At 65.1% G+C, this 57,671-nt stretch carries 47 protein-coding genes (1 of these 47 running past the window's edge); 32 read left to right on the top strand and 15 right to left on the bottom strand.

Features of this window, described 5'->3' with window-relative positions; translation table 11 throughout:
• The coding region (locus WFP39_RS08690) for a hypothetical protein (protein WP_336919049.1) at positions 1-200 on the top strand (200 nt) is incomplete at its 5' end.
• Between the two features lie 234 nt (positions 201-434).
• A protein-coding gene (locus tag WFP39_RS08695) for an IS3 family transposase (protein WP_336919050.1) occupies positions 435-1,585 on the top strand; the annotation gives its coding sequence in 2 pieces (ribosomal slippage) (positions 435-687 and positions 687-1,585; 1,152 coding nt in all).
• Positions 1,586-1,662: 77 nt separating this feature from the next.
• Here the strand turns inward: WFP39_RS08695 and WFP39_RS08700 are convergent.
• The 7 genes from WFP39_RS08700 to WFP39_RS08730 form a co-directional block, all read right to left on the bottom strand.
• On the bottom strand, positions 1,663-3,870 hold the full coding sequence (locus tag WFP39_RS08700) for a CHAT domain-containing protein (protein WP_336919051.1): 2,208 nt from the start codon (positions 3,868-3,870) through the stop codon (positions 1,663-1,665).
• Positions 3,871-4,345: 475 nt separating this feature from the next.
• Entirely contained in the window at positions 4,346-4,528 is a 183-nt protein-coding gene (locus tag WFP39_RS08705) for a DUF2256 domain-containing protein (RefSeq protein WP_336919052.1), read from the bottom strand.
• Positions 4,528-5,751: an FAD-binding domain-containing protein gene (locus WFP39_RS08710; RefSeq protein WP_336919054.1), complete on the bottom strand. Its 1,224-nt coding sequence runs from the start codon at positions 5,749-5,751 to the stop codon at positions 4,528-4,530. Before WFP39_RS08710 ends, WFP39_RS08705 begins: the two co-directional genes overlap by 1 nt.
• Before the next feature lie 63 nt (positions 5,752-5,814).
• On the bottom strand, positions 5,815-7,311 hold the full coding sequence (locus WFP39_RS08715) for a tannase/feruloyl esterase family alpha/beta hydrolase (protein WP_336919056.1): 1,497 nt from the start codon (positions 7,309-7,311) through the stop codon (positions 5,815-5,817).
• Positions 7,311-9,947, bottom strand: a complete 2,637-nt coding sequence (locus WFP39_RS08720; RefSeq protein WP_336919058.1) for a TonB-dependent receptor domain-containing protein — start codon at positions 9,945-9,947, stop codon at positions 7,311-7,313. The genes WFP39_RS08715 and WFP39_RS08720 overlap by 1 nt, the downstream gene beginning before the upstream one ends.
• A gap of 205 nt (positions 9,948-10,152) precedes the next feature.
• On the bottom strand, positions 10,153-11,289 hold the full coding sequence (locus tag WFP39_RS08725; protein WP_336919060.1) for a CapA family protein: 1,137 nt from the start codon (positions 11,287-11,289) through the stop codon (positions 10,153-10,155).
• Positions 11,290-11,345: 56 nt separating this feature from the next.
• Positions 11,346-12,386 carry a LacI family DNA-binding transcriptional regulator gene (locus WFP39_RS08730; protein ID WP_336919061.1) on the bottom strand — a complete coding sequence of 347 codons (1,041 nt, stop codon included), beginning with the start codon at positions 12,384-12,386 and terminating at the stop codon, positions 11,346-11,348.
• Positions 12,387-12,613: 227 nt separating this feature from the next.
• On the opposite strand from WFP39_RS08730, the gene WFP39_RS08735 reads away from it, so the two are divergent.
• Together WFP39_RS08735 and WFP39_RS08740 are read left to right on the top strand one after the other, a co-directional pair.
• Positions 12,614-13,771, top strand: a complete 1,158-nt coding sequence (locus tag WFP39_RS08735) for a DUF819 family protein (RefSeq protein WP_336919063.1) — start codon at positions 12,614-12,616, stop codon at positions 13,769-13,771.
• A gap of 30 nt (positions 13,772-13,801) precedes the next feature.
• Positions 13,802-15,175, top strand: a complete 1,374-nt coding sequence (locus WFP39_RS08740) for an MmgE/PrpD family protein (RefSeq protein ID WP_336919065.1) — start codon at positions 13,802-13,804, stop codon at positions 15,173-15,175.
• Here the strand turns inward: WFP39_RS08740 and WFP39_RS08745 are convergent.
• A complete protein-coding gene (locus WFP39_RS08745) occupies positions 15,172-16,347 on the bottom strand; it encodes an MFS transporter (RefSeq protein WP_336919066.1) in 1,176 nt (391 codons plus the stop codon). The two genes, WFP39_RS08740 and WFP39_RS08745, sit on opposite strands and share 4 nt — an antisense overlap.
• A 226-nt stretch (positions 16,348-16,573) precedes the next feature.
• On the opposite strand from WFP39_RS08745, the gene WFP39_RS08750 reads away from it, so the two are divergent.
• Entirely contained in the window at positions 16,574-17,977 is a 1,404-nt protein-coding gene (locus WFP39_RS08750) for an aldehyde dehydrogenase (RefSeq protein WP_377923342.1), read from the top strand.
• Positions 17,978-18,004: 27 nt separating this feature from the next.
• On the opposite strand, the gene WFP39_RS08755 is transcribed toward WFP39_RS08750, so the two are convergent.
• Positions 18,005-18,685 (bottom strand): GntR family transcriptional regulator, encoded by a 681-nt coding sequence (locus tag WFP39_RS08755; RefSeq protein ID WP_336919067.1) that lies wholly within the window; start codon positions 18,683-18,685, stop codon positions 18,005-18,007.
• 144 nt (positions 18,686-18,829) lie between these two features.
• On the opposite strand from WFP39_RS08755, the gene WFP39_RS08760 reads away from it, so the two are divergent.
• The 13 genes from WFP39_RS08760 (at position 18,830) to WFP39_RS08820 (ending at position 35,925) form a co-directional block, all read left to right on the top strand.
• A complete protein-coding gene (locus WFP39_RS08760) occupies positions 18,830-21,517 on the top strand; it encodes a TonB-dependent receptor plug domain-containing protein (RefSeq protein WP_336919069.1) in 2,688 nt (895 codons plus the stop codon).
• Between the two features lie 45 nt (positions 21,518-21,562).
• A complete protein-coding gene (locus WFP39_RS08765) occupies positions 21,563-22,672 on the top strand; it encodes a CapA family protein (protein WP_336919218.1) in 1,110 nt (369 codons plus the stop codon).
• A complete protein-coding gene (locus tag WFP39_RS08770; protein WP_336919070.1) occupies positions 22,669-23,124 on the top strand; it encodes a TRAP transporter small permease in 456 nt (151 codons plus the stop codon). Before WFP39_RS08765 ends, WFP39_RS08770 begins: the two co-directional genes overlap by 4 nt.
• A complete protein-coding gene (locus tag WFP39_RS08775; RefSeq protein WP_336919071.1) occupies positions 23,121-24,440 on the top strand; it encodes a TRAP transporter large permease in 1,320 nt (439 codons plus the stop codon). The genes WFP39_RS08770 and WFP39_RS08775 overlap by 4 nt, the downstream gene beginning before the upstream one ends.
• Before the next feature lie 5 nt (positions 24,441-24,445).
• Complete coding sequence (locus WFP39_RS08780) at positions 24,446-25,324, top strand: 2-hydroxyacyl-CoA dehydratase family protein (RefSeq protein WP_336919072.1); 879 nt, start codon at positions 24,446-24,448, stop codon at positions 25,322-25,324.
• Complete coding sequence (locus WFP39_RS08785) at positions 25,321-27,429, top strand: CaiB/BaiF CoA-transferase family protein (protein WP_336919074.1); 2,109 nt, start codon at positions 25,321-25,323, stop codon at positions 27,427-27,429. The genes WFP39_RS08780 and WFP39_RS08785 overlap by 4 nt, the downstream gene beginning before the upstream one ends.
• Positions 27,426-28,724 carry a 2-hydroxyacyl-CoA dehydratase subunit D gene (locus WFP39_RS08790; protein ID WP_336919075.1) on the top strand — a complete coding sequence of 433 codons (1,299 nt, stop codon included), beginning with the start codon at positions 27,426-27,428 and terminating at the stop codon, positions 28,722-28,724. Before WFP39_RS08785 ends, WFP39_RS08790 begins: the two co-directional genes overlap by 4 nt.
• Positions 28,721-29,752 carry a TRAP transporter substrate-binding protein DctP gene (gene dctP / locus WFP39_RS08795; protein ID WP_336919076.1) on the top strand — a complete coding sequence of 344 codons (1,032 nt, stop codon included), beginning with the start codon at positions 28,721-28,723 and terminating at the stop codon, positions 29,750-29,752. Before WFP39_RS08790 ends, dctP begins: the two co-directional genes overlap by 4 nt.
• Positions 29,749-30,909 carry a CaiB/BaiF CoA transferase family protein gene (locus tag WFP39_RS08800; RefSeq protein ID WP_336919077.1) on the top strand — a complete coding sequence of 387 codons (1,161 nt, stop codon included), beginning with the start codon at positions 29,749-29,751 and terminating at the stop codon, positions 30,907-30,909. The genes dctP and WFP39_RS08800 overlap by 4 nt, the downstream gene beginning before the upstream one ends.
• Positions 30,909-32,603, top strand: coding sequence for a CocE/NonD family hydrolase (locus WFP39_RS08805; RefSeq protein WP_336919079.1), 1,695 nt, complete (start codon positions 30,909-30,911; stop codon positions 32,601-32,603). The genes WFP39_RS08800 and WFP39_RS08805 overlap by 1 nt, the downstream gene beginning before the upstream one ends.
• Before the next feature lie 22 nt (positions 32,604-32,625).
• On the top strand, positions 32,626-33,588 hold the full coding sequence (locus WFP39_RS08810) for an alpha/beta hydrolase (RefSeq protein WP_336919080.1): 963 nt from the start codon (positions 32,626-32,628) through the stop codon (positions 33,586-33,588).
• A 206-nt stretch (positions 33,589-33,794) separates the two neighbouring features.
• Positions 33,795-34,976 carry a cytochrome P450 gene (locus WFP39_RS08815; RefSeq protein ID WP_336919081.1) on the top strand — a complete coding sequence of 394 codons (1,182 nt, stop codon included), beginning with the start codon at positions 33,795-33,797 and terminating at the stop codon, positions 34,974-34,976.
• A gap of 25 nt (positions 34,977-35,001) precedes the next feature.
• Positions 35,002-35,925, top strand: a complete 924-nt coding sequence (locus WFP39_RS08820; protein WP_336919082.1) for an alpha/beta hydrolase — start codon at positions 35,002-35,004, stop codon at positions 35,923-35,925.
• A gap of 4 nt (positions 35,926-35,929) precedes the next feature.
• Here WFP39_RS08820 and WFP39_RS08825 read toward each other — a convergent pair whose 3' ends face one another.
• Positions 35,930-37,126 carry a M20 metallopeptidase family protein gene (locus tag WFP39_RS08825; RefSeq protein WP_336919084.1) on the bottom strand — a complete coding sequence of 399 codons (1,197 nt, stop codon included), beginning with the start codon at positions 37,124-37,126 and terminating at the stop codon, positions 35,930-35,932.
• A 149-nt stretch (positions 37,127-37,275) separates the two neighbouring features.
• Between WFP39_RS08825 and WFP39_RS08830 the strand changes: the two genes are divergently transcribed.
• Together WFP39_RS08830 and WFP39_RS08835 are read left to right on the top strand one after the other, a co-directional pair.
• Positions 37,276-38,304 carry a diacylglycerol kinase family protein gene (locus tag WFP39_RS08830; RefSeq protein WP_336919085.1) on the top strand — a complete coding sequence of 343 codons (1,029 nt, stop codon included), beginning with the start codon at positions 37,276-37,278 and terminating at the stop codon, positions 38,302-38,304.
• The gene (locus tag WFP39_RS08835; protein ID WP_336919086.1) at positions 38,301-39,218 is read left to right on the top strand and encodes a hypothetical protein; all 918 of its coding nucleotides are present in this window, start codon (positions 38,301-38,303) and stop codon (positions 39,216-39,218) included. The genes WFP39_RS08830 and WFP39_RS08835 overlap by 4 nt, the downstream gene beginning before the upstream one ends.
• Before the next feature lie 22 nt (positions 39,219-39,240).
• On the opposite strand, the gene WFP39_RS08840 is transcribed toward WFP39_RS08835, so the two are convergent.
• Positions 39,241-39,741, bottom strand: coding sequence for a DUF2141 domain-containing protein (locus WFP39_RS08840; protein ID WP_336919087.1), 501 nt, complete (start codon positions 39,739-39,741; stop codon positions 39,241-39,243).
• A gap of 233 nt (positions 39,742-39,974) precedes the next feature.
• On the opposite strand from WFP39_RS08840, the gene rpe reads away from it, so the two are divergent.
• The 7 genes from rpe to dxs all read left to right on the top strand — a co-directional run bounded on the left by rpe (position 39,975) and on the right by dxs (position 47,605).
• Complete coding sequence (gene rpe / locus WFP39_RS08845) at positions 39,975-40,634, top strand: ribulose-phosphate 3-epimerase (protein WP_336919088.1); 660 nt, start codon at positions 39,975-39,977, stop codon at positions 40,632-40,634.
• 68 nt (positions 40,635-40,702) lie between these two features.
• Positions 40,703-42,577 carry a heparinase II/III family protein gene (locus WFP39_RS08850; protein ID WP_336919089.1) on the top strand — a complete coding sequence of 625 codons (1,875 nt, stop codon included), beginning with the start codon at positions 40,703-40,705 and terminating at the stop codon, positions 42,575-42,577.
• 8 nt (positions 42,578-42,585) lie between these two features.
• Positions 42,586-44,205, top strand: coding sequence for a bifunctional phosphoribosylaminoimidazolecarboxamide formyltransferase/IMP cyclohydrolase (gene purH / locus WFP39_RS08855; protein WP_336919090.1), 1,620 nt, complete (start codon positions 42,586-42,588; stop codon positions 44,203-44,205).
• A 104-nt stretch (positions 44,206-44,309) separates the two neighbouring features.
• Positions 44,310-44,432: a hypothetical protein gene (locus tag WFP39_RS08860; protein ID WP_336919092.1), complete on the top strand. Its 123-nt coding sequence runs from the start codon at positions 44,310-44,312 to the stop codon at positions 44,430-44,432.
• Positions 44,433-44,436: 4 nt separating this feature from the next.
• Positions 44,437-45,108, top strand: a complete 672-nt coding sequence (gene msrA / locus WFP39_RS08865) for a peptide-methionine (S)-S-oxide reductase MsrA (RefSeq protein WP_336919094.1) — start codon at positions 44,437-44,439, stop codon at positions 45,106-45,108.
• A 36-nt stretch (positions 45,109-45,144) separates the two neighbouring features.
• Positions 45,145-45,618, top strand: coding sequence for a Fur family transcriptional regulator (locus WFP39_RS08870; protein WP_336919095.1), 474 nt, complete (start codon positions 45,145-45,147; stop codon positions 45,616-45,618).
• Positions 45,619-45,673: 55 nt separating this feature from the next.
• On the top strand, positions 45,674-47,605 hold the full coding sequence (gene dxs / locus WFP39_RS08875) for a 1-deoxy-D-xylulose-5-phosphate synthase (protein ID WP_336919096.1): 1,932 nt from the start codon (positions 45,674-45,676) through the stop codon (positions 47,603-47,605).
• Here the strand turns inward: dxs and WFP39_RS08880 are convergent.
• Positions 47,602-48,285: an NnrU family protein gene (locus WFP39_RS08880; protein ID WP_336919097.1), complete on the bottom strand. Its 684-nt coding sequence runs from the start codon at positions 48,283-48,285 to the stop codon at positions 47,602-47,604. The genes dxs and WFP39_RS08880 overlap by 4 nt on opposite strands.
• Positions 48,286-48,307: 22 nt before the next feature.
• Positions 48,308-49,930, bottom strand: a complete 1,623-nt coding sequence (locus tag WFP39_RS08885; RefSeq protein WP_336919098.1) for a peptide MFS transporter — start codon at positions 49,928-49,930, stop codon at positions 48,308-48,310.
• Positions 49,931-50,105: 175 nt separating this feature from the next.
• On the opposite strand from WFP39_RS08885, the gene WFP39_RS08890 reads away from it, so the two are divergent.
• Positions 50,106-50,447 (top strand): GntR family transcriptional regulator, encoded by a 342-nt coding sequence (locus tag WFP39_RS08890; protein ID WP_336919100.1) that lies wholly within the window; start codon positions 50,106-50,108, stop codon positions 50,445-50,447.
• Between the two features lie 213 nt (positions 50,448-50,660).
• Positions 50,661-50,942 (top strand): integration host factor subunit beta, encoded by a 282-nt coding sequence (locus tag WFP39_RS08895; RefSeq protein WP_336919102.1) that lies wholly within the window; start codon positions 50,661-50,663, stop codon positions 50,940-50,942.
• A gap of 185 nt (positions 50,943-51,127) precedes the next feature.
• On the opposite strand, the gene WFP39_RS08900 is transcribed toward WFP39_RS08895, so the two are convergent.
• Positions 51,128-53,782: a TonB-dependent receptor gene (locus tag WFP39_RS08900; protein WP_336919103.1), complete on the bottom strand. Its 2,655-nt coding sequence runs from the start codon at positions 53,780-53,782 to the stop codon at positions 51,128-51,130.
• A 306-nt stretch (positions 53,783-54,088) separates the two neighbouring features.
• Between WFP39_RS08900 and WFP39_RS08905 the strand changes: the two genes are divergently transcribed.
• Complete coding sequence (locus WFP39_RS08905) at positions 54,089-55,378, top strand: MFS transporter (RefSeq protein WP_336919104.1); 1,290 nt, start codon at positions 54,089-54,091, stop codon at positions 55,376-55,378.
• A gap of 22 nt (positions 55,379-55,400) precedes the next feature.
• Positions 55,401-55,781 carry a nuclear transport factor 2 family protein gene (locus WFP39_RS08910; RefSeq protein ID WP_336919105.1) on the top strand — a complete coding sequence of 127 codons (381 nt, stop codon included), beginning with the start codon at positions 55,401-55,403 and terminating at the stop codon, positions 55,779-55,781.
• A gap of 3 nt (positions 55,782-55,784) precedes the next feature.
• Here the strand turns inward: WFP39_RS08910 and WFP39_RS08915 are convergent, their stop codons facing one another.
• Positions 55,785-57,149 carry an MFS transporter gene (locus WFP39_RS08915; RefSeq protein ID WP_336919106.1) on the bottom strand — a complete coding sequence of 455 codons (1,365 nt, stop codon included), beginning with the start codon at positions 57,147-57,149 and terminating at the stop codon, positions 55,785-55,787.
• 118 nt (positions 57,150-57,267) lie between these two features.
• Here WFP39_RS08915 and WFP39_RS08920 point away from each other — a divergent pair, with 118 nt between their 5' ends.
• A protein-coding gene (locus WFP39_RS08920) for a CmcJ/NvfI family oxidoreductase (RefSeq protein ID WP_336919107.1) crosses the window boundary here: on the top strand, positions 57,268-57,671 show its beginning. 406 nt of this gene lie beyond the right edge of the window; only the first 404 of its 810 coding nucleotides appear in the window; its start codon is at positions 57,268-57,270; its stop codon lies off the right edge, out of view.

Here is a 57,671-nt window from a genome sequence, read left to right on the forward strand (position 1 = left end):
AAGGTCTCCTGCTTCAGCGGAGACACTCTGAATCAATACACGCACTGAATTTCAAGAGGCTGATTGGGTTTAGACCCCAGGAGTGGTACTGGGAGCGCGAGCTCGCTGCCGGATCATCCGAGGAGGACATCCGCGAGTACCCCACTGTCGAGCTCATCCGGGCAATGCATGAATGGAAGGATGCCGGAGAACCAGTTTAACATCTTATTGGCTCGCTTGCCCAATGACGGCTTCGAAACGTCGAGTTTTTTGTCAGCAGTCGTTCCGTTCGTCACTGAACCGTGGCCGCTAGCGACCAAAGTCAGTCGTTCGTTGATTGGGTTCTGACTCGTAGTATGTGCTGGAACCCAACCAGTGCGCGCAATTCAGTCTGACGTGCTCCCCTGAAATGTGACCGCTTTTTGGTAGAGTCCGACGCCAAGGAGTCGGACGATATGAAGCGAAGCAGGTTCAACGAAGAGCAGATCATTACGATCTTGAAGGAGCAGGAAGCTGGGATGGCGACGGCGGAGGTCTGCCGCCGTCACGGGATCAGCTCGGCGACATTCTACAAGTGGAAGTCGAAGTTCGGCGGTCTGGATGTGTCTGAGGCCCGGCGGCTGCGGTCGCTCGAGGAGGAGAACTCGCGGCTGAAGAAGCTTTTGGCCGAAGCGATGCTCGACAATGCCGTGCTGAAGGATCTGGCATCAAAAAAATGGTAACGCCCGGCGCCAAGCGGGACGCCGTCGCCCATGCCCGGGAGCATCACGGGGTGAGCGAGCGTCGGGCGTGTGCTTTGGTTGGTGTGAGCCGCAGGGTGATCCGTTACGAGCCGACAAGGCCGGATGATGGGGCGCTGCGGCAACGGTTGCGTGAGCTGGCGGCGGAGCGTCGCCGGTTCGGCTATCGCCGCCTGGGCTACCTGCTGGCACGGGAGGGCATCGCCCCCAACCACAAGAAGCTGCTGCGCATCTACCGCGAGGAAGGGCTGCGCGTGCGTCGCCGTCGGGGTCGGAAACGGGCGCTGGGCACGCGCAGGCCAATGGTGCTGCCGGATGGTCCGAACCAGCGCTGGAGTCTCGACTTCGTCTCCGACAGCCTGATCTGCGGGCGGCGCTTCCGCATCCTGTGCGTGGTCGATGACTACACACGCGAGTGCTTGGCGCTGGTGGCCGATACATCGCTGTCCGGTGCACGGGTGGCCCGGGAACTGACCGGCCTGATGGGCATCCGGGGCAAGCCGCATACGGTGGTCAGCGACAATGGCACCGAGCTTACCTCGTCGGCCATCCTGCGCTGGTCGCAGGAGCGGCGGGTTGAGTGGCACTACATCGCACCGGGCAAGCCGATGCAGAACGGCTTCGTCGAGAGCTTCAATGGTCGCCTGCGCGACGAATGCCTTAACGAGACGCTGTTCACCTCGCTGGCTCATGCCCGGTTCGTGCTGGCCGCCTGGCGGCACGATTACAACACGGTCAGGCCGCACTCCAAACTGGGCGGCAAGACCCCCGCCGAGATCGCCGGCCAACGTGTCTGGGGGCATGCCACCAGACACGTTGCCATCCCATCAAACAACCATCATCAAGGAGCGAGACTCTACCTCTGACTGGTAACAATCAGGGGAGCACGTCAAGTCCTGTAGAAACGCGTTTTAATGTCGTCTGCGCAAAACGGTGATCAAGATCATGTCAGCAGTATTGGGCAGCCCCACGCCAATATGGTTGACAGTTCGGAGACCGCGCGTTCGATCACAGGTGCTCCTGCAAACGCTGTTCCCGACCGTTGTTCGATAATTCCGACAATCTTATCGGGATCGCGTAGTTCAGCGAGTGTGGACGCGAAGGCAGCGTTGACGTCGTCCTGAATAAGGTTGGACGCGAAGAGCCCGCCAAATGCCAAACCGAGCGCCGGACTCGCTGGCCAGAGGTGGGCCAACACCATTTGCGTCGGTTGGACGAGACTTTGAGCGAGCCCAATACGTGCCATCCCCGCCATACCTTGTGTGGTTGCACCGTTGCACGTGTTGAGGACGAGCAGGCGGCGATCGCCCTCCGGAACCACGAAACTGGCGATAGTCTCCATCGGGAGAACGACGTTTTCGTAAGCATCTCCCTGCCGCTCAGCACGCGGCTTTCCGACAACAATCCCGGTCTTTGCCAGGCGATGCGCCACGAACTCGCCATGTCCTATTACCCATAGAATGTCTGGCTCGACCTGCTCGTAGAAACCACGAAAATCGTCAGCATCACCATCTTCACTGCCCGTGAACACCGTCGCTGACCAACCGGCTCGCGCTGCTATGGCTTTGATGACATCGACTTCGAAATGAGTGAAATGAGTAAATCCTGCCCAAATCGATATCACACGTGTGGTGCGCATTGGTCGCGCCGCTGCCAAGCTCACCTCCAATGGCAGAGTTAGTGAAAGCTCGCGCGCAAGTAAGGCCTGGAGCGGATCTGACACCGAAGGGAAAACCACCAGTGATCGCGGCTCGGCAATGCGTTTGAAGTGCTGAGCAAGCTCGTCTGGCCGATAGTAACGCATCATTGCTGCCTCGACATACGATCCTTGGCTATAGTCTAGGATGCCTTCGCGATGCTCCTCAATATCGTCGACGTCCGGATCGCGGCCAATTCGCAAGGACTTCTCTAGCGCCTGCACGACGATGTCATGTCCGGCATTTGCTGTCTCGAAACTTATATGGGCGCGCCCCGGCCATAAGATTGCCACTCCATCGTCGAGCGCTGGATGAACAAAGAGCACATTGTCGTCGCACGGCAACGTTTCCGGACCTTTGTACCATGCCTGGAGGAGGGCCATCGCCGCCGCCAAATCCTGTTCAAGTATGAGAAGACGAATTAGCGGCTTGATAACATCGATCCGAGCGTCACGGGCAAACAGCGCGCTGGAACCCACCTCCGAAGCCGCGACGGAGCGTTCGTTGAGGCTCTTAATCTCGTCGAACACGTGCGCGCGCTCTGCGCGCCAGCGTTCATGAGTGTCGATCGAAGCAACCAGATATTGAAGGCGCTCATGTTCGCGCAACGTGTCACCAAAACGCTCTAGGACATCCAGCGCCCAATCGCGGATGCCACGCTGGGTGATGCCATTTGCCTTGGTGATGAACACCGTAGCCACCACGGACGCGGCCGACCGAGGTAACTCGCCAGTGTTCCAGGCCTGTTCCAGCGCTAGGACCCATTCGTCCCTACGCGCATAGTCCTCGCTGACTGCCCAGCTCGCAAGTGACGCCAGACCGAAGAATATCTCGACCCTAAGCTGTTCGTTTTCCGGGCCATCGACCGCGAGTAACTCCCAAAGAATGTCCCAACAAACCGTATAGGTTTCGACGACCTCACGCCGGATACCGGCATCTCTTGCGAGCAGAAAAAACGTTGTGCACCACCGCGGAAGCCAACCCATAGCTAACCCGCCGATGCGAGGATCGCCCTCCTGACGGAAAGGCAGATATGCGTAACCAGAATTGACTCTTTTCTCGGCATCGTAATCTGTCGAAAGCCCACGGAACGCCCAGTCATAGGCCGGACCGCGTCGGCCCAGACCTTGCGCGGTCTCCATAGGTACAACTGAGAACAGAAACCGCATGAACAGCAGTGATCGCTGTGTGCCCCTATCCTCGGGTTTTTCTCGGGCCATCGCTTCACGCAGTAGCTCGTTGATATCATCGATTGCCGCAACGGAAAGTTCTTCAAGCCAATCTAGGTCGTGAGCGGCCGCAAGCTCTTGCCTCGTCAGTACAGTCTTCGTGAAATGGACGATGGCCTCGTCGTCCGCAAATGAGAAGGCAGACATCCATGCGAGCTTTGGCGCGAGCGGCATGTAAGGCTGGATCGCGCGCAGTCTTGGGAAAGCATCTTCAAATGTTTTCATCTACGTGTTCCGACGGTGGCCTCGTCCTAACCAGGATCGAAAACAAGTTCGCTGCAAAAGAGTCAGAGCTGCCCACACTCGTCGCTCGGCCAAAGCGATGTGTCGAGCGCCGGCCCGCCTCCCGGTGCACTTTCTGATTTTAAGGGCCAGTCGGCGCAAAGACCACGATAAACGCAAAAAGCGGACGCCGCAGGATTACATTACGAAAGACTCACCAAACTGGGTGATTTCGGCGAAATTTGTCCATTGGGAGGTTTCTGCAGGAAGGATAATATGATAGGAAAAACAATGATTAGAGGGTAATCACCCAGTTCTCATTTTCATCCTTCCCGGTGCGCCAAGGGCGAGGTCCTGTGAGGGGCCTCGCCCTTGGCGCATCCAGAGGGAGCGGGCCTTGGTTCGGAGTCGAAGGGGCGCAGCCCCGCAGACGTGCGGAGCGAAGCGGAGCACAATCCTGTCGGGTGCGCCAGATATTCTAGGCGCGTTTGCCCCGGTTTATCCGCCTGAGATCGCCCTTGCAGCGTTCGGAACAGGTCTTCACCTCGTCCCAGTCGCGCGCCCATTTCTTGCGCCACGCAAAGGGGCGGCCGCAGGCGGCGCAGGCTTTTTCGGGCAGATTGCTCTTGGTGTAGCGTTTCGCCTCAACCTTGGCGGGCATCAGCCGATCCCCAGCGTGCGCAGGCCTTCGGGAATCCGTTCCTTGAACGGAAAGAAGCCCTTGGTGGCGTGCGGCCAGAAGGCGTTGTCCCACGCGCGGCGCAACTGGCGCAGGGGCACGCCCTCGGCCTCCAGCACGGGGGCAAGCGCGGCCAGTGCATCGGCTACGGCACCAACCGGGGCGTAGGGTGTAACGATCTGCCGCGCACCCGCGCTGCGCGCGGCAGCCAGCAGGCTTGCGGCATCCAGCCGGGCCGCCATTTCCACGCCAAGGCCTGCCGCAGCCGAAATGCCGCTTGCCGCATCACTGGCTGCGCCCACAATAAAGCGGCGCGCCTTTGCGCCGCAGGCGAGCGTGTCGTCGTCCACCACCAGCGCACCCGCAATGGCAAGCCCGCTGCGCCACATCCATTCGGGCCACATGTCTTCGGGGGTGACCAGCAGCAGCGCGGGGGCATCGGGGTCAGGCGTTTCAGGCGCGGGCAGCGTTTGCGGTTTGCCCACCGGTTCCTCGGTCAAAGCCTCCGCCCCTGCCGCCAGACCCGCAGGTGCAAACCGGCCATTGGTGAAGCGGGCGATGTTTTCCGCGGTGGCGAGATAGGTCTTGCCCGGCGTCTGGAGCCCGGCAACCCAGCGCCAGGACAGCGTGTTGCTCGCCGCATCGGCATCGAGCAAATGCCGCAGGAAGAAGTCCGCGCCCAGAGTCCAGGGCAGGCGCAGTGTAAAGATCCAGATCGAAGCGAACCACATCCGTGCGTGGTTGTGCAGATATCCGGTGGCGACCAGTTCGCGCGCCCAGTCGTCAAACCCCTCTATTCCCGTTGCCCCGCTTTGCGCCGCGGCCAGCATGATCGGGTTGCGCACCGCCGCCTGATCCGCCTCGCGCTGCGCCAGATAGCGCCGCCACACCTGCGGGCGCATTTCCAGCCAGCCTTTCCAGTAGGTGCGCCAGAGCACTTCCTGCACATATTTTTCCGCCGCGTTCAGGCTGTGGCGGGCGAGAACGGCGGATACGACCTCCTCCTCGGCCAGCAGGCGATGGCGGATATAGGGGGAGAGGCGCGAGACGGCGGAAGGAGCGCCGGGGCCGTGGTCGGTGTTGCGCCCTTCGGCATAGTGCCGCCCCGCCTGCGGGACGAAAGCGGCAAGGCGGTCCAGGGCGGCGGCGCGGCTGGGCGGGAACAGCGATTGCGGTGAGGCGCGCAGAGGGGAATGGATGGTCATGGCCTGACCTTCCTGCCCTGATGCGCGCTGGCGCGCACTACCGGCTTTGTGCGGGCAATCGCCTCAATCTGCGGGCATTAGGGCCGACAGAACCGGGTCTACCCGGCAGGTGCCCACCGTGTCATCGCTCCCGTCAAAATGGAGCGTGGCCGGGAAGGGGCACAGTTTGCGCGTGAAAGCGGGCATGCCGTTCTCAATCCTGGTGGCGGTAAGCGTTTGCGGCGCTTCGCCATGCTCCACCCAGCGGATCAGCGCCCACAGCGCGTCGCGTGATGCGTCGCCGGGAAATGCGGCATGGCCCGATCCGCCGAACTGGTCCGCCCCCGGCCCGCCCGCGCAATGATACATCCCCGGCACCATGAACAGCCGCGCGGTCTGGGCAAGAGTGTCCGCCCCACCATTGGTGCGGGCAAGCCCGGCATACCAGTCAATCGTGGGGCCGGCATTGGTCGAAGGGTCGGCCCAGCCCTGATAGATGATCGCCTTGCCGCCCAGCCGGACAAAGGCGTTGATCGATGTGCGGTCGGCGCGCAATTCAGGCATGGCGCGGTTGGCGAGCGCCAGATCACGGCTGCGCTGGAATGTGTCCTCGTCCCAATCGGGATTGTCGAACACACCGTCCGCCCACATGGCGCGCAGCAGCGGCGAGGGCGGGCCGGGGCGCGTGCGCACGCCGGGAAACAGCCCGCCATCCATCGCCGCGCCGCTTTCGTCCAGCAGCGGGCTGGTGATCGCGCGCAGCATGGCAAGGCGCGGGCCGGGAATGCAATCGCCGCCCGTCAGCCCTTCGGGACATTCCAGCGTGGAGAGATCGAAAGTGCAGGCGGCCGGGTTCTCGACAATCCCGTCAACGCGCCCGTCATTCGCGTCGCAGGCCTGTGTCACGCGGCTCTCGTAAAGCGTCCAGTCGGCATCGGTCAGCGCGGCATCCGGGCTCCATTTCTGGAGCAGGGCAAACCACATCATCCGCACCGATTGCAGCGGCATATAGGGGCCGGGCGCGCCTGCCAGAATCCCGTCGAAATCGGCAGGGTAATTCTGCAAGGATTTGAGCGCCTGCCGCCCGCCGCCCGAACAGCCGGTGAAATAGGCGCGCTCCACCGGCTCGCCATAGAAGGTCTCGGTCAGCCGCCGCGCGGCCACAGTGGTGAGGTGCACCGCGCGGTGTTCGTAATCCGTCCGCGCCTTGGGATCGGCCATCCAGCGCGCATCGCCCGCCTTGTGCCCGCTGTCGGTGCTGGCGACAGCAAAGCCTTCGTTCACGCGCAGGCTCATATCGGCATAGTTGAACACGCCGGCATCGCCGCCCACGCCCGCGCCCAGATAGCGGCGGTTCCATTCCTGCGGCAGCCAGAGTTCAAAGCCGATATTTCCCTCTATCGTCCCTTCCACCCGGCACAGCGGGGCGGATACGGGGCGCGGGGAATAGGCGCGCTGAGTTGTTGGCAGCCAGTTATCACCCGGCTGAACGGCAGAAGCGCTGCTGACCACCACCTGATCCGGATGCTGGCCCACCAGGGCAGCGCATCCGGCCAGCGTGGCGGCCAGCAGCTTGCTCATCAGAAGCGGAAGCCCGCCGTCACCGCAAACATGCGGGGGAAGGGGCTTGCCGATTGCGGATCCCAGCCATTGGTGGTGTCCACGAAGGGTGGGTTGGCATCAAACAGGTTGCGCACATCGGCGCCGATGCTGAAATTGTCGTTGATGTCATAGTTCAGCGACAGGTCGAAGGTGTTGTAATCGGACACCTTCTGCACCGGGGTCACCGTGGTGTTGCGATACCCGTTGAGGTAATTCCACACCAGACGGGCACGCAGCGCGTCGATGCGGGCGGTCAGGTCGCTTTGCGTGCGGAACTTGTGCGCAAAGCCGATCGTGTTGAGCACGTTCTGCAGGCCGGCACCGGGCACAGCCTCGAACACGTATTTCAGGACATAGCTGCCCTGCACGCCTGCCGACAGGTCGACCGCGCCCATTTCCCAGTCATAGGACACCATGAAGTCGAGCCCGCGCATCAGCGTGGTGCCCAGATTCTGGCGGCGGCCATCGGCGATGAAGGTGACATCGGCGGCATTGATCGTGCCATTGACCGGCAGGCCCGAATTGATCAGCGCGTTCACTTCGGCAAGTGTCGGATTGAACTGCACGAAATCGGCATAGAGCGGATTTGTAAGCAGCCCCGGCGTGCCGCGCAGCGCCTGGATCTGGTCCTTGTAATCGATCCGGAAATAGCTGAGCGAGGCGTTGAAGCCCGGCAGCGCCACGGGCGCGAGCTCCACACTGGCCGACCAGGTGGTCGCCGTTTCCGGACGCAGCCCCGGATTGCCGCCCGCAAGACCGATGCCGATCAGATTGCCACCGCCCGGCCCCGGCAGCGTGTCGGGATACAGGCCCGCGCCGCCAGCCACCGTGCTGGTTTCGGTAAAGGTCGGCGCGCGGAAAGAGGTGCCGTAGCTGCCCTTTACGGTCACCCCGTCCACCGGCACCCAGGTGAGACCGATCTTGGGATTGGTGGTATTGCCGAAATCCGAATATTCCTCGTGCCGCAGCGCCAGCGACAGGGAAAGTTCCTCCAGCCCAGGCGAGGCGTTTCCGCCGCCGACCACGGGCACGAACAATTCGCCAAACACGGCATCGACATTGCGGCTGCCGCCTGCGCCGGTCGAACGGATATTGGCCGATGTGCCGGTCAGCAGATCGGTGAAGGTATATTCGGTGCGGTGTTCCGCCCCCAGAGCGATACGCACATCGCCGCCGGCCAGCGCGAACAGCGAGCCATCGATCTGCCCGTTGATCACTTCCAGCCGGGTCTTGCCGATGATGACAAAGAGGTTGTCGGTGATGTTGTTCAGCGTGGTGAGGTTGACCGGCCCGCCAAACACGTTGAGCGCGGTGGCCGGGTTGGTATCCGCCAGCGCCGCGTTCAGCCGCGCGGTGTTGAAGCCGTTGCGGCGCCGGTCGGCCAGTTCGGACGACTTGCCATAGGCGTAATAGACCGTGCCGCGGAAATCGCCGAACAGATCGGCTTCCAGCCCTACCGTGCCATTCCACGAATCGGATTTGTAGGGGTTCATCTGCAGCCCGATGATTGGCGTCGCCGACCAGTTGACCGTGACAGAGGTGGCACCGGGCACCGGCGTCACGAAGAAGGGATTGGTGCTGGGCACAACCACATTGGCTTGCGCGGTAATCGGCAGCTCGCCGGTGCGTTCGGAATAGAAGCCGTCGGCAAAGAAGCGCACCGGGCCAATGTCCTGGCTGAATGCGCCGACAAAGCTGGTGCGCTCCTGGCTCCAGATCACATGGTCAAGATCGCCATAGAAGCACAGATTGCGCGTGCCCGCCTGCAACTGGCCCACTGTGGCCGGCGTGACGCCGCCGGCGGGGATGGCATAGGTATTGCCGCCCACCGAAATCGTGCCCGGCGCGCAATTGGTGTTGCGCAGATCGCGCCCGCCGCGCGCGCGGTTGTCCTGCTGGTACCATTCCGCCAGTTCGGCGCCCAGCAGCGGGTTGTTTTCCGAATATTCTGCGGCCAGCATGATGCGGCCCGTATCCCAGCGGTGCCCGCCGATAACCGCGACCTGCTTTTCGTTGTAATCGCCTTCGGTAAAGCCATAGCGCACGCGCCCTTCGATGCCGTCGACATCGGTGCGCAGGATCAGATTGACCACGCCGGCAATCGCATCCGATCCGTAAATGGCCGATGCGCCATCGGCCACCACTTCGACGCGGCCCAGCGCGATCGAGGGGATGACCGATGGATCGGTGAACTGGCCTTGCGTGCCCTGCGGCGGGAAGCGGCGGCCATCATGCAGCAGCAGCGTGGCATTGGTGGAAATGCCGCGCAGATTGATGCCTGCGCCGCGCGTGGCATTGGCCGCGCCGTTCTGCGCCGCGCCGCCCTGGCGGTTGGCACCCAGCGAGACGACCTGCGGCACACGGCGAAGGATGTCGTTTGTGGAAATCACGGGTTCAGCCAGGATTTCCTCCATGTTGAGCCCGATGACGTTGGATCCGACCGGCTCGATCCCGCGAATGCGGCTGCCGGTCACGATGATCGCATCGCTGCTCGCCTGCGGCATATCTTCGGCCGGATCGGCGCTTTGCGCCTGCGCAGCGGTGGCGGTTAATGCCGCAGCCGCCAGCGCGAGAACCGATGCGCCGCGATGAAAGCGATTGCATGAATTGGTCATCAAAATCCTCCCCTGTAAGGGCCCTCCGGCCGTGCCGGGGCGCCTGATTATTGCCAGCGGAAGGTGCAGTTCTGCCTACGCCGCGCTGCGCGCTTCGGCGGCAGGTGCGGCTGCGGTCCCAACGCGCCGCGCATCCTCCATCCCGTGGGGGTCATAATTGGCGCGGATTCCAAATGCAAGCGCTATCATTAAGTGCGTGCACGGACTAGCCCAGCGCAAGCTCAACCATGTCGGGGCCTGGGACATAGCGCGCGTTCAGCCCGGCTTCCTGCGTCACCGCAGACAGGTAATCCATTACGGCCGCGTGCTGTGCGCTGCCCGGCGCGGCGAAGTGCGGCACGGCGTCGCGGCCGATGTGCAGCGGCAGAAACCCGGCCTTGAGCAGCTTGCCGCCTGCCACTTCGAACCGCGCCACCATGGCAAGGCGGCTGGCCTTGGGGAAGTTGTAGAGACCTTCGAAATCAGGCTCCCACTCCTCGGCCAGCACGCGGATCTCGTTCCAGCTTTTCGACTTGGCGTGCGCTTCATCCATGGCGAGGTCGGTGGCGAAATTGCACAGGCAATGGAACACCGGCTTGCCGTCGATCACCTGGCAGCCCTTGATGATATGCGGATGGCCGCCAATGATCGCATCGGCCCCCGCCGCAATCGCGGCGCGCGCCACGTCGTGTTCGTAATCGGCAATCACCGCGCGCACGAAATGGATGCCCCAATGCTGGCTGACAAAGACAAGGTCGGCCTGCTGCTTCGCGGCGCGGATATCGGCCTGCATGGCCGCCAGATCATCGCGGTGCGGATAGGTGTGCACGCGTGCGGGAGTGCCCGGCTGGTCGTGCTCGATCTGCTCGTACACGGTATGCGCGCGCATCGGGGCGCAACCGGGGCGGCGCTCATCCGCCCAGTAGCTGTGCGGCAGGATGCTGGAATAGGCGAGGAAGGCCACCCGCGTTCCATCGCCCAGCGTGCGGATCACCGGCTGTCGCGCCTCGGCTATGTCCTTGCCGGCGCCCACCACGCTGATGCCCGCCGCTTCCAGATTGGCCTTGGTCTCGAAAAATGCCTCGCGCCCCCAATCCATGCAGTGATTGCCCGCCATCGAGATGATGTCGAATCCCGCGCGGCCCAGCGCGGCGGCGCCATCGGGCCGCGCCAACACGGCATGGCGCGCCTGCGGCAGGCGGCTGCCTTTTTCCGCAAAGCTGGTTTCCAATTGGCCGAACACGATATCAGCGGCGTGCAGCACGTCGCGCGTGGCAACATAGCTGTCGTCGTAATTGTCCCGGTCAGGCGCCAGATCGCCTGTGGCCAGAATGGTATGCGGCACCCGAACTCTCCAAGCCATGGGTTAAACGTAAGCGCTTGCATGGCAGAGCGGATGACGCCTGACAAGGCGATCGGTTACACGCTTTCCCGCGCGATCAGACGGAAACCGACATCGATCTTGCGCGAGAGGAAATCCTTGCCTTCCTGGTGGCGGGCAATCGCGGCCATCACTTCGCGGGCAATCCGCGCACCATCGACATCGACCGAGGTGATGGTGGGGCGCATCTCGCCCGAAATGGCGTTGTTGCCAAAGCCCAGCACGCCCAGATCATCGGGCACGCGCAGGCCTGCCGCCTGTGCTTCCACGATCAGCCCCTGCGCCAGATGATCCGACCCGCACACCACCACATCGGGCCGTTCGTCCATCCGCCGGATATCGGCAAAGACGCGCCGCGCATGGCCAAAGCGCGTGGGCATATCGACAATGCTTTCGGACGGGGCGGCGTGGCCCAGCGCCTGCCATTCGGTGAAAAAACCCTGCTTGCGCGCCTGCGCCCGCGGGCTGTCCGCCGTGACCAGATGCGGGCGCTGGTATCCGCGCGAGGCAAGGAAGCGGGCGATGTCGCGCCCCGCATCCTCGTGGCTGAAGCCGATGGCGATGCCGACCGGCTCTTCGGGCAGTTCCCACACCTGGATGAACAAGGTGCGGCTGCGCGCCACCATGCTGTCCACCGCCTCGCTTGCCGGGCCGGTGGAAATGATCGCGTCCACCCGGCGGGCGAGCGCGGCGCGCACAAGGCTGTCGGTCCGGTCGCGCGAAGTGCCGGTGAGGCCGATCATCACATTGTTGCCGCTGGCGGTCATCTCGCCCACCATGCGTTCGATCATGTCATTGAACAGCGAATGTTCCAGATGCGGGATCAGCACCGCGACCATGCGGCTCTTGCTGCTCGCCAGATCGCCCGCCAGCGCGTTGGGGATATAGCCGGTCAGCTCAATCGCGGCACGGATGCGCGCACCTGTCTCCTCGGCCACGACGCCGGGATTGTTGAGGAAGCGGCTGACCGTGGCAGAGGAGACCTTCGCTTCGCGCGCCACATCGGTCAGTGTCGGCGGGCGATTGGTGCTGGATCCCTGCTCTGCTGCGCTGGAACTGGCAGGCGGTGGCTTGGTCATGCAATCTCCCCCCAAGGCTGGTCACATCCATCCATGCCCCAGCGGCGTGCGCCATGCAATCGGACATGCACAGCGCTTTCATTTGCCGAGCGGAAAAATCGCCTATTCGATGAAAGCGATTGCATCGCTCCCGGCGGGGCCATAGGTAGCGGAAGCTGAGGGGGCGGGCGGCGCAGGGCGGCCGCTTGCCGCAACAACCCGCATCACGCAGGGAGGATGGCGCAAGGATGGCGAATTTCGGCTTACCGGTGGAGGGGATTTTCCCGATTCTCTGGCTGCTGCTTGGCGCCATCGCCATTTCGATTGCGCTGGAACGCAGCGCTTACCGCAAATATCTGCCCGGCCCGATCATGGTGCTGATCATTCCCTGCACGCTGGCCAATATCGGCGTGCTGCCTGCCCAGTCGCCGGTTTATGACGGCATTTCGGGTATCGCCATACCGGTGGGTGTGCTGCTGCTGCTGCTCAAGGCGGATATCGGGGAAATCCTGCGTTCGTCGGGCAAGATGCTGCCGCCATTCCTGCTGGCGGCGGTGGGTGTGGTGCTGGCCATCGGCCTTGCCGGCCAGTTGATGCAGTTCGAAAACGAAGGCAGCCTGTGGGCGCTGCTTTCCGCGCTGTTTATCGGCAGCGTGCTCAACATGGTGGCAACCGCGCAGGCGATCCAGGCCGATGAAACGCTGGTGGCCGCTGTCCTTGCCGCCAACGCGCTGCTGGCCCCGCTCTACCTCGCCATACTGATGGTGCTGATGCAAAGCCGGCTGATCGGATGGCTGGTGGGCGTGGCGCCCGGCGCCAGCGCGGGCCAGTTTGCGGCGCATGGCGGGGCCGATGCAAAGGCAAGGGTCACGGACGGCAGTCGCGCGCCTGCCCCGCCCTTGGGTGCATTGCTGGCGCTGACCTATGCGTTGGGCGCGTTCCTCGCGGTGGACTGGGTGGCCACGGCGCTTGGCATTCAGAATTATGCGATCCTGCTGGTCACGCTGGTGGCGGTGGCGGTGCCCAATCTGTTCCCGCAAATCCGCAGCTATCTGGCGGGAGCACGCGAAATGGGCATGATCGCCATGTTCCTGTTCATCGGTGCGGTGTCGGCGCAGATCGATCTGGGTGCGCTGGGCTATTCCAGCCTGCGCGTGATGCTGTTTGCCGCCATGGCGCTGGGCATCAATCTGGTGTTCGTGGTGGCGATTGGTCGCGCGCTGAAATCCGATCCGCATGTGCTGCTGCTAGCCTCGCTTGCAGGCGTTGGCGGTCCGACCTCCACCGCGGCCGTGGCCGCGGCGCAGGGGCGCGATGATCTGGTGACACCAGGCATTTTGTGCGCGCTGCTTGGCGTGGTGGTGAGCACCTTTGTCGCGGTGCTGCTGTTTCAGGTGCTGGGCTGAGCCGCGATGGCGTGCGGCGCCGCCCCATCCTTGAGCGAACAGGTCGCGGCCCTGATCGCGGAGGTGGATTATGCCGCGCTGCCCGATGCGGTCGTGCGCGCGGGCAAGTTGGCGCTGCTCGATGCCACCGGGGTGATGCTGGCAGCATCGGGCCTTTCGCCCGAAGCCCGTGCCTTTGCGCGCATGGCGCAAGACATGGGCGATGGGCCATGCGCGATACTTGGCACGGGCCAGCGCGCCGCAGCCCCGATGGCGGCGCTGGCCAATGGCGCGCTGGCGCACGCGCTGGATTTCGAGGATGCGTTCGATCTGGCGCCCGGCCACCCCAATGCGAGCCTGGTGCCTGCGCTGATTGCGCTGGCGCAGTTGCAGGGGGCCGCCGGTGATCCCGTGGACGGGCGGCGCTTTCTGGCGGCGTTGGTCGCAGGGTGCGAGCTGTCGTGCCGCATGGGTCTGGCGCTGCGCCAACGGATGGAGGAAGGCGGCTGGTATCCGCCGCCCATCCTTGCCGGGTTCGGCGCTGCGGCGGGCGCGGCACATCTGTTACGCCTCTCGCCGCGGCAGATGGCCGATGCGCTCTCGCTCGTGCTGTGCAGCGTGACGATGCCGGGCGAGATCAAATACAGCCAGCGCACCACCATCCGCGCCATCCGGGAAGCGTTCCCTGCGCAGGCGGCGGTGCAGGCGGCGCTGCTGGCGCAAGGCGGCGTGGCGGGTTTCGAGGAGCCGCTGGAAGGGCGCGCCGGGTTCTATGCGCTCTATGCCGGCGGGAAATTCGACCCCGAAGTGCTGCTTGCCCCGCTGAACGGCGCGTTCTGGATCGAACAGCTCACCTTCAAGCCCTGGCCCTCGTGCCGCGGCACGCATCCCTTTGTGGAAATGGCGCTGGCGCTTCAGGCGGAGCACCGATTCGCCGTGCAGGACATTGCCGCGATCCGCGCGGGCATCGGGCCGATGCAAATGATGCTGGCCGAGCCGCAGGCGCGCAAGGCTGCGCCCGAAGTCGCGATCGATGCCAAGTTTTCGGTGCCCTTTTGCACTGCTCTGGCGCTGGCCAAGGGCAAGGTCGATCTGGACAGCTTTGCGCCCGAAATGCTTGCCGATCCGGCGGTTCTGGCACTTGCGGCGCGCGTTACCTGCCATGTCCCCGATGGGGCGGAAAGCTGGCGCGGCGATGCGGGCACGCTGGAAATAGCGCTCCATAATGGCGCTGTCCTGTTGGCCCGGCGCGAAGCGGCGCGCGGTGCACCGCACAACCCGCTGACCGAGCGCGAGTTGGGGGACAAATTCGTCGCCTGCGCCGCGCGCGCGGCCCATCCTTTGGCAGAGGCGCCCGCGCGCGATCTGGCCCGGCAAATCCTCGCACTGGAGCAATGCGCCGATATGGGAGCGCTGCTGGCTTAGGCCACGCTTTCCCGCCACCGGCTGATCCCGGCAGCAACCAGCGCCGCCAGCGTCAGCCCCAGCAGGGCGAGCGCCAATTGCCATGCGCCCGCCGCGCCGAACGGCCCCAGGGCCCAGGCGCACAGCGCACTCACTCCCATCTGCACCGCGCCCGCCAGGCTGGTGGCGGTGCCTTCCAGCCCTTTTTCCGCGGCCATGATCCGGGCAATCGCCGTGGGGCCGATGAATCCCGCAGTCATCCCCAGCAGCATCAGCGGACCGATAAGCAACGCCAGCGCCGGCGGGCCGCCTGCCGCCAGCAAGGCCAGCCCGGATGCGGCGAGCACGCCCAGCCCCGTGCCCAGCAGAAGCGTATCGGCCCTGCGCTGCGCCGCCCCCACCAACCGCGTTCCCGCAATGCTCGCCCCCGCGACCAGCAGGAGGCACAGGCCGATGTCGCGGGGCGAGAGGGCATAATCGCGTTCAAGCAGAAACGGCACGGTGCCCAGAAACAGGTACAGGCTGGCGCTGGCAAAGGCCATGGCCGCGCTGGCGGCGAGAAATCGCCCGTTGCGCAGGATCCGGGCATAGCTTGCCCCCAACCCGGCACGCGGGCCCTCCACGCCATCGGCGACATGCGCCGGGATGTGCCGCAGCACGACCGGCACGGCAATCAGCCCGGCAAGGCACAGCCCCCAGAGCACTGCGCGCCAGCCCAGCCACTCGGTCAGCGCGCCGCCCAGCACGGGGGCAAGTGCGGGGGATATGAGCACGATCCCCATCAACCCGGCTTGCGCCGACACCTTCCTGTCGGGCGGAGCCAGCGCGTTCAGCAGCACGCGCGCCGTCACCAGCCCGGCCGAGGCGCCCACCGCTTGCAGCAAACGCGCCGCCAGCAGCACCGCCAGCGTTTCGGACCATGCCGCCAACAGGCTGGCCGCCGCGTAAAGCACGAGGCCAGCCAGCAGCAGCGTGCGCCGCTCGACCCGGTCGGCCAGCGGCCCGATCAGCAATTGCCCGCCGCCAAGTCCGATCAGGAACACCCCGATCACCAATTGCGCTGACGCAACGCCTACACCCAGTTCCCCGGCAATGGTAGGCAGAGCGGGCACCAGCATCTGCGTGGCGAGCGAACCCAAAGCCGCGATGCCGCCCAGCAGCAAGACAATGCCGCGAGTCAAGCCGCCGCTCATCTGCGCATATTTCCTGAAATCGCCGCCAGATAATGTGCCGCAAGGCCGCGCATCCCGATCCCCCTTTACAGTTTCTGATAGCGCTTGCATCGACGCGCGTCGAGCGTTGCGCGACAATATGATTGCGCTTGCATCACCGGCAGCCCTTGCCTTAGCAGGCGCAAGCTGAAACCGTGCGGCCCCACATACTCCGCTGCCAAAGCGCAACTTTCGGGAGAGCAGATCAATGACCCAGTTCCACCGCCTCAACCCCCTGACAGGCGAAGTCGCCTCCAGCGCCGCCGCGATGAAGGCGGGCGATATTCCGGCCATCGCCGCCCGCGCGCAGGAAGGCTTTGCCGTCTGGTCGAAGATGGGGCCGAATGCTCGCCGCGCCGTGCTGATGAAGGCGGCCGATGCGCTGGTGGCGAAAAAGGACGATTTCGTCGCCGCGATGATGGCGGAAATCGGCGCCACCGCCGGCTGGGCCGGGTTCAACCTGATGCTGGCCGCCGGCATGGTGCGCGAAGCCGCCGCGATTACCACGCAGATCACCGGCGAAGTGATCCCGTCCGATCACGAAGGCACCGTGGCGCTGGCCGTGAAGGAGCCGGTGGGTGTGCTGCTGGGCATTGCGCCGTGGAATGCGCCGATCATCCTCGGCGTGCGCGCCATCGCGGTGCCGCTGGCCTGCGGCAACGCCGTGATCCTCAAGGCCAGCGAGACCTGCCCGCGCACCCATGCGCTGATTATCGAGGCCTTTGCCGAAGCGGGTTTCCCCGAAGGCGTGGTCAATGTCGTCACCAATGCGCCCGAAGACGCCGCCGAAGTGGTGGGTGCGCTGATCGATGCGCCGCAGGTGAAGCGGATCAACTTCACTGGCTCGACCGCGGTGGGCAAGATCATCGCCAAGCGCGCGGCGGAGCATTTGAAGCCCGTGCTGCTTGAACTGGGCGGCAAGGCGCCGATGCTGGTGCTGGAGGATGCCGATCTTGACGAAGCGGTGAAGGCGGCGGCCTTTGGCGCCTATATGAACCAGGGCCAGATCTGCATGAGCACCGAGCGGATCATCGTGGTGGACGCGGTGGCCGATGCGTTTGCGGAGAAGTTTGCCGCCAAGGTGCGCTCCATGCCCGCAGGCGATCCGGCGGCGGGCAACACCCCGCTGGGCGCGGTGGTCGATCGCAAGACGGTGGAGCATTGCCTCGCGCTGGTGGAAGACGCGGTCGCCAAGGGCGCCGAGCTGCTGGTGAGCGGGGAGACGACACACAATGTCGTCATGCCCGCGCATCTGGTGGACAAGGTGACGCCCGACATGAAGCTGTTCCGCGACGAAAGCTTTGGCCCGGTCGTGGGCATCATCCGCGCGCGTGACGAGGCGCATGCGATCGAACTGGCGAACGATACCGAATACGGCCTGTCTTCGGCTGTGTTTACCCGCGACACCGCGCGCGGCATGAGAGTGGCGCGGCAAATTCAGGCGGGCATCTGCCACATCAATGCCAGCACTGTATCGGACGAGCCGCAGATGCCGTTCGGCGGGATGAAGGCCAGCGGCTATGGCCGGTTCGGCGGCAAGCAGGGCATCGATGCCTTCACCGAAACGCGCTGGATCACCTTCGAGACCGAACCGGGCCATTACCCGATCTGATCCGCGCCGCGGATCCCGGTGGGCGGTTCAGCCCGCCGGGTGCATCGCCGCGTCGAGCGAGGACAGGAAGCGGTGGCCGTTCTCGATATGCTGGCGCATCGCGGCCTCGGCGCGCGGCGCATCGCCGGCAAGAATGGCATCGAGGATCAGGCGGTGGTCGGCCACCGCCTCGCGCAGGCGGTCGCCGCGGTAGAAGGTTTCGAACAGCAAATGGTGCACCGGCGTGTTGAGCCTTTTCACCAGCGTTTCGATCACCTCGTTACCGGTCACACGCATGATCAGCGTGTGCCATTGGGCGTTGAGCGCGCCGAACCGTTCGCGCGTGCCGCCTTCGACGCAATCCTCCATCTCCTCGGCAATTTCGCGCAGCCGCTGCTTTTCCTCTGGCGTGGCAAGGCGCGCGAAATCGCCCGCGCAAATGCCTTCCAGCGCGGCGCGGGCGCGGTAAAGCTGGCGCACCTCCTCCATCGATGCGCCGCGCACCGATGCGCCGCGGAACTCCTCGATCTCGACCAGGTCTTCGGCCGCCAGGCGTTGCAGCGCCTCGCGCACCTTGAAACGGCTGCCGCCGGTCTGGCGGATCAGGTCAACCTCGATCAGGCGCTGGCCCGGCACCAACCGCGCGGCGCGGATCTGCGAGCGGATCCAGTCCGCAATCTCGACAGCCGTGGGGCCTTTGCCAGGTAGAGCCTTCGCCAATTCGTCCATGCCCCGACTTAGACATAGTGCCGACAAAATTGTCAACAATCTTGTCGGCAAAGTAATGATTGCGCTTTCAGGCCGGAAGGGGGATGTCGCAGCATCAAGGGAAGGGTCGGACAACCGGCCCCGCTAAGTGCATGGGAGGTTGAGATGCTGAAACTGAAGGGGAATCGTGCCGAGATGCTGCTGCGTTCGGCCTCGCTGGCAACCATCGCGGTCTCGTCCCTGGTGTGGAGCCCTGCAGTCATCGCGCAGGAGGCCGAGGAAGAACCGCGCGCCGATACCATCGTGGTCACCGGCAGCCGCATTGCCGAGGTGCCAGTGGGCTCTGCCGCAACGGTGCTGGGCCGTGCGGATATCGAGACATCCGCGGGCGTCACCATCGACCGCATCATCAAGGAACTGCCGCAGAACTTTGACCTCGGCGTTTCCGAAAACTCGCGCGCGCAGACGGGCGGTTCGGGCAATATCGTGTACGGCAACACCGTGAACCTGCGCGGCATCGGTCCCTATGCGACGCTGGTGCTGATTGACGGGCACCGCGTGGTGAACAATTCGCGCTCGACCGATCCTTCGGTCCTGCCCACGCTGGGCGTGCAGCGGGTGGAAGTGGTGGCCGATGGCGCATCGGCCATTTACGGCTCGGACGCCGTGGCCGGCGTGGTCAACCTGATCCCGCGCCGCAATCTGGACGGGCTGGAAATGTTTGCCCGTTACGGCTTTGCCGACCGCGCCGATTTTGACGAAAACGCGATGGGCGTCGCGTTTGGCGATATGTTCGATGGCGGGCAATTCATGGTCGCTTATGAGCATGTGCGCCGCTCGCGCCTGAGTGGTGATGACCGTGACTTCTTCACCGCCGATCAGACCGCATTTGGCGGCCGCGATTACCGCACCACGCGCTGCGCGCCGGGCACGCTGGTAATCGGCACCACCACCTATGCGCTGCCAGAGCAGTATACGCAGGCAAATGCCAACGCCATCACCGCAGGCACGCGCAATCTGTGCGAGACCAATCCGGGACAGGACCTGTTCCCGCGGCAGGAATACAAGTCGGCCAACGCCACATTCGATTACGAAATTGCGCCATGGGTCGAAATCTTCGCCGATGCCTTCTGGTCGCGCCGCGACTTCGACCGGCGCGCGGCAACGCCCAGCGTGCGCTTGACCGTGCCGCAGACGAACGCCTTCTTCGTGCGCCCTGATTTCTTCACCGGCACCAGCTATTTCATCGATTACAGCTTTGAAAACGATTACCCGATCACCGGCACCACGGGCTATGCCAAGAGCTGGCAGGTGACGCCCGGTTTGCGTTTCAACCTGCCCGGCGGGTGGACCGCCGAAGCGCTGGTCGGCATCGGGGAAACGCGCGATTTTTCCGGCTCGTATGACGGGTTGAACAACGCCGCGCTCAACGCGGCGCTGGCCAGCAGCAATCCGCAGTTGGCGTTCGATCCCTATGGGCTCGGCCGCACCAACGCAGCCGTCCTCAGCGGCATTTTCAACCAGCTGTTCCTCGCACCAACCAATGGCGATCTGACCGTCTACGAAGCGCGCGCCAATGGCCCGCTGTTCGAATTGCCGGGCGGCACGGTGGCAGTGGCGGCCGGTTACGAGCGGCAGGAATTCGAGGTGGCGCTGGGCACGGCGCGGGGCAATCCGGGCACGCCGATCACCTTCCGCAATTTCGGCCGCACGGTCGATTCGGGCTATATCGAAGTGCTGTTGCCGATCTTCGGCGCAGGCAATGCGGTTCCCGGCTTTGAAGAGCTGACGATCAACGCGGCAATCCGTCACGACAGCTACAGCGATGCAGGCAAGACCACCAATCCCAAGATCGGGGTGAACTGGACGCCGACCGATGGCCTCACGCTGCGCGGCAGCTATGGCACCTCGTTCCGTGCGCCGACTTTGCCTGAAATCTACGGCAATTCGAACAACCTGTTCGGTCAGCAATACACCAATCCGGCGGGCGGCGCGACCCTGTTGGGCTTTGCGCTGTCTGGCCAGAATCTCGATCTGAAACCCGAAACCGCCACCACCTGGTCGGTCGGGGCAGATTTTGATGCGGTGCCGAACCTTCGCCTGTCGCTCACCTATTTCAATGTCGATTATTCCAACCAGGTCATCGCCAACCTGTCCAACCTCGCCATCCTGACGCAGGCGGCGGATTATGAGGGCACCGGGGTGATCCTGCGCGGCACTGCCGCCCGCGACCGGGTGCAGGAATTGCTGAACGCCGGCATTGTGTTGCTGGGCACGCCGATCACCGGCGGCGATATCAACACGGTCGACATCTTCGTGGACGGCCGCAGCCGCAATCTGGGCAAGTCGATCACGCGCGGTATCGACTTTGCGGGCAGCTATCTGATCGATGTGTCGGCAAACGACACGCTGACGCTGTCGGCCAGCGGCACCTATCTGATCAATTACAAGGTGGCGACCACCCCCACCGCCGCCACGCAGGACCGGCTGAACCAGATCTTCCAGCCGCTGAAGTTCAAGGCGCGGGTTTCGGCAGACTGGGAACATGGCCCGATCAGTGCCCGCGTGCTGGCAACGCATGTGGGCGGGTACACCAATACTGCGATTGCCCCCAACGAGCCGGTGGGCAGCTATACCCCCATCGACCTCAGCGTGACCTATCGCTTCGGCCAGGAAATGCCGGGCACGCTGCTCGAAGGCCTGTCGATCACCGGCGAAGTGCGCAATGTGTTTGATATCGATCCGCCTTACGTCAATCTGGCGCCGGGCGGGAACGGCAGTGGCGGATACGATGCCACGGCTTCCAACCCGATTGGCCGGGTCTTTGCCCTGGGTGCGCGGCTGGTCTTCTGACCGGCACGCACCGCCAGGGGCCGGAATGGCAAGGTTGGTCAGTTGATGCAGGAAATGGCGGTGGAGGTGCTGGTAACGGGCGATCTGGTTCTGGATGAGCCCGATGCCGCGCACTTCCTGTCGGCCATTGCTCCCATCCTGCACAGCGCCAACCTTGCTATCGGCCATCTGGAAGTGCCGCATACAGCGGCCCAGCTGGAAGTGTCGGGCGATGTGCCCGCCCCCGGCGCCCCGCCGGAGAATATCGCAGCGCTGGCCGATGCGGGCTTTGGCATGGTCAGTCTGGCGGGCAATCACATCGCCGATTGCGGCGCGGTGGGCATAGAGGACACGATTGCAGCGCTTGAGGAAGCGGGCGTGCTTCATGCCGGTGCCGGGTCCAATCTGGCGGCGGCGCGTGCGCCCGCCATTGCGACAGTCGAGGGTCGGCGCATTGCCTTGCTCAGCTACAATTGCGTGGGGCCGGAATTTGCCTGGGCAACGCAGGACAAGGCCGGCTGCGCTTTTCTGCCGATGATCGCAAAGGATAGCGCGCCCGTATCGCCGCGCGCCGATCTGGAAGCGGTGCATCCCGATGCCTTTTTCATCCTGGCCGAGGATATTTCCGCGGCCCGGCGGCAGGCGGACACGGTGCTGGTCGCGCTGCACAAGGGCATCGTGCACACGCCCGCCCGCCTTGCCCCCTATGAACGCCCGATCGCCCATGCCGCGATCCGCGCCGGAGCCGATGCGGTGATTGCCCACCATGCGCATATCGCGCGCGGGATCGAGTTTCATCGCGGCAAGCCGATCTTCCATGGCCTCGGCAATGGCTGCGTGGTGACGCGCGCGCTTTCGCCGCAGCAGGACAATCCGGCACGCGCCGCATGGGCGCAAAAGCGCAAGGAGCTGTTCGGGTTCGAGCCCGACCCGGCCTATTTCCTCGCGCCGTTTCATCCCGAAGCGGTCAACGCCTTCATCGGCCGCCTGCGCATCGCGCCTGATGGCACGATCACGCCGGGAATAGTTCCGGTTTTCATCGAAGCGCCGGGGCGTCCGGTGCCCGCCACCGGCGATCAGGCACATGCCATTTCCGCCTATATCGAACAGATTACCGTGGCGGCAGGTCTTCCGCCCATCGCCATTGCCGCTGATGGCAGGGTTGCGCCCGCATGAACCGGGCGAAGCGCTTCTGCATCTGGATCGGCGGGCTGGCGCTGCTGGCCGCCACTGCCACCGATACGCTGGCGGTGATCGGCAGGGCGATCGGCGCACCGCTGCCGGGGTCCATCGAGCTGATGCAGGCCATCGTGCTGGTATCGGGCACATTCGGCCTGATCATCGCCACGCTGGACGATTCGCACGCGCGCGTGCGCATTCTGGTGGATCGCCTGTCCCCTGCACGCCGCGTATTGGCAGACCGCTTCTCCGATCTGCTCGCGCTGCTTTTCGTGCTGGCGCTGTTGGCAGGCTCGGTCTGGCTGTCGGTCGAATTGTGGGGCGGGCATGAGCAGAGCGAAGTCGTGGGCGTGCCGTGGGCCTTGCTGCGGATGATCGCCAATGGCGTGCTGCTGGCCGTTGCCGGCATCCTGGCCTGGCGGATCGTGCGGAGGAGCCCGCGCACATGAGCCAGATGCTTTACGATACCGCTGCCACCGGACTTGTCGGCGTGGCGATCCTGCTGGTGCTGTTGCTGGCAGGCGGGCGCATCGGCGCGGTGCTGGGGTTGGTCGGCCTTGGCGGGCTGGCGCTGGTGCTGGGGCCAGAGGCGGCGCTGATCAAGGGCGGCGTGGTGGTGGTGGATACCTTCACCCGGTATGAACTGGGCACGCTGCCGCTGTTCCTGTTCATGGCGCAGATTTTCTTTGCGGTGGATGCCAGCCGCGACCTGTTCGACGCGGCCGCCAAAATGGTTGGTCACCGGCGCGGCGGGCTTGCCTATGCCTCGATCGCGGGGTGCGCGGGGTTTGGCACGATCAACGGGTCGAGCCTTGCCACCACGGCCACGGTGGGCCTTGTCGCCTATCCCGAAATGCGCAAGCGCGGTTATGATCAGGGACTGTCTACCGCCACCATCGCGGCGGGCGGCACACTGGGCCAGATGATCCCGCCATCGGGCGCGCTGATCGTGTTCGGCATCATTGCCGAGGCATCGATCGGTCGCCTGTTCACCGCCGCGATCATCCCCGGCATCACGCAGGCGCTGCTCTATGCGCTGGTGGTGTTCATTCTGGTGCGGCTGCGTCCGCATCTGGCCCCGGCGGGCGAACGAGCCCCGTGGAGCGAGCGCTGGCAGGCCCTGGGCAGGATCTGGGAAATCGGCGCACTGGTGGCGCTGGTGATCGGCGGGATTGCAATGGGCTGGATCAGCCCGCCCGAAGCCGCCGCCATCGGCGCGGCAGGCGCGTTGCTGATTGCCGCGCTGCGCGGGCGGCTCAACCGCGACACGCTGTTCACCGCCTTTCACGAGACGCTGCGCACCACGGGCCTTATCTTCCTCATCATCATCGGCGCGCTGATCTTCTCGATCTTTGTCAGCGTCACCGGCCTTGCCGATGCGGCTGGCGCGATGGTGGAAGGGCTGGGCCTTGGCACCTTCGGCACGCTGCTGCTGGTGGCGCTAATCCTGCTGCTGCTCGGCACGATTCTGGACGGCCTTGCGCTGATGCTGCTGATGACGCCGATCCTGCTGCCGATTGTCGAAGGCACGGGGCTGTCCGCGATCTGGTTCGGCGTGTTCCTGGTGCGCGCGATGGAAGTGGGCTTCCTCACCCCGCCGTTAGGGATCAATCTTTTCGTCATGCAGGGCGTGGCAAAGGACGTGTCGATCAGCCGCATTTTCCGCGGCGTGCTGCCCTTCCTTGCCAGCGACTTTTTCCACCTGCTGCTGCTGATCCTGTTCCCGGCCATGATCCTGTGGCTGCCTGAAGTTCTGGGGAGTTGACCTGTATGATCGGCATTGCCGGCCCTGAACTGCCGCACGAAGTGCTGCTGGCCGCGGGCAAGCATGGCGGGCCGCTGCCCTTCACGCCCGATCGCGATGCCCCGCAGGCGTCGCGCTGGCTGGAAAGCAAGTTTGCCCCATGGGCGGCGCCCGTGCTGGAATGCTGGCTGGAAGGGGCTTACGATCACCTCGACGCGGTGCTGTTCAGCCGGGCGGACGATACATCGCAGCGGCTCTACTACTACATTTGCGAATTGCGGCGGCTGGGCGAGGCGAAGGGTCCGGAGCCGCTGATTTTCGACATTGCCCGTATTCCCCGCGATATCAGCCGCGATCGCACGGTGGCCGAGGTGCGCGCGCTGGCGGATCGGCTGGGCGTTGGCGATGCTTCACTGCAAGCCGCGATTGCCGAGGCGAATGCGCGGCGGGCGAAAGTGCCGGCTTTGGCCGAAGGGCCGCGCTGCCTGCTGGTGGGTTCGGCTCCGCCCGATCTGCGTTTGCATCAGGTGGTCGAGTCTGCGGGCTTTGTGCCGATGGGCGATACGCTGGCGCAGCACTGGATGGCCCTGGGTGAGCCTGTCGGCACGGGCACTGACGATCCTGCCGCGGCAATCGGCATCGCCCTGCATTCCCGCCATGGTGGGCCGCGCAGCTTTGCCGATCCCGCCGAAGTGCTGCGCCAGCGTATCGCCGCCAGCGGCGCTGCCGTCGTGGTGCTGTGGCGGATCGAGGAGGACGAGGCGCAATGCTGGCACCTGCCAGCCGAACGCCGTGCGCTGGAGGCATCGGGCCTTCCGCACCTCATCCTGACAAGAACCGATTGGCTGGGCCGGGACGGCGCGGCTGACAAGATTGCCACTTTTCTGCAAGGACTTGGTCAATGACGTCCCCCGTGACGCCACTTCAGGGACACCGCGTCGCCGTGCTGGGCGATATGGCGGATCGGCCGCTGGCGCGCTACCTCGCCTCGCTGGGGGCAGAGTTGGGCGGGTCGGTGGCGGGCGCCAGCTTCGTGATTGATGATCTGGGGCTGGAATCCACGCGCGATCTCGGCATCCCGGACAGCGCGGTGCATGTCTCGGTCACGCCGTTCGGTTCGGGCGGCCCCCGCAGCCACTGGAAGGGGGGTGAACTTGTCGCCTCGGCGGTTGGCGGCGCGCTGCGGCTGACGGGTGAACCAGGTGAAAAGCCGGTCAAGGAAGCGGGCGATGCCTGCACCTTCCATGCCGACATGGTCGCGGCTGCCGGGGCCATGGCGGCGCATTTCGCACGCGGCGATACCGGTGCGGGCCAGCATGTCGATGTTTCCATTCAGCAGGTGGCGATGAGCCGCAATATCAACGGCGTGCTGGTGTGGCAGTTCGACCGGCGCAAGCTCGACCGTGCCGGGGGCTGTATCGCCTATGGCCGCGCCAAGGTGCGCGTGATCTGGCGGCTGGCGGATGGCTGGTGCTTCCACGCGCTGATGACCGGGCGGCTGGGCGCGCCCGCCAATAAGGGCTTGTCGGACTGGATGGACGAGTGCGGCTTTCCCAACCCGATGCAAGGCGTTGATTGGCTCGCCTATAACCGCTCCACTCTGCCTGCCGAAACCCGCGCGCAATGGGAAGCGGCAATGGCCGACTTCTTCCGCAGCCGCACCAAGGCCGAGATTGCCAGCGAAGGGCGCCGCCGGGGGATCAACGCCTGTGTGGTGAACGAGCCGGCCGATGTGCTGGCGGATCAGCACCTTGCCGCGCGCGGTTTTCTGGATACGCCAGACGGCCTGCCTGCGCGCTTTGCCAGCATAAGGCCCGGTCCGGTTGCATCCGCTCCCGCCATCCCCACGGGCAAGCGCCCCAAAGCTCGTTCTGGCCCGCTGTCGGGCGTGAAAGTGCTCGATTTCGCCTGGGCGCTGGTCGGTTCGATCACCACCAAGACGCTGGGCGATCTGGGCGCGGAAATCGTGAAGATCGAAACGCGCAGCCGCCCCGATCTGGCGCGCCTGGATGTGCAGGTATCCGCATCCAGCGCGACCAGCCTCGATGACAAGCCGTGGTTCGCGCATCTCAATACCTCCAAGCGAAGCCTGACGCTCGATCTCAAGAAGCCCGAAGCGCGCGCCATTCTCGATCCGCTGATCGACTGGGCCGATGTGGTGGTGGAGAACTTCTCCCCCGGCACCATGGCCAAGCTGGGGCTGGATTACGACAGCCTGATCCGGCGCAATCCCGCGCTGGTGATGGTATCGGGCAGCGTGTTCGGCCAGACCGGGCCGCTGGCGCAGGAATGGGGCGTGGATGGCACGGGCGGCGCGCTGTCGGGCCGCACTTACCTGACCGGCTATCCCGATCGTGACCCCGTCATCCCCGGCGCGGTGCCTTATGGCGATGTGATCGTGCCCTTTGTGATGGCAGGCCATGTCGCCGCCGCGCTGGAGCACCGCCGCCGGACCGGACAGGGATGTCATATCGATGCGAGCATGTACGAGATTTGCGTGCAGCAGATGCGCGACTATCTCAGCCTTGCCAAACGGGGCGAACGCCCGCAGCGCAGCGGCAATGCCGATGCGCGCGTGTTCTGGCAGGACGTGCTGCCGTGTGCGGGCGATGATCGCTGGGTGGCGATTTCCTGCCCCACCGCGCAGGATCACGCCGCGCTGCTGGCGATCACCGGGCCGGATGTGGCGGCGTGGACTGCCGCGCGCAGCGATCACGAAGCGGCGGAAACCCTGCAGGCCGCGGGCCTTGCCGCGGGCGCCTTGCAGGATTGCGAGGATCTGATGGAACGCGACCCGCAGATTGCGACACGCGGCGCGCTGGTCACTCTCGACCATCCGCTGCTGGGGCCGTTCGGCCATGTGGCAACGCCCATCCGCTTTTCGCGCGATCAGCTCCAGCCGTTCCGCGCACCGGGCATGGGCGAGCATTCGCACGAAATCGCGCGCGAACTGTGCGGGCTGGCTGAGGACGAGATCGCCCGCCTTGACGCAATGGGAGTATTCCGGTGAGCGCTGACGCAAAGACTTCGGCCAATCAGCGCAGCCGCAAGACGCTCGCCTGCACAAGCGAGGCGACCGCCTATCAGAAGGCGTTCGGCGCCGATCTGCGCCGCCGCGTGGTGGAGGAGCGCGAGCCCTATGCCATCGTGCAGGCCGATACCCCGCACGAGATTTTCCACGCGATGGACATCCCCATCGTCACCAACCAGTGGTGGAGCGCCTATATCTCCGCCAAGCAGCTCTCGACCCGCTATTTCGACAAGCTGGTGGAAGCGGGATACCCGGCCAACAGCTGTAAGTATTGCTCGCTTGGCCTCGCCTGCACGGTGGCGAACGAGCCGGAAACCGCGCCCTGGGGCGGCCTGCCCACGCCCACGGTGCTCGTCGCGCGGCTGACCTGCGATTGTATCCAGCAGGTGTTCGGCCAGTGGGCCCATCTGCTGGGCAGCGAATTCTTCCCGATGGAGGCCCCTGCTTGGGTGGACAAGGATCCGCGCTGGTTCGCCCATGCGCGCGATGAATGGATGCGTGTCTATCAGCCTGATCGCATCGCGCAGATGGTGCGCGAAATGGCCGATCTGATCGCGCTGCTCGAAAACCGCACGGGGCGCAAGTTCGATGAGGCAAAGTTCCATCACCTGATGGAACAGATCAATGTGCAGGAAGGCTATATCTGGGAAGCCGCGCAAGCGATTGGCACCGCGCGGCCTTGCCCCGTATCGATCGCCGAACAGATGCCCAACACGATGATCCCGCAATGGCACCGGGGCTCCGACTGGGCAGTGGCGCATGCGAAGAAGTTCCGTGACGAGGTGCAGGCCAAGATTGCGGCGGGCGAGGGCGCGTCCACCAATGAAAAGCTGCGCCTGATGTGGATTGGCGCGGGCGTGTGGCACGATCCGGGCTTTTACCAGGCGCTGGAGGAAAGCCTGGGCGCGGTTTTCGTCTGGTCGATGTACATGCCCTTTGCCGGCCCCGCCTATATTCGCGATTTGCAGGGCAAGCCGATGGAAGCGCTAGCCAGCCGCGTCGCCAGCATGAACGAGACGCTGCATCTCCCCCCGTGGATGAGCGGATGGATGACGAGCGAGGCGGAGCGGTGCGGCATTGATGCCGCCGTCGTGCTGCTGCCGCCCGACAACCGCCTGTCGCAATCGGGCAACAAGATCACCGCGCAGGCGCTGGAAGCCGCAGGTGTGCCGGTGCTGATGATCGATGCCGATATGGTCGATGCGCGTGTGTGGGATCACGACCGGATGGTGGGAATGGTGGCCGATTTCCTGCAGCGGCGGGGGCTGGCGTGACGCGGCTTTTCGCCATCCTTGCGGCTCTGCTGCTGGCGTCGTGCGCACGCGAAGTGCCGCCGGGTGTGACCGAGCTGACCTATGCCACGCCCTATCCCCCCAGCCACCCGTTCAGCCGGGCGGATCAGCGGTGGATGGATTTTGTCGCGCAGGAATCGGGCGGGCGGCTGGTGATCAAGCCGCAATGGTCGGGCAAGCTTTTGTCGGCCGACATGTCGATGACCGAGCTGCGCCACGGCGTCGCCGATATTGGCCTCATCACCCCCATCTATGTGCGCGGCGGCACGCATCTGATCCGGGTGCAATCGGGCTTTTACAGCGGCGCGGACAGCGTGGAGAGCCAGCTCGCGGTGTTCGCCTGCCTGCAAGAACGCGTGCCGCAAATCTCGACCGAGCTGGCAGGGCTGGAAGTCCTCGCGGTGCAGGGCGGCCTTCTGCCCGGCATATTGACGCGCAACCGCCGGGTGCAGAGCCTCGACGATTTGCGCGGCCTGCGCATCCGCGCGCCCACCGAATTGCTCCCCGTGCTTGCCAGCCTGGGCGCAGACCCGGTGAACATGCCCATGGGTGAAGTCTATTCCGCGCTTGCCAAGGGCGTGATCGACGGCGTGGTCGCCCCGCCCGACACCTTCCGCGCGCTGCATTTTGCCGAGGTTGCCCGCTATTTCTACGAACTGCGCGTGCCGCGCGGCGCTTACCCCGCACGCGCCATGGGAAGTCGGCGCTGGAACACGCTGGAGCCGTGGCAGCGCGAGCTGCTGACGCGCAGCCGTGCGGTGTGGGAAGCCGCGCTGGCGGACGAAATTCGCCAGTCCGAAGCGGCCGGGCGCGAAGTCGGCAAGGGACGCATAACCATTACCCCTGCCAGCGCGGAGGATCAGGCGCGGTTTGACGCGATCTATCTGCGCGATGGCGAGGCCAATGCCCGCTCGCTTGAACGTTTCGGCATCGATGGCCTGTCGGTGTTCCGCCTCGCCCGCGCCAGCATCCCGGCGCGCGACCAGGTTTCTTGTGGAGGTATCTCGTGACGCAGCCGCTCGCCGGCATCCGGATTGCCGATTTCAGCCATGTGATGGCCGGCCCCTTTGCCACGCATATCCTGCGCCTGTTGGGGGCAGAGGTGATCAAGATCGAAAGCAAGGGCGGCGACCAGTTCCGCAATTACGGATCGAACCGTGAATTCGACGGGATGAGTCCCGCCTTCATCGCCGCCAATGCGGGCAAGAAGTCGATCGCACTCGACCTGAAGGACGAAGGCGACAAGGACATCGCCCGCCGAATCATCGCGCGCAGCCATGTGCTGATCGAGAACTTCCGCCCCGGAGTGATCGACCGGCTGGGCTTCGGTTACGAGGCGGTCAAGGCGCTGCGGCCTGATATCGTGTTCTGCTCGGTATCGGGATACGGGCAGGACAGCCCGCAGCGCGATTGGCCCGCGATCGACAATATCGTGCAGGCGACCAGCGGCATGATGATGCTGAGCGGGGCCGAAGGCGATCCGCCGGTGCGCGTGGGCTTTCCCATCGTCGACACGCTGACCGGGCAGACGGCGGCCGTGGCGATTCTGGCCGCGCTGGTGCAGCGCGAGCGAACGGGGCAGGGCTGTTTCATCGATGTCGCGATGCTCGATGCCAGCATGGCCTTCATGACCTCGGCGCTGACGCCTTTCCTCGTCACCGGCAATTCGCTCAAACGGCTGGGCAATACCGGCTATAGCGAGCTGCCCACGGCGGGTCTGTTCACCTGCAAGGACGGGCGGCATGTCTCGCTGGGCGTGGTGCAGGACAACCAGTTTGCCGCCCTTGCGCGCAATCTGGGGCAGGAAAGCTGGCTGACCGATCCGCGCTTTGCCAGCGCCGATGCGCGGCGCGCCAATTTTGACGCGATGTATGGCGCGTTGCAGGCGATCTTTGTCACCCGCACGGCGGAGGAATGGGAACGCGATTTGAGCGGCGCGGGCATCCCCTGTGGCAAGGTGCGGCGGGTGAGCGAGGCGGCGAAACTGTGCCGGCCCGATGCGCTGATGCCGCTGGCGATCGAAGGCATTCCGGGCGGCGGCGATGTGGCTGTGCCCAATGTCGGCTTTCGCATGGAGCCGGGTGCGCCCGGCGTAAACGCACCGCCACCGCGGCTGGACGAGAACCGGGAGGAGATTCTGCAATGGTTGGCAAGCGAGGACGAATAATGCGCTTTCTTGCGCTGCTGCTCGCAGTTCTTCTGCCCGTTTCCGCCTGGGCGCAGCCATATCCGGATGTGCAGCGGCAATCGCTGTATGTCCCGGTGCGCGACGGCACGCGGCTTGCCGTGAATATCTACCGCCCGGCCCGTGGCGATGCGGTGGCGGGCGAACGGCTGCCGGTGATTTTCGTCTTCACCCCCTACCGTGCGCGCTTTGTCGATGAGCGGGGGCAGGTGCAGGAAACCGCGCTGGGCGACAATCTGGCGCTGCGCAGCCTGATCCGTGCGGGATATGTCGTGGCGGTGGCCGACATTCGCGGCAAGGGCGCCAGTTTCGGCACGCGGCGCGGCTTTCAGGACCGGACAGAGGCGCAGGACGGCCACGATCTGGTCGAATGGCTGGCGCGCCAGCCCTTTTCCAGCGGCGATGTGGGGATGATCGGCTGCTCCTATCTGGGCGGCACGGTCACGCACACGGCGAGCACTGCGCCGCCATCCCTGCGCGCGGCGTTCATTGGCGCAACCGATTGGGACAAATACGCCTTCGTCCGCGATGGTGGGATCACCGCGCAGTTCAACACAAGGCCTGACGAGCCGCTTGAGGTCGACCTCGCCAGCGTGCCGGTGGACGGAGATGATGGCACCCTGCTGCGCGCCGCGGTGGCCGAACATGCGGGCAACACGCCGATGGGCCCGCTCTGGTACGGTATGCCCTACCGCGACAGCGTTTCCGCCTTCACCGGCAATGCCTTCTGGGACGAGGTGGCGATCTGGCGCCATGCCGAGACGATCCGCAATGCCGGGATCGCTACCTATTGGTGGAGCAATTGGGAAGACGAGCCGACCGCGCAGGCGATCATCGCCGCGCAGAACCTGGGCAGCCGCCTGCTGATCGGGCCGGGCAGCCATTGCGTGGCGCCTGCCGGGTTCGATTTCGCTGGCGAAGTGGTGCGCTTCTTCGACCACCACCTGAAGGGCGCGGATAACGGCTTTGCCGCGCAGCCGCCGGTCACCTATTGGGTGGAGACGGGGCCGGGCGAAGGCGAATACCGAACCGGCGAAGCCTTGCCGGGCAGCCTCTCCACCACGCAGGCCTGGTATCTTGCCCCCCATGACGGCGCAGAGCGCGGCGGTCTTTCGGCGCGCGCAGTCGACGGGGCGGATCTGTTCGCGGTGAATTACAACGTGCCCGGCGGCGAATATTTCGCCTTCTGGCCTGCGCCTGCCGATGCGCATGGCATTGTCTATGACAGCGCGCCGCTTTCCGGACCGCTGGATCTGCTGGGCTATCCGGTGGCGCATGTCGCGCTGACATCGAGCACGCCCGATGGTGAGGTATTCGTCTATCTGGAGGAAGCCACGGCTGCGGGCGAAGTGCGGATGCTGTCCTTTGGCCGGCTGATGCTGTCGCACCGCGCCACCGCCCCTCCGCCGTGGGACAATCTGGGCCTGCCCTGGCATTCGGGGCTGGAACGCGATGCGCGGCCCTTGGCGACAGGCGAAGTGGCGCGGCTGTCGATTGCCATGATGCCGCTGTCGCGCCGGATACAGGCGGGATCGCGCCTGCGCTTTGTCATCACCGGGGCCGATCCGCGCCAGCGCAATCTGGCGCAGGTGCAGCAGGACCCGCCGCCGCAATTCACCATCCTGACCGGCTGGGACGCGGGATCGCGGATCGACCTGCCGCTGGCGGCCGAGTGACAGAATGAAGGGAAAACGGGCGATGAAAACAATCGCGGGAGTCATGGCGGCAAGCCTCCTGCTGGCCGGATGCACCAGCGTGGCGGCGCAGTCCGTCAGTGTGGCGGAGAGCCCGCTGGGTGCGGCTGCCGGCAATGGGGCGCAGGGCGGCGTGGCCTTTGCCCGCGACGACGCGCCCGGATACACCTTTTACCGCCCCGAACGCTGGCCTGAAGGCCCGGTGCCGGTGGTGCTGTGGGGCAATGGCGGCTGCCGCAATAACGGCCTGTCGGCCAGCCATTTCCTGCGCGAGATTGCCAGCCACGGCTATTTCGTGATTGCCAATGGCGCGCCGGGGGAAGAGCGCGAAGTGCTGGCCGAATTGCCGCCTGCGCCCACTTCGCTGCCTGAAAATGCGGTGACCAACCAGCCCCCGCGCGCCACGCCCGATGAAACCAGCGTGGACCAGATGCTTGCCGGCATCGAATGGGCCGTGGCCGCCAATGGCAATGCTGCCGATCCGCTGCACGGACGGCTCGATGCCGCGCGCGTGGCGGTGCTGGGCCACAGCTGCGGCGGCTTGCAAGCCCTTTCAGCAGGCACCGATCCGCGGGTGAGCGCGGTGATGGCCTTTGCCAGCGGCGTCTATGTTCGCGCCGATGGCGGCCTCAGCGGAGTGCGGATCGGCAAGGACGACCTTGCCCGCCTGCATACGCCGGTGGCCTATGTCATTGGCGGGCCCGGCGATATTGCCTGGCCCAACGCCGTCGATGATTTTGCGCGCATTTCTCACGTGCCGGTGATGCTCGCCAATCTGCCGGTGGGCCATGGCGGCACCTTTGCGCTGGCCAATGGCGGCGATTGGGCGCGCGTGGCGGTGGATTGGCTCGACTGGCAGCTGAAAGGCGACCGGAACGCCGGCCGCAGTTTCGTGGGCGAAGGGTGCCGCCTGTGCACCACCTATGGATGGAGTGTGGAACGCAAGCAATTTCCGGCAACGCCGTGAAGCGCCAACCATAGCCCGCGGCGCCAACCCTGCGGGCCATCGCCTCACTGGCCTGCGCTTGCAGGGCAGCACGGGCTTTGGCCCCGTATGGCTGACGGGCCTTGCACCCCTTTGCCCGATACTGTAAGCGCTTTCACAGGCGCGCTTCATGGGCGCAGAGCAATGCACAGCTCAAGGGGACAGGTGTGACCGAAGGAATTTCTGACATGGCCCTGCGGGACGATTTCGATCCGCATGTGGAGGAAACCTTCGACAGCCCGCACGCCGAATACCGCCGGATGCGCAAGGAATGCCCGGTCGCCTGGTCGAGCGCGCATGGCGGCTTCTTCGCGCTGACTCGTTATGACGATATCGTTGCGGCGGTGACCGATTACGACCGCTTCATCACCTCCAAGATCAACGTCATTCCCAATATGTCGCTGGGCAAAAGGCGCCCGCCGCTGGGCAAGGATCCGCCCGAACATACGCCCTTCCGTCGCGCGCTCGACCGCACTTTGCGCGGCGCCCGAATCGCCGCGATGGAGCCGGTGCTGCGCGGCCACGCGCAGCGCGAATTGCAGCGCATGATCGATGCAGGCCAAGGCGATATGTCCAGCGATTTTGCCACCATCTACCCCGCCTGGGTCGAAGTCGAATGGCTCAATCTCGATCCCGGCCACGCGCCCTTGCTGGCCGAGGTCGCGCGCCTCTACAACATCGCCTGGCGCAGCGAGAACATGGAAGCCGTGGCCGAGACTAGCGGCAAGCTCTACGATGTCGCCGCCGCCGTGGTGGAGGATCGCAAGGCCAATCCACGCCCCGTGGAGACCGATCCGGCCTCCGCCCTGCTGGCCGAGGAAACGCCCGATGGGCCGATCCCCGAAGAATATGTCATCGCCACCATCCGGCAGGTGCTGGTGGTGGGCCTGATGGCGCCGCCGCCGCTGTTCGGCGCGATCTGCGTGCATCTGGTGCGCAACCCGGACTTGCAGGATTACCTGCGGCAGAACCCCGATCGCATCCCGGCGGCAGTGGAGGAGTTTCTGCGCCTTTATTCGCCCTATCGCGGCTTTGCCCGCACCACCACCTGCCCGGTGGAGATGCACGGGCGGGTAATTCCCGAAGGTGTGCCGGTGACGATGGTCTATGCCTCGGCCAACCGGGACGAGACCGTGTTCGACGATCCCGACACCTTCCGCTTCGATCGGGGAAATATCCGCCAGCATCTCGCCTTTGGCCGCGGTGCGCACCAGTGCGCAGGGGCTGGGCTGGTGCGGCTGGAAATGCGCATTTTCCTGGAGGAACTGCTCGCGCGTACCAGTGCACTGGCGCTGAACGGCGAGCTGGAGATGACGCGCCTGCCCGAATTGGGGCCGACCAGCACACCGCTGCGCTTCACGCCTGCCTGACCGTCGGTTGCCGAGGGGAGAGACGATGCGCCGCCTGATACTGAGTTCATGCGCCGCGCTGGCCGCGCTGGCTGCCCTTCCTGCCATGGCACATTCGGAGCGGCTCCCGCTTTATGACGGCCCTGCGCCCGGTTCCGCGCATTGGATGCAGGAGCGGGTCGAAGTCGTGAATGGCGAGCGGCGGCAGGTCTACAACACAAGCCAGCCGGTCTATGAACTGCATCTCCCCCGCCCTGAACGCGCCAGCGGCGCGGCGCTGGTCATGCTGCCGGGTGGCGGTCTGCGCGTACTGGGCACTGGCGCTGATTTGTATGACGAAATCGACGCGCTGGTGGCGCAAGGCGTCGCGGTGATGCTGCTCGAATACCGTACGCTGCAAATGACGCCCGACGAGATCGCGCGCGCCAGTGCCCCGCCCCCGCCGCGCCCTGAAGGTGCGCCGCCCGCCCGCTTTCCGCGCATGACGATCGTCAACGGCAATGCCAATCCGGCGCAGGGCAACGCGGCGATGGATGAAGTGCTGCGGCTTGCCACGCAGGATGCGCAGACGGCGCTGCGCCTCTTGCACCACAATGCGGCCGCGTGGAATATCGACCCTGACCGCATCGGCGTGATGGGCACATCGGCGGGGGGCGGGGTGGCGTTCGGCGCGCTGCTCGACCGTAATGCCCCGGCAGAGGAACAGCCCGATTTCCTCGTCTCGATCTACGGCCCTGCCTTGCAGGATGTGGCGACATGGGACGGCGCGCCGCCGCTGTTCATGGCGGTGGAGGCCGAGCACGGGGCGGTAACCGACGGGCTGATCGAGGTCTTCCGCATCTGGAACGACGCCTACCAAAGCGCCGAACTGCACATTTACCAGGTGCCCAATTTCAGCATGACGGTGGATCTGTGGGGCCCGCGCCTGTTCGCCTGGATGCGCGAACAGGGCATTATCCCCGCCCGCTGACGCGCTACTCCCAGCCGCGCTCAAGATACCGCAGCGCGCAGGCGGCGAGAAAGGCGCTACCCTTGGGCAGGACGCTTTCGTCCACCATCATCCGGCTGGAATGGATGCCGCAGCAGCTTTTCCAGTCCGCCCCGTCCTTTGCCACGCCCAGGAACAGCATCGCGCCCGGCACCTTCTCCAATACATAGGAGAAGTCCTCCGCGCCCATCAACGAATGGGCGAGGCGTTGCCAACCTTCCTCGCCGCCCATCTCCTTCGCCACGTTTTCCGCCAGCGTCACCGCACGCGGATCGTTGAGCGTGACGGGGAAGCCCGGCGTGATCGTCACCTCCGCCTCGCAGCCATGCGCACGGGCGGTGTGCTGCGCCACTTCGGCAAGGGCGGCGTGCACCGCCGCCCGGCGTTCGGGCGAAAGCGTGCGGATCGTGCCGCGCATCTGGGCGTGATCGGGGATGATGTTGTGCGCGGTGCCCGCCTCGATCATCGAGACGGTCACCACCGTTGCCTCTGCGGCAGAGAAGCGGCGCGTGACCATCGCCTGAAATGCGGAGACGATGGCGGCGGCGGCCGGAACCGGGTCGGCGGTGTCATGCGGCAGGCTGGCATGGCCGCCGCGCCCCTTGACCACGATATCGAACTGGTCGGCCGCTGCCAGCATCGCCCCGTTCTTGCCCGCGATCACGCCGTGCGGTGAATTGGGCATGATGTGCAGCGCAAAGGCGGCATCGGGCAGCGGATCGAGCAGGCCGTCCTCGATCATGTAGCGCGCGCCGTGCCAGCCTTCCTCGCCCGGCTGGAACATGAAGCGCACCTCGCCCGCAATCTCGCTTTGCCGTGCGGCCAGAATCCGCGCGGCGCCTGCCAGCATCGCGGTGTGCGTGTCATGCCCGCAGGCGTGCATCCGCCCCGGAATGGTGGAGGCAAAGGGAAGCCCGGTATTTTCGGGCATGGGCAGCGCATCCATATCGCCGCGCAGCAACACCGAAGGGCCGGGCTTGGCGCCCTTCAGCGTGGCGACCGCACCCGTGCACGATGTGCCGGTGCGCCATTCGAGCGGCAGGTCCGCCAGCTCGGCGCGCACCTTGGCGAGCGTGAGCGGGGTGTCGAGGCCCAGTTCGGGTTCGGCATGGATCGCGCGGCGCAGCGCCACGATCCGGGGTTCGATATCGCGCGCGGCCGCGAGAAGGCTTGATGTCAGCATGGGCGGCATCGTATCGCGGCCTCTGGTCCAAGGCCAGACGGCAAAGCGTCCGCATCCGGGCACATTTGCGACAAATCGCCAGGGGCACGCCCTGCTTTGCGCACATTTGCCATGTATTTTTGCCCGTTGCGTGGTTAAGGCAGCGCAAGATGCACGGTGCCATTCATCTGTTCGACCAATTGCACGAGGCCGATGGCGCGCAGCCTTCGGGCGGAGCGCAGCCGCTTGCCGCCTTGCGGGCCGATCCGCTGGTCGGGGTGATCCGCAATCCGCGCAGCCATGGCAATGAAGGACGCAGCGCCGATCTGGGCGACCTTCCGGGCGTCCTGCTCGCCTCGCCCCGCAAACGCCACGAATTGCCCGCGATCCTCGCCGATTTTGCCGCGAAAGCCGTCGATCTGCTGGTGGTTGACGGCGGTGACGGGACAGTGCGCGATGTGCTGACCTGCGGGGCCAGCGTGTTCGGCGATGCCTGGCCCACGCTGATCGTGCTGCCCAGTGGCAAGACCAATGCGCTGGCCTATGATCTGGGCGTGGCACCCGGCTGGACATTGGCACAGGCGCTGGAAGCGGCGCGGCGGCAAAGCGTGGCGGTGCGGCACCCCATCGTGGTTGCGCAAACCGACAATGACGCGGCGCAGGTCCGCGGCTTCGTGCTGGGCGCAGGCGCCTTCACCCAGGCCATCAGCCTGGGGCAGGACGCGCATGATTTCGGCGCGTTCAACGCCGCTGCCGTGGGTGTGACCACGGCCTGGAGCGTGTTGCAGGCGCTGTTCGGCAGGGCGGGCAATATCTGGCGGCGCGGCACGCGGATACGCCTGCGCGGGCCGGATGGTGCGGAATTGCCGCATGCTGGCGGCGGGCCGCTGGACGAACGGTATATGGTCTTTGCCAGCACGCTGGAACGGTTTCCGGTGGGATTATGCCCGTTCAAGGGTATTGACGCGCCGCTGCGCATGGGTGTGCTCGACACGCCGCGCCGCGCGCTCCTGCTTTGCCTGCCCTTGATCTTCTATGGCAGGGCGGGCAAGGCTGCGCGGCGGCTGGGCTTTCAGGCGCATGGACTGGACCGGTTCGACATGGAGATCGCCGATCGGTTCATACTGGATGGCGAGGCCTTTCCGGCGGGCTCGTATCAGGTGCGGCTTGGCCCGCGCCTGCATTTCATTGTCCCGTGACAGGCAGCAGCGGTGCAGAGCTTGATGCGCGCCTTGCGCGGGTTCTGACGCGCGAGGTGCATCCGGCGATAACCGCCTTTGCGCAGGGACTGGCGCGGGAAAACGACGCGGCCGGGGATGCGGCGGTGCTGTTCTATGGTTCCAATCTGCGCACCGGTTCGCTCGACGGGGTGCTGGATTACTACCTGCTATTGCCCGGCCCTGCGGAAAAGGGCTTGTGGCCGCGCGTATCCTACCGCGAATGGGAGCACGAGGGCGAAACGCTGCGCGCCAAGATTGCCGCGATGAGCCTCGCCAAATTTGCCGAGGCGTGCCGGGGCGATACGCTCGACACCACGATCTGGGCGCGTTTCGTCCAGCCTTGCGCGCTGGTTCACGCGGGCAGCGCCGATGTGGAGGGTCAGGTGCTGGCCGCGCTGGGCCAGGCGGCGCGCACGGCGGCGCGGCTCGCAGCCGCCTGCGGGCCTGTCAGCGGCACGGAGGAGGAGTTCTGGCGCGCTCTGTTCCGCGCCACCTACAAGGCCGAATTGCGCGTGGAAAAGCCGGGGCGCGAGGATTCGATCCTGCAAGCCAATGCCGCGCATTTCGCCGGGTTATTGCCTGCCGCGCTGGCCGCACAAGGGATCGCGGTCGAAAGCGAGGCTGGCGGCGTGATCCGCCCTGACCTTTCCCCTGCGCTGCGGTCCAGCGTGCTGCGCTGGTGGAACAGGCGCCGGCGGTTGGGCAAGCCGCTCAACATTGCCCGCCTGCTGCGCGCGGCGCGCACCTTTGACGGGGCGGGCCGCTATGCCGCGTGGAAAGTGGAGCGGCATACCGGCATCCACATTCCCATGACCCCCTGGCGCGAGGCGCATCCCGTGCTCGCCGCGCCGGGCGTCGTGTGGCAATTGTGGCGCGAGGGAAAACTGCGCTGAGGCGCGCCTCAGCAGCCCCCGCTCACATATAGCGCATGGTGATGTTGATCGTGGTGACGCCGCTCACGTCGAACGCGGTGCGCGAAACGCTGGGCCGGCCCAGATTGAAGAGGTTGATGCTGGGATTGTTCGACATCGCGCCGCCATCGGTGCGCAAGTCCGTGCTGCCATTGCCGTTGACATCGTGGCGCACGGCCACCGCGTAAGAGCCATTGGCGGGAACCGGCATGCAGAAGCTCATGCTGCCGGCCTGCGCGGGCACTTCAATGCGGTACATCCAGCGCCCGCTTTGCAACCAGTCGGCCTGAGTCGCGCGATAGATTTGCGCGCGCACCAGGCCTTGCCCATTCTTGATGCCGTTCACATTGATGCGCACCGCCGGGCCTGCGCCCCGGCAAACCGCCATATCGTTGCGGATTTCCTGGTGGTACTGCGCCTGCGCGGCGCTGCCCGGCAGCGCCAGGGCAAGAAGTGCGGCCGGCACGGCAAGTGCGGGCATAAGGCGGCTGAAAGACGAACGCATGGCAGATCCTGAATTGTTCAAACGCAGGGGCGGGAATGAAGATCCCCCTTTCCTTGCCCCGCCTATTGCCAGAATGCCAGTGAACGGGGCGTGAAGCGGCCTGCAAGCCTGTGGCAAAGTCGGCTCGGCGTGCCGATCCATCACCTTGTCCACATGCGTGTTTTCCCTGTGTGGAAAATGCGTGTTCGCACCTTGCCCCGCGCGACGGCGCTGCCTATCGCCTGAAGACAGCCATGGCCACCCCGCTGATCTCCCCTTCCATCCTGTCTGCCGATTTTGCCCGGCTGGGCGAAGAGGTGCGCGCGATTGACGCTGCCGGCGCGGACTGGATCCATGTCGATGTGATGGACGGGCATTATGTGCCCAACCTCACCATTGGCCCGGCCGTGGTAAAGGCGCTTCGCCCGCACAGCAGGAAGACCTTCGATGTGCATCTGATGGTCTCGCCGGTGGACCTCTGGATCGAGCAGTTCGCACAAGCGGGCGCGGATATCATCACCATCCACCCCGAAGCCGGGCCGCATGTTCACCGCAGCGTGCAGGCGATCAAGGCGCATGGCAAGAAGGCGGGCATCTCGCTCAATCCCGGAACGCCGGCCAAAATGCTCGACTACCTCATCGAGGAGATCGATCTGGTGCTGATCATGAGTGTGAACCCCGGCTTTGGCGGGCAGAGCTTTATCCCCAGCCAGCTCAAGAAGATTGCGGCGGTGCGCCAGATGATCGACACGCGCGGGCTCGATGTGCTGATCGAGGTGGATGGCGGGGTGAACGCCGAGACCGCCCGCCAGTGTGTGGAGGCGGGGGCCGATGTGCTGGTGGCGGGATCTGCCACTTTTGCCGGCGGGCCGGATCGTTATGCCGACAATATTCGCGCCTTGAGGGGGCAATAGGCATGGGCGACCTGTCTGCCCGGATCCGCAGCGCGCCCGCCAGGAACGGGCCGGAAGGAAATCGGCAGATGGTGATGCCGCTGGATGATGGCCGCCGCGAGGAACTGGTTCTGCGGCAGGATGTGCCGCCTGCGGCCGCCATGCCGCTGGGCGTTGGCGAAGCTGCGCCCCCGGCCCCTCCGGGCCGCGCGCTGGCCTTGTCCGATTTCAACCCACCCGAAATCGGCGCGGGGGAACGGCTCATCCGCCTCGCTTATCGCCTTGGCATTCCCGGCTCCACCCTGGCTGCGCCCTTCCGCAAGCCTTTGCGCCCGCGCCTGCTGGCGGTGGTCGAAAGCCCCGTGGCGGGTGACCGGGTGGCAGGCATGGGCCTGCGCGCCGGGCATTTTCTGGTGCATGGGGTCAAGGCGCCGATCGGGCAGGTCGATATGGCGCCGGTCGCCAAGCTGACTCCGCCTTTCGAACGCTATGTCCATGGGTTTGGCTGGCTGCGCGATCTGTCGGCCAGTGGCACGCTGCCGCAATGCGCGCCCGTTGCCCGCCGTATCCTTGCCGCTTGGTGCATCGCCAATCCCGAACCGGCGCACAAGGCCGGGCGCGGCCCGGCATGGAAGGTCGACAATGCCGCGCACCGCCTGATGGGCTGGCTGGTGCACGCTCCGCTGCTGCTGTCCAGCGCTGACAAGGCAGAACGCCAGCAGATGCTGGACGCCATTGCGGATACCGCCCGCTATCTTGACCGCCACGTCACCCGCGCGGACGACCGGCTGGCCGAAGTGGCGGGCTGGTGCGCCATTACCGCGGCAGGCCTGCTGCTGCCCGAAGGCAAGCCGCGCCGCCTGTTTGGCGAGGCGGGGCTGGTGCGCGCGCTGGGCGATCTGGTGGGCGATGATGGCGGCGTGCTGTCGCGCAGTCCGCTGGGGCAGATCGAGGCGATTGAGCTGCTGGTCGATCTTGCGGCTTGCTATCGAGCGGTGCGACGCGATCCGCCGCGCGCGCTGGAGGTGATGTTGGGCCTGCTGGTGCCACCCTTGCTGGCGCTGCTGCATTCGGATGGCACTTTGGGCAATTGGCAGGGCGCGGGCGCGGTGAGTGCCGAAAGGATCGAGGCGCTGGTGCGCGCCAGCGGCGTGCGCACACGGCCTTTGCGCGACGCGCGGCAATGGGGGTATCAGCGCGTCACGGCGCGCGCCGGGGGCAAGCTGGCGGTGCTGCAATTCGACACCTCGCCCCCGCCGCTGGCGCGCCATGCGCGGCACGGCTGCGCCTCCACACTGGCGTTCGAATTCAGCCACGGCGAATACCGCCTGATAACAAACTGCGGCGGTGCGGGCTTTGCCGGGGGTCAAGTGCCGATCCGCATCGAACAGGGCCTGCGCGCTACCGCAGCCCATTCCACCATGGTGCTGGGCGAGGCCAATTCCACCGCCGTGCTGATCAATGGCAAGCTGGGCGCGGGCGTGGGCGAAGTGGAAGTGGATCGGCGCGTGATCACGCTTGATCGCGGCGCATCGCCGGGCGGAGGATCGGCCAAGGGCGGCGCGACGAGGATCGAGGCAAGCCATGATGGCTATGCCCAGCGCTTTGGCCTTGTGCACCGGCGCATCCTGATCCTGCGCGACGATGGCAGCGAATTGCGCGGTGAGGACCTGCTGGTGCCATCCGGGCGCGGCGGCAAGACGGGCAAGGTGCCCTATGCCATCCGGTTTCACCTCGGCCCGCAGGTGCGCCTCACGCTCAGCGAGAACGGCAAGGGCGCGACCTTGGCCTTGCCCGATGGCAGCTATTGGCAATTCCTGACCGGGGCCGATACGCTGGAAGTCGAGGAAAGCCTGTTCGTCGATGGCGATGGCCGCCCGCAGGCGGCGCAGCAATTGGTCATTCAGGGCCTTGTTTCACGCGGCGGCGGCAATTTTGCCTGGCTGCTGAAGAAGATGGGATAGCATTAGGCATGAGCACGGTGGCAATCAGGCGGGCACTCCTTTCGGTGTCCGACAAGAGCGGTATTGTGGAACTGGCATCTGCGCTGGCCGCGCGCGGGGTGGAACTGGTATCCACCGGCGGCACCGCCAAGGCGATCCGCGAGGCGGGCCTGGCCGTGAAGGACATTTCCGAACTCACCGGCTTTCCCGAAATGATGGACGGGCGCGTGAAGACGCTGCATCCGGTGGTGCATGGCGGCCTGCTGGCAGTGCGCGACGATGCCGCGCATCTGGCATCGATGCAGGAGCACGGGATCGGCGCGATCGACCTGCTGGTGATCAACCTTTACCCCTTCGAGGCGACCGTCGCCAAAGGCGCCCGGCGCGACGACGTGGTGGAGAATATCGACATTGGCGGCCCGGCCATGGTGCGTTCTTCGGCCAAGAACCACGCCTTCGTCACCGTGCTCACCGATCCGGCCGATTACGCCGAATTGCTGGCGCAGATCGACGCCGATGGCGGCACCAGTCTGGCCTTCCGCATCCGCATGGCGGCGAAAGCCTATGCCCTGACCGCCGCCTATGACGCGGCGATTGCAGGCTGGTTTGCCTTTGCCGATGCCTATACCAACCCGCTGGGGGCCGAGGCGCTGAAGGCCGAACCCTTCCCGCCCACGCTGCCAATGGCCTTCGCGCGCGGCGATGTGCTGCGTTACGGCGAAAACCCGCATCAGACTGCGGCGGTCTATGTCCCCCGCATGGTAGCCACACCGGGCGTGCCGCAGGCGCGGCAGGTGCAGGGCAAGGAATTGTCCTACAACAACCTCAACGATGCCGATGCCGCGCTGGAACTGATTGCCGAATTCAAGGGCGGCGATCCGGCGGTGGCGATCATCAAGCATGCCAATCCGTGCGGCGTGGCGCAGGCCCCCACCTTGCTGGGCGCATGGGAAGCCGCGCTGGCGTGCGACAGCGTGTCGGCCTTTGGCGGGATCGTGGCGACCAATGTCGCGCTGGATGGCCCCACGGCCGAGGCGATCTGCCAGATCTTTACCGAGGTCGTGATTGCACCCGGCGCGGATGATGCCGCCATCGCTGCCTTTGCTGCCAAGAAGAATTTGCGCCTGCTGCTGGTCGATTGCCTGCCCGATCCGGCGCGCCCCGGTTTGCAGTTGAAGACGATTGCGGGCGGCCTGCTGGTGCAATCGCGCGATGCCGGGATTATCGGATCGGACGATCTGCGCGTCGTCACCAAGCGCCAGCCGACCGCGCAGGAACTCGCTGATTGCCTGTTTGCGTGGAAAGTGGCGAAGCATGTGAAGTCCAACGCCATCGTCTTTGCCAAGGACGGCACCACCGCCGGGATTGGCGCAGGCCAGATGAACCGCCGCGATTCGGGCCGCATCGCCACGATCCGCGCGCGCGAGGCGGCGGAAACCGCCGGCTGGGATGCGCCGCGCACCGCAGGCAGTGCGATGGCTTCCGATGCCTTTCTGCCCTTTGCCGACGGGATCGACGTGGCGATTGAGGCCGGGGCCAGCGTGGTGATCCAGCCGGGCGGTGCGATGCGCGATGACGAGGTGATCGCCGCCGCCGATGCCGCCGGCATCGCCATGGTTTTCACCGGGATGCGCCATTTCCGCCATTGATCGCGCAAGGGGCACGGCTCGGCCTTTCCTGAACGGACGATTTCCGCTCATTCAGTGCAGCGCAACACCTTGCCCCCTAGCCATGCAGGTCTGACGCGAACTGCATGAAAGGGGTGATGGCAATGGGCCTGTTCACCGCGGAACTTTACCGTTCATTCTTCCTCGGCTTCGGTGTAACAGCAGCGGTGCTGGCGGCACATATCCTGCCGCAGATGGGAGCTTTGTAACCCGATGAAGTGGAAAGCCGCCTTTGCTGCACTTGCCCTGGGCGTTGTGGCAGTCACGGCGGTGCCTTCGTCGGCAGAAGTTGCTTTCAACGCGCCCGTTGCCACGCGGCAGGCCCGGGAAACCGGGCTTCAGACCGCGATCTTCGCAGGTGGCTGTTTCTGGGGCATTGAAGGCATTTTCAGCCATACGCGCGGGGTGCGCAGCGCTGTTTCGGGCTATCACGGCGGCACCGAAGCGCAGGCGCGCTACCGCCTTGTCGCCTCAGGCATTACCGATCACGCCGAGGCTGTGCGGGTGGTGTATGATCCGTCGGTCGTGCGCTACGACCAGCTTCTCCAGATCCTGTTTTCGGTGGGGGCTGATCCGACGCTGCTCAACCGGCAGGGCCCCGATCGCGGGACGCAATACCGCACGGCCATCGTGCCCTTGAACGCCGAACAGCGCGCCGTCGCGCAGGCCTATATCCGCCAGATGGGCCGTTCGGGCGTCTGGTCCGATCCCATTGTGGTGGCGATCGAGGAACCGCGCCGTTTTTACGAGGCGGAGGAGTATCATCAGGATTTCATGCATCGCAATCCCGACAATCCCTACATCCGCCGCTGGGATGCGCCCAAGCTGGAGGCCCTGCGCACCATGTTCCCGCAGCTCTACCGCCGCGCTTTCCTGACCGGGTGATTTGCAGGCCTGCGCCTTGCGCATTATATCCGCGGCATGGCTCACCACGCGCATCATTCGCACCATACCGAACACACCGGGCAAAGCCTGGTGGATGAAGCCGGCCGCGTGCTGGAAGCCGCGGGCGAACAATGGACCGCCATGCGCGAGGATGTGTTCCGCGTGCTGTCGTCATACGACAAGCCTGCCAGCGCCTATGATATTGCCGATGGCGTCGGACAGGCGCGCGGCAAGCGCGTGGCGCCCAACAGCGTTTACCGCATTCTCGACCTGTTCGTGCGCACCAACCTTGCCAACCGGATCGAGAGCGCGAACGCCTATCTGGCCAACACGCATCCCGGCTGCCGCCACGATTGCATCTTCCTGATCTGCGACGATTGCGGTGCGGCCAGCCATCTGGACGATGACCGGCTGACCGGCGCATTGCGCGAGGCGGGAATGCGCGCCGGATTCGCCAATGTGCGTCCGGTGGTGGAACTGCGTGGCCTGTGCGCGGATTGCACCGGTTAAATTAGGGCTAAGGGCGGTCATCGACACATCGCCCTGCCCGCGTTAAGAGCTTGCAATGAATATCCGCCCGCGAACGCCCCTGCTCGACACGGTCGACACACCGCACGATCTCCGACGGCTGGACCCGTCCCAGCTTCGTCAGCTTGCGGATGAGCTGCGCGCCGAGATGATCGACACGGTGGGCACCACCGGCGGGCATCTGGGATCGGGGCTGGGCGTGGTCGAACTGACCGTGGCGATCCACTACGTGTTCGACACGCCCACCGACAAGCTGATCTGGGACGTCGGTCATCAGGCCTATCCGCACAAGATCATTACCGGACGGCGCGACCGAATTCGCACGCTGCGGCAGGGCGGCGGCCTGTCCGGCTTCACCAAGCGCAGCGAAAGCGAATACGACCCCTTTGGTGCGGCGCATTCCTCCACCTCGATTTCCGCCGGGCTGGGTTTTGCCATCGCCAACAAGCTGAACGGCCAGCCTGGCAAGGCTATCGCCGTGATCGGCGACGGCGCAATGAGCGCCGGCATGGCCTATGAGGCGATGAACAACGCCGAGGCCGCGGGCAACCGGCTGGTCGTGATTCTGAACGACAACGACATGTCCATTGCGCCGCCGGTGGGCGGTCTTTCGGGCTATCTGGCGCGTTTGGTGACGTCGGGCCAATTCCTCGGCCTGCGCGACCTTGCCAAGAAATTCGCGCGCAAGCTGCCGCGCCCGCTGCATCAGGCGGCGAAGAAGACCGACGAATACGCCCGCGGCATGGCGATGGGCGGCACACTCTTCGAGGAGTTGGGCTTCTACTATGTCGGCCCGATTGACGGGCATGATCTGGATCAGCTCATCCCCGTGCTCGAAAATGTGCGCGACGCGGCCGAAGGCCCGTGCCTGATCCATGTCGTCACGCAAAAGGGCAAGGGCTATGCCCCGGCCGAGGCGGCGTCCGACAAATATCACGGCGTGCAGAAGTTCGATGTCATCACAGGTGAGCAGAAGAAAGGCCCCGCTGGCCCGCCCGCCTACCAGAACGTGTTTGGCGAAACGCTGGCCAAGCTGGCGGATGCCGATCCCAAGATCTGCGCCATCACCGCCGCCATGCCCAGCGGCACCGGGGTGGACAAGTTTGCGAAAGCGCACCCCACCCGCGCCTTTGATGTCGGCATTGCCGAACAGCATGCCGTGACCTTTGCCGCAGGTCTGGCGGCGCAAGGGATGCGGCCCTTTGCCGCGATCTATTCCACCTTCCTGCAACGCGCTTACGATCAGATCGTGCACGATGTGGCGATCCAGAACCTGCCGGTGCGCTTTGCCATTGACCGCGCCGGGCTGGTGGGGGCGGACGGGGCGACCCATGCCGGTTCGTTCGACATCACCTATCTGGCGAGCCTGCCCAACATGGTGGTAATGGCCCCGTCGGACGAGGCGGAGCTGGTGCACATGACCTACACCGCCGCGCTTCACGACAGTGGGCCGATTGCCTTCCGCTATCCCCGCGGCAGTGGGGTGGGGGTTCCCCTGCCGGACGTTCTGCAGCAACTCGAAATCGGCAAGGGCCGCGTGGTGCGCGGCGATGAGAAGGGCGGCAAGGTCGCGATCCTCTCGCTCGGCACCCGCCTTGCAGAGGCGCAGAAGGCCGCCGACGCGCTCGACGCCAAGGGACTGCCCACCACGATTGCAGACCTGCGTTTCGTCAAGCCGCTCGATTCCGCGCTGATCCGCCGCCTCATGCTGAGCCACGAGGTCGTGGTGACGATCGAGGAAGGCAGCATTGGCGGCCTTGGCGCCCATGTCCTCACCATGGCCAGCGACGAGGGGCTGACCGATGCCGGCCTGAAGATCCGCACCATGCGCTTGCCCGACATCTTCCAGGATCACGACACGCCGGAAAGGCAGTATGAGCAAGCGGGCCTGACCGCGCCGCATATCGTGGAAACGGTGCTGTCCGCGCTGCGCCACAACAGCGCGGGGGTCGAGGAAGCGCGGGCCTAACCCACCCAGCGCCACACGCCTGCCGGTATCGCGCCCAACGGCATATGGGCAAAGGTCGCGACCAGCCAGATCGCGCCGCCTGCCAGCCACCACACCCATCCCACGCGGGCGAAGGCGCTCAGCCGCGGCCAATAGCGTGTCTGCGCTTGCCAGCCTGCCCACGCATCGCCAAGCAGGGCGCGCTTCTTGCGGTCTTGCATATGCGCACCAAGCAGGGCCAGCACGCCCATCGCGCTTGCGGTGATGAGCGTGCGCGTGCTCCACCACAGCAGCACATGCGCAATCGCCCACAGGCCGATGCCCCACATCATCGGGTGGCGGGTGACGCGGAACACGCCGCGAGGCTCAACGGGAATCTTTGCCTTGCCGGCAGGATCGGGCAAAGCGGGATTGCCCGCAAACGAGCCGGCGAGCAGCACCATGGCGGGTAAAGTAATCGCGGTGGCCAGCAGCCAGCCCAGCTCTCCACTGCCGCCAAGGTCAGCGGGCGGCGCGGCCTGGAATGCCTGCACCACCCAGTAGAGCAGCGCGAAGCTGACCAGTGAATAGACGCCCAGAAACCCACTCGCCCCCAGCACGCGCACCATGGGGCTGCGAAAAGGGTGGCTCATGGCGAAATGGCTGCCGACAAAGGCGGCGTTGGCAAGAAGCAGTTGGGTCAGTTCCGGTGTCATTGCCATGCCGCTCCTTGCCTCTTTCGTATCAGGCGCGACCGTCCGGATGCACGCCTGCCGCCTGCGGCTCGCCCATTTCGGCATTGCCGGGCAGGTCTGCCTGCACATCTTCCAGCGTATCAAGATGCATCCAGCGCTTGATGATGGGGCTGACAAGCAGCACCGCCACTGCGACGCCAATCGCGATCCAGCCGATCTGGTCGTAGATTTGCAGCGTCAGCGCCTTCGACATCTCGCCGCTTTCGCCGCCCGTCGCCTCGCCGATCTTGCCGGCCACGAAACTGCCCACCGCGGTCATGTAGAACCACGCGCCCATGATGAGGCTGGCCATGAAGCCGGGGGCAAGGCGGTTCATCGCGGAAAGGCCCACGGGGGAAAGACACAGCTCGCCGGTCGTGTGCAGCAGGTAGATCAGGAACACGAAGATCACCGGGGTCATCACCTCCATGCCGGCCGCCGTCGCGCCCCAGGCAAAGACAAGGAAGCCCGCGCCCACCTGGAACAGCGCCAGGGCAAATTTGGCCGGCGCGCTCGGCTCCAGCCCGCGCTGGCCCAGCCATTGCCACAGCGCGGCAAAGACCGGTGCAAACAGCAGGATGTAGATCGGGTTAATCGACTGGAAGATCGCGGCGGGCACATTGCCCGTGTCGACATATGCGTCGGTATAGAGGTTGAGGCTGCCCGGCGCCTGATCGAACAGGCCCCAGAACAGCGGGTTGAGCGCGATCAGGAACAGGATGGCGTAAATCCGCTCGCGCGGGTGCTTGTCCAGCCGGGATGCCTGCCACAGCACATAGCCCAGCAGCACCACGCCGGTGACGATGAGCAGCGTCTGGATGACCTCGCGGTACTGGATCAGGCCCCACATCACCGCGACAGCTGCCACGCCCGCGCCGTAGATGAGCATTTCCTTGCGCCGCTCCAGCGGGGCCGCCGCCTCGCCCGCGCCGCGCAAGGTTGCCTTGCCCAGCACGAAGACGACCAGGCCAGCCACCATCCCGATGCCCGCCAGGCCAAAGCCCCAGGCCCAGCCCAGCGTCAGGCCCAGGTAACCGACGAGGATCGAACCCGCCGCCGCGCCGAGGTTAATGCCCATGTAGAATATCGTGTAGGCCGCATCGCGGCGGCTGTCGGTCAGGCGGTAAAGCTGGCCCACCATCACCGAAATATTGGCCTTCAAAAAGCCAGAGCCGACGATGATCAGCGCCAGCGCCAGCCAGAAGACGTTGAGCGCGGGATCGGACTGCCCGCCTTCGCCTTCGACCGCCATGAACAGGTGGCCCAGCGCCAGCAGCACGGCACCGAACAGCACCGCCTTGCGCTGCCCGATATACCGATCGGCCAGCCAGCCGCCCAGCAGCGGGGTGACATAGACCATCGCGCCATAAGCGCCGAGGATCAGCGCACCTTCGCCCTGGCTGAACATCCAGTGCTGCACGAGGTAGAAGATCAGGATTGCGCGCATGCCGTAGAAGCTGAACCGCTCCCACATCTCGGCAAAGAACAGCATGTACAGGCCCTTGGGGTGGCCGAGCACTTCATCCTTGCGGCTGGCGGCAATCAGCGCGCCTGCTGCCAGAAAGGCGGCCAGGATAATCGCCGCGATCGCCGCGACCCAATCGCCTTCATTCCACAAGCCGATCTCTTTCATCCCGCGTCCCCGTATCTCCATCGTGCACGGCCAGAGCCCGCCGCGCGCGTGGTCGGCACCCTAGCGGCAGAAACGGCGTTGTGAAGCTGCAAAGTTGCAACCGTAACCTTCGTGAACGCCGCTGGGAGCGGCACCTGGCTTGACCTGCGCCGCTGTATTATGGCACTGCATCACCATGATGCATGAAAGCAAGCCCGTCTATCTGCGCCTGCGTGACAAGATTGCGGCGGCCATCATCGCCGGGGAATATGCGGAAGGGTCGATGCTGCCATCGGTGCGCGCCTTTGCCGCGCAGCAGGGGGCCAATCCGCTGACCGTGGCCAAGGCCTACCAGCAATTCCAGTCGGACGGCTTTATCCGTGTGCAGCGCGGGGTGGGCATGTTCGTGAACGAAGGCGCTGCGGAGCGCCTGCGCGCAGTCGAACGCGAGACTTTCCTGCACGAGGAATGGCCTGAAATCCGGCGCCGGATCGCGCAGCTCGAACTCAGCCTGTCGGACCTGCTCGACCGCGTGTAAACCTGCTTGGTGGGCTCACGCATGGTAGCCCTCCCCGAATTTCTTCACAAATGTGAAATTATTCATATTGTTGAAGTGTTTATTGCGCAAAGGCTTAGCCTGTGCCATGCACCATGGCGCAGGCATTGCTTCGGGTCGCACTGTGCATTGCAAGGCCTTTTGGTGTTGTAAATTCGTGAGCCGGTCCTCGCGTCCGGCTTTCAGGGGGCGATCATGATAAGATCAGAATTGCTGCAATCGCTTATCGACGACAATCCCGACCTGCGGCCTGAAGAGGTCGAGCAGGTGGTGGACATTTTCTTTGACGAAATCGCGCTCCGTCTGGCCGAAGGTGGCCGGGTGGAACTGCGCGGCTTCGGCACCTTTTCCAGCCGCGCACGCGATGCGCGCACCGGGCGCAACCCGCGCACGGGCGACACGGTGGAGGTGCCCGCCAAGCGTGTGCCTTATTTCAAGCCGGGCAAGGAAATGCGCGAGCGGTTGAACGCCGACTGAGGCCAGCGGTTTTTCGGGCGCCGGCCTTCATGGCCCGTGCAGCCCGCCCGGCGGGGGAGAGACGCCGGTGAAAGGAAGGGGCGCGGATCAGACCGATCCGCGCCCCTTTATCTGTGGCTGATGATAGAGGCCCAGCGTGGCGGCCAATCGGCCCCCGCCCGTAAGGCAGGGGCCGTTCCATCCTATCAGAAGCGGCGTTCCACCGACAGCAGCCAGGTGCGCGGCAGTCCGGGCACACCGGTCACGACGCCGAGCGAGGTCGTCGTGTCGCTCACCGAGGTGAAGTAGTACTTGTCGAAGATGTTATCGACACGCAGTGCCAGCTCCCACTCGTCACCCGGATTGGTGAAGGCGATGCGGCCATTCATCAGGAACAGCGAGTCCATCTGGCTCCATACCGTGTTGAAGGTGTCGGTGAAGATCTTCGAACGGTAGTTCGCATCCAGACGGAAGCTAAGTTCCGAACCGCTTTCCATCTCGTAGTCGTACTGGATCCCGCCGCTCCACGTCCATTCCGGCGTGTAGGGCGTGATTTCGGTCCCGCGCAGACCGGCTGCCGCCACCGAGGCCACATCGTACTGGAAGTCGATGTAGCTGAGCGTGGTGTCGAGCGTCAGACCGTCGGTCGGGAAGGCGGTGACTTCGACTTCGAAGCCCTTCACTTCGGCGGTGCCCACGTTCCGCGGCTGCAAGCAGGGCGAGCTGGGGCAGGCCGGCAGCGTCAGCACGATGTTCTGGTAATCGTTGTAGAACGCGGCAGTATTCACGCGCAGACGACGATCCAGCAGGTCGAGCTTGAAGCCCACTTCGTAGGTTGTGATGGTTTCCGGATCGAACGAACGCAGCTGGTTACACGGCGGCGCCGGAATGATCGAACCATCGGGGTTGAAGGTCAGCGCCGGGCACGCACCCGCCGAAGGGCCGAAGAACGGACGCGGGTTCACGCCGCCACCCTTGAAGCCCGTGGAGACCGAAGCATAGGCCAGCGCCTCGTCGCTGAAGCGGTAATCCGCCACAACGCGCCAGTCGAAACGATCCCCACGGAAGCCGTCGGAAATGCCAAACAGGCCGGTGAGCAGGCAGTTCGGCGAGTTGCCAAGCGAGACCGGCCCGCCGAAGTCGGGATCGGCGCCGTAGAAATATTCGCAGATCGGCGGCGCGCCCGGAGGCGGAGCGAGCGAACCCTGGAACGGCACCGTGCCATCCGGGTTCGACCGGAAGTAGGTGTAGATCTTCTTGTCCTTGCTGTAGCGCAGGCCGCCCGTCAGGCTGAGCGCATCGGTCGGACGCACGGTCAGCGTGCCGAATAACGCCTTGGTGGTGCTGGGCGTGGTGTCCGGGCCATGGATGAAGTCGATGCCGGCATAGTTCAGGTCCACGCGCGCGGTGTATTCGCCGCTCTGGTCCAGATAGAAACCACCCACGGTGCCCTGCAGCAGGCCTTCGGCCGCTTCGAAGTTCAGGCGGACTTCGCTGCTCCACGCTTCGTGGTTCAGCTGGTTGTCGAGCTGCGCGATCGGGATCGGGGTTGCGTCCTGATCCTGGCCCCACTTCGATTCATAAGTGCGATACGAACCGATATACACGAACTGCAGGTCGTCGGTGATGTCGTAGGTTAGATTGCCCTGAATGCCCCAGCCTTCGAACCGCGTGATCGGCAGTGCGAAATAGGGCTTGTAGGGCGCCTGCGTGGTGGGCGTGCGCGCATCCATGAAGTTGGAATAGCTGATATAGCGCGGGTCATACCCGGCCAGATTCCCACCTGTGTCGCAGCTGTATTCGCCGAACGGCACGAAGGCGCAGGACGACGGCACGCCCTGGCCGTTCTTGCCCACCAGCCACGGCAGCGAGGTATACTGGCCATAGCCGATCAGCTCATCGTCATCATTATAGATTTCGGTGCCGGGCACACCCGATCCAACCGATGCGGCAGGATTGATCGAGCGCGGATTGAAGACGGGGTTGGTGGCCGAAACCGGCAGACCCGCCGCGATCAGCACGGTGGCGATCGCATCGGAATTTTCGCGGGTGTAATCGGCCGAGAGGTTGATTTCGAGGCGATCAGTCGCTTCCCAGCGCAGCGCGCCGCGCAGCGCCATCACGCTCTGCCCACCCATCGTCCCGTAATCGGGGTTGCCGCGGCCACGGGCGTTGTTGGCCGGCACGTTGGAATTGGGGTGCGTGGTGCCGTAATCGAGCATGGTAACATGCCCGTCGCGGCTGCGGCCCATGCCCGAAATGCGCATGGCCAGCGAATCGGTCAGCGAGAAGTCCATCATGCCGCGAATGGCGATCGCATCGAGCGAGCCGTATTCGGCGCGCAGGCTGCCCGAACCATCGCCGCGCGGACGCTGCGAGAACAGCTTGATCGCGCCGCCGAGCGAGTTCTTGCCCGCCAGCGTGCCCTGCGGACCGCGCAGGATTTCGACGCGGTCAAGGTCGACCAGTTCGAGCAGCGAGGACGACAGCGTCGGGATGTAGACATCGTCGATGTAGATGCCGACCGCGGGGTCGAGCGCGAAGTTGAAGTCGGTCTGGCCCACGCCCCGAATGAACGCGATCAGGCCCGAACCGCCGTTCTGCGGCTGCGGGGTCAGCGTCACGTTGGGCGCTTGCGCGGCGACCTGCGAAATGTCGGTCTGGCCGCGCGCCTGAAGCATTTCGGCGTTGACGGCGGTAATGGCGAGCGGCGTGTCCTGCAGATTGGCTTCGCGGAATTCTGCCGTCACAACGATGACGTTGGAACGGCCTTCTTCGCTTGCATCCTGGGCATATGCCGGTGCGGTCATCGTGGCCGCAACGGCCAGCGATGACACTACGCTGAGCGTCTTGAACTTCATCAGGTTACCTCCCCATGCGCGGCCCGAAAGACCTCGCTTTTCTGGAATCAACCGCGCCAGCCCGTGTGCGGGTCTGGTGGGCGGACGAATGGCGAGAGGAAGGCAGATGCGTGCCTGCGATATCTCTCTCCCGCCTTCGACATTACCATCTGATACAATTGCAGCAAGCCAATTGCACAAATGCGCATGGCAAATCGCCCGCATTGTCGTAATCAAGCAACACAGCAAGTGCCGGTTTCTTGCGCAATTAAATAGCTTAGTTTCCTAATAATTGCCCGGAAGCACGGACACGCACGGGGAGAGACGATGACCGACATAACACAAGCCGCGGGCGGAGCGCGCCCGGCCGCGCGGCGTTTGGGCGGCTATGAACTGGTGGTGCTGCTTTTGCTGGGCCTGGCCTATGGCTTTGCGTATTTCGACCGGATGGCGATGACCTTCCTCGGCCCCTTCGTGCAGGCCGAGATGGGGTTGTCGAACGAGCAATTGGGCTGGCTGGGTTCAGGGTTGTCGCTCACATGGGCACTGGGGGCCTATGTCGTGGGACGCTGGTCCGACCTGATGGGCAAGCGCAAGCCGTTCCTGCTTGCGGCGCTGGTGATCTTCTCCTTCGCCTCGGTCATGTCGGGGCTGGCCTGGAGTTTCGGATCGCTGCTCGCCAGCCGCATCGTGATGGGCGCGGCGGAAGGGCCCTTCCTGCCGATTTGCCTCGCCATCATGGTCGCCGCCAGTGCTGAGCATCGCAAAGGGCTGAACGCCGCCGTGGTGCAGAATGTGTTCGGTTCGATCATCGGCACTGCGCTGGCGCCGATTGTGCTGATCGCGATTGCCGAGGCCTATGACTGGCGCATGGCCTTTTACATCTCCGGGCTTCCGGGCCTTGTGCTGGCGGTGCTGATCTGGCGCTTTATCAAGGAACCAGAGGCCGCACCCAAACCGGCAGAACCCGCCACGCGCCTTTCGTTCGGCCAGTTGCTGGCGCGCGAGGGGCGCGAAGTGCGCAGCCTGATGGCCACGCGCAACATTGCCTTGTGCGCGCTTGTCTCGATCTTTGCGGTGGGCACAGTCGTCATCGGATCGATCTTCATGCCGCTTTATCTTGACGGGCCGCGCGACCTCGATCCTGCGGTGTGGAGCCGGATGATGTCGGTGCTCGGTTTCTCGCCCGCTGCGGGCGCGGTGACGGCGGGGCTTCTGTCCGAGAAGATCGGCCGCAAGCCGGCGCTGGTCATATTCTGCCTGCTGATGACGATTGCCCCTGCCAGTCTGTTGTGGGTGGAAGGATCGCCCACGCTGCTGGCCGCGCTGATGTTCGTCAGCTGGATGGGGCTGGGCGGCTTCCCGCTGTTCATGGGGGTGATCCCGGCCGAGACGCTGGGCCGCCTGCGCGCCGCCACGGCGATGGGCGCGGTGGTGGCGGTGGGCGAGATCTTCGGCGGCTTTGCCCTGCCCCCCATCACCGGGCGGCTCGCCGACAGCTTCAGTATCGACGTGGCGCTTTACGTGCAACTGGGCCTGGCCGTAACGGCGGGGCTGATCGCCTTGGCCGTAGCTGAAACCAATCCGCGCATCACCGGCAAACCGGCAATTGCCTGAGCGATACAGAAGGGCACACACAATGGCATTCGATCCTGCCGAACGGGCGCTGGCCTATCTTGAATGTGTGCGCCGCCTCGATACTGCGGCGATGCTCGGTTTCTATGCGCCGGATGCGCGCGTCTGGCTGCCGGGGCAGGGCTGGATGCAGCCCGCCGCCCTCGCCGCGCTGCTCGACGGGGCGCGCAGCCTGCTGGCGGACGGCATCCGCTTCACGCATGAGGATGTGTTTGCCGCCGGCAACCGCGCCGTGGTGCTGACCGCCTGCGACAGTCCGCTGGTAAAAGGCGGGTCCTATATCAACCAGTTCTGCTTCGTGATCACCTTCGACGATGCGGGACAGATCACCGAGCTGCGCGAATATACCGACAGCGCGCCAGCCGTGGCGGCCTTCCACTCCTGACCATTACCGCCCCGGCTCCAGCCGCCGGGCGCGGTTGAAGGTGAGCGCAGAAAGGATCGCGGGCACGCCCATGATGAGGCACACCGTGCCCACGCTGAGCGTGACATCGAGAGTGGCAAAGCCCAGCGACAAATCATCCGTGCGCGTGCCCAGCAGCGCCCCGCCCACGATCGGCCCGAAGATCGACCCCACCCGCCCCGCCGTGGTGGCAAAGCCAAGACCCGTGGCGCGCAGATGCGGCGGGAAGGCGTAGGCAATCGTCAGCCAGTTCGCCACGGCAGAGCCGAACAGCGCCGCGCCGATCAGCGGGGCGATCACCATCAGCACGGCCGTATTGCCGACAAATTGGCCGAACAGCGCGATCAGAACGGCGAGGCTCACCATGGTGGCCCACATCATCCGCTTCACCCCGAAGGTGCCGCACAGATAGCCCGCGGTCAGCCCGCCCACGATGCCGCCATAGGATACCCACGCCGAATAGCGCGCGCCCAATTCGTCCGAACCGCTCGCCTCGGCCACGAGTGGCGGCCCCCAGTTGATGATGTAATACCAGGCAAACATGTTGAGCGCATGGGCAAGGAACAGCTTGCCGATCAGTTCCTTGCGGTGCACCGGCTGGGCAATCTCCTTCAGCGCGGTGGAGCCTTCGCCCGAATCTTCGGGCCGTGGGGGTAACTCGGAAATCTCTGGCACATTCATCCGCCGCAGAACGGTGTTGGTGGTGTCCAGCGCGCCCTTGGGCTGGCGGGTGAGCAGGAAATCGAGGCTTTCGGGCAGCCACACCCACGCAATCGGCAGCAGCACCGCCGACAGCCCTGCGCCAAACCAGAAGATGCCGCGCCAGCCATAGGTATCGAGCACCGCCACCGCGACCATCGCGCCGATGATTGTGCCCACCGGATAGGCGGAGGCAACCGCCGATGTCGCGAATTCGCGGCGCTTGTAGCTTGCATATTCCAGCGCCAGCGTGCCCGCCGTGCTGGTCATCCCGCCAATCCCGATACCGGTAATCAGCCGCCCGATCGCCATGGTCAGAAAGCCGGTGGACACGGCGGAAACCGCCATACCCACACTCATCAGGATCAGGCAGATCAGCATGGCGGGCCGCCGCCCGTACTGGTCGGCCACGGGCGATACGCCCAGCGCGCCCGCCGCCATGCCGACAAGGTTCATCGACAAGAGCGTGCCCAGTTCCGCATTGGAAAGCCCCCAATCGCGGCTGAGCGCGCTGCCCGCCTGCGCCAGCGCCAGGATGTCATAGCCATCGACCATGTTGATCAGCACGCACAGCGTCACCACGCCATATTGCTGAAGGTTCATCGCGCGGTGCCGCAGCACATCGCGCGGGTCCGCAAAGGGCCCTGCCATCCCGTGATCCTCTCCCGATCATCCTTGCCGCTCGACGCCGGCTTGGTGCCATTGCTATGGTGCCAGACGCGAGCCGTCAAAAGAATAAGGCCGTGAGCGCCAAAGGGGAGTTTGCAGGATGCACGAAGCGGGCGTCTCGTCCTGCGATGTCACCGCGACGATGAAATATATCGTCCGGGGCGAGAAGGCGACCTTTTATGCCGGGGATCGCGAACGAAGCTATTGGCCGGGCGAGGAGCACCGCGTCACCATCCACGATGCGCGGCCGCATTTCGGCGAGTTTGCGCTGGAGCGGAACGGCTTTGTGGTGGTGGAGGAGCCTTCGCCCACGGCCGATTATGACAATCCCGCCGCGATGGACACCTATTGCCGCGCGACCGAGGCATTGGTGCAGCGGTTGACCGGGGCCGCGAAAGTCATCAGCTTTGGCGCGATCCTGCGCACCAGTGCCAGCGGCACGCATGGCCACAACCAGCCCGCCTTTGGCGCGCATGTCGATTACGGGGCAAAGACCGTGGCCGA

This window comes from Alteraurantiacibacter lauratis (genome assembly GCF_037154155.1).
GTDB lineage: Bacteria > Pseudomonadota > Alphaproteobacteria > Sphingomonadales > Sphingomonadaceae > Alteraurantiacibacter > Alteraurantiacibacter lauratis.

What these genes read in the sequence shown, in the direction of transcription:
- WFP39_RS08705 (WP_336919052.1), bottom strand. Translation starts at nt 4,528, where the DNA reads ATGCCCGCCAAGGTTGAGGCGAAACGCTACACCAAGAGCAATCTGCCC.
- WFP39_RS08880 (WP_336919097.1), bottom strand. Translation starts at nt 48,285, where the DNA reads ATGGCAATGACACCGGAACTGACCCAACTGCTTCTTGCCAACGCCGCC.
- WFP39_RS08840 (WP_336919087.1), bottom strand. Translation starts at nt 39,741, where the DNA reads ATGCGTTCGTCTTTCAGCCGCCTTATGCCCGCACTTGCCGTGCCGGCC.
- WFP39_RS08905 (WP_336919104.1), top strand. Translation starts at nt 54,089, where the DNA reads ATGACCGACATAACACAAGCCGCGGGCGGAGCGCGCCCGGCCGCGCGG.
- WFP39_RS08890 (WP_336919100.1), top strand. Translation starts at nt 50,106, where the DNA reads ATGATGCATGAAAGCAAGCCCGTCTATCTGCGCCTGCGTGACAAGATT.
- dxs (WP_336919096.1), top strand. Translation starts at nt 45,674, where the DNA reads ATGAATATCCGCCCGCGAACGCCCCTGCTCGACACGGTCGACACACCG.
- WFP39_RS08755 (WP_336919067.1), bottom strand. Translation starts at nt 18,685, where the DNA reads ATGGACGAATTGGCGAAGGCTCTACCTGGCAAAGGCCCCACGGCTGTC.
- WFP39_RS08765 (WP_336919218.1), top strand. Translation starts at nt 21,563, where the DNA reads ATGCAGGAAATGGCGGTGGAGGTGCTGGTAACGGGCGATCTGGTTCTG.
- WFP39_RS08715 (WP_336919056.1), bottom strand. Translation starts at nt 7,311, where the DNA reads ATGAGCAAGCTGCTGGCCGCCACGCTGGCCGGATGCGCTGCCCTGGTG.
- WFP39_RS08915 (WP_336919106.1), bottom strand. Translation starts at nt 57,149, where the DNA reads ATGGCAGGGCCCTTTGCGGACCCGCGCGATGTGCTGCGGCACCGCGCG.
- WFP39_RS08730 (WP_336919061.1), bottom strand. Translation starts at nt 12,386, where the DNA reads ATGACCAAGCCACCGCCTGCCAGTTCCAGCGCAGCAGAGCAGGGATCC.
- WFP39_RS08885 (WP_336919098.1), bottom strand. Translation starts at nt 49,930, where the DNA reads ATGAAAGAGATCGGCTTGTGGAATGAAGGCGATTGGGTCGCGGCGATC.
- msrA (WP_336919094.1), top strand. Translation starts at nt 44,437, where the DNA reads ATGAAGTGGAAAGCCGCCTTTGCTGCACTTGCCCTGGGCGTTGTGGCA.
- WFP39_RS08910 (WP_336919105.1), top strand. Translation starts at nt 55,401, where the DNA reads ATGGCATTCGATCCTGCCGAACGGGCGCTGGCCTATCTTGAATGTGTG.
- WFP39_RS08820 (WP_336919082.1), top strand. Translation starts at nt 35,002, where the DNA reads ATGCGCCGCCTGATACTGAGTTCATGCGCCGCGCTGGCCGCGCTGGCT.
- WFP39_RS08810 (WP_336919080.1), top strand. Translation starts at nt 32,626, where the DNA reads ATGAAAACAATCGCGGGAGTCATGGCGGCAAGCCTCCTGCTGGCCGGA.
- WFP39_RS08805 (WP_336919079.1), top strand. Translation starts at nt 30,909, where the DNA reads ATGCGCTTTCTTGCGCTGCTGCTCGCAGTTCTTCTGCCCGTTTCCGCC.
- WFP39_RS08760 (WP_336919069.1), top strand. Translation starts at nt 18,830, where the DNA reads ATGCTGAAACTGAAGGGGAATCGTGCCGAGATGCTGCTGCGTTCGGCC.
- WFP39_RS08785 (WP_336919074.1), top strand. Translation starts at nt 25,321, where the DNA reads ATGACGTCCCCCGTGACGCCACTTCAGGGACACCGCGTCGCCGTGCTG.
- WFP39_RS08735 (WP_336919063.1), top strand. Translation starts at nt 12,614, where the DNA reads ATGGCGAATTTCGGCTTACCGGTGGAGGGGATTTTCCCGATTCTCTGG.
- WFP39_RS08750 (WP_377923342.1), top strand. Translation starts at nt 16,574, where the DNA reads ATGACCCAGTTCCACCGCCTCAACCCCCTGACAGGCGAAGTCGCCTCC.
- WFP39_RS08830 (WP_336919085.1), top strand. Translation starts at nt 37,276, where the DNA reads ATGCACGGTGCCATTCATCTGTTCGACCAATTGCACGAGGCCGATGGC.
- WFP39_RS08850 (WP_336919089.1), top strand. Translation starts at nt 40,703, where the DNA reads ATGGTGATGCCGCTGGATGATGGCCGCCGCGAGGAACTGGTTCTGCGG.
- WFP39_RS08870 (WP_336919095.1), top strand. Translation starts at nt 45,145, where the DNA reads ATGGCTCACCACGCGCATCATTCGCACCATACCGAACACACCGGGCAA.
- WFP39_RS08770 (WP_336919070.1), top strand. Translation starts at nt 22,669, where the DNA reads ATGAACCGGGCGAAGCGCTTCTGCATCTGGATCGGCGGGCTGGCGCTG.
- WFP39_RS08725 (WP_336919060.1), bottom strand. Translation starts at nt 11,289, where the DNA reads ATGGCTTGGAGAGTTCGGGTGCCGCATACCATTCTGGCCACAGGCGAT.
- rpe (WP_336919088.1), top strand. Translation starts at nt 39,975, where the DNA reads ATGGCCACCCCGCTGATCTCCCCTTCCATCCTGTCTGCCGATTTTGCC.
- WFP39_RS08860 (WP_336919092.1), top strand. Translation starts at nt 44,310, where the DNA reads ATGAAAGGGGTGATGGCAATGGGCCTGTTCACCGCGGAACTTTACCGT.
- WFP39_RS08900 (WP_336919103.1), bottom strand. Translation starts at nt 53,782, where the DNA reads ATGAAGTTCAAGACGCTCAGCGTAGTGTCATCGCTGGCCGTTGCGGCC.
- WFP39_RS08815 (WP_336919081.1), top strand. Translation starts at nt 33,795, where the DNA reads ATGGCCCTGCGGGACGATTTCGATCCGCATGTGGAGGAAACCTTCGAC.
- WFP39_RS08745 (WP_336919066.1), bottom strand. Translation starts at nt 16,347, where the DNA reads ATGAGCGGCGGCTTGACTCGCGGCATTGTCTTGCTGCTGGGCGGCATC.
- WFP39_RS08780 (WP_336919072.1), top strand. Translation starts at nt 24,446, where the DNA reads ATGATCGGCATTGCCGGCCCTGAACTGCCGCACGAAGTGCTGCTGGCC.
- WFP39_RS08700 (WP_336919051.1), bottom strand. Translation starts at nt 3,870, where the DNA reads ATGAAAACATTTGAAGATGCTTTCCCAAGACTGCGCGCGATCCAGCCT.
- WFP39_RS08775 (WP_336919071.1), top strand. Translation starts at nt 23,121, where the DNA reads ATGAGCCAGATGCTTTACGATACCGCTGCCACCGGACTTGTCGGCGTG.
- purH (WP_336919090.1), top strand. Translation starts at nt 42,586, where the DNA reads ATGAGCACGGTGGCAATCAGGCGGGCACTCCTTTCGGTGTCCGACAAG.
- WFP39_RS08710 (WP_336919054.1), bottom strand. Translation starts at nt 5,751, where the DNA reads ATGACCATCCATTCCCCTCTGCGCGCCTCACCGCAATCGCTGTTCCCG.
- WFP39_RS08895 (WP_336919102.1), top strand. Translation starts at nt 50,661, where the DNA reads ATGATAAGATCAGAATTGCTGCAATCGCTTATCGACGACAATCCCGAC.
- WFP39_RS08825 (WP_336919084.1), bottom strand. Translation starts at nt 37,126, where the DNA reads ATGCTGACATCAAGCCTTCTCGCGGCCGCGCGCGATATCGAACCCCGG.
- WFP39_RS08720 (WP_336919058.1), bottom strand. Translation starts at nt 9,947, where the DNA reads ATGACCAATTCATGCAATCGCTTTCATCGCGGCGCATCGGTTCTCGCG.